Source organism: Lederbergia lenta NBRC 16444, assembly GCF_001591545.1.
Lineage (GTDB): Bacteria > Bacillota > Bacilli > Bacillales > Bacillaceae_C > Lederbergia > Lederbergia lenta.
Map to the genome: position 1 here is coordinate 230,686 of NZ_BCVC01000003.1, position 57,671 is coordinate 288,356.

Genomic DNA, 57,671 nt, shown 5'->3' on the forward strand with positions numbered 1-57,671 from the left:
AGAGGTTAGATACATTACGTCCAAAGATGAGTTAATAACCGCAATATACACCGGATACGGACTATTTCATTTTAAAAATGATCATTCGATCTTAAGTATCAAAATGGAAAATAAACCACAACGTACTCCAGAAGAAACAAGTATGGAAGTCACAATAAAAGGGCCGAGAGATAACTTTATTGAAGATATTACGGTTAATATGGCTCTTATTCGTAAACGACTGCCGACAAATTCTTTACGTTCAGAACAATTCACAGTGGGGGTGCGGTCAAAAACAGCTGTACAAGTTGTTTATATTGATGATGTTGTAGATAAAGAAATCCTTGTTAAAGTAAAAAAACAAATTGAAAAAATAGAAATTGATGCCATATATAGTGGTTTTCAATTTATGCAATTAGTAGAAAATAAATTAACATTGTTTCCATTACATGATTACACTGGTAGGCCAGACTTTGTTGTCAGATCATTAATAACCGGTCGCATTATTATATTAATTGACGGTATACCATACGCTATTATTACACCTGCTAACTTTTTTTTATTGCTTAAGAGCGCAGAGGATTTGGAAAACCCTCCATTGGCAAGTAGTTTCGGACGATTAATTCGGATTCTCGGAATCTTTCTTGCTGCCTTTGCTCCCGGGTTTTGGGTAGCTATAACAGCTTTCCATCCAAATCAATTGCCATTGACTTTGCTCGCTACTGTCATACAATCACGAACAGGCATACCACTTTCAGCAGCTATGGAAGCAATGATCATGTTATTGCTTTTTGACTTATTTAGAGAAGCTGGATTGCGACTTCCCATCTCGATTGGACAAACGCTCAGTGTCGTAGGGGGGCTTATTATAGGAGATGCAGCAATCAGAGCTGGATTAACGAGTCCTTCCATGTTAGTCGTTATTGCCGCTTCAAGTGTAGCTACTTTTACACTCGTTAATCAATCGTTGATAGGTATTGTAAGCCTTATTCGATTTTTCGTATTATTACTGTCTTCCTTCTTTGGATTTTTGGGCTTTTTTGTTTCGGGCTTTGCTATTATTTTATTTTTAGCTAATATTAGGGCTTTCGGTGTTCCCTATTTACAATTAGCAACGAGATTCAATTTTCTAAATGCAATAAAAACAATTCTTCAACTTCCTGCAACAATAAATAAAAAGCGCTCGAATATGTTTGATTCCAAAGATCCTACGAGGAGGAAATAGTAGATGGCAAGTTGTTTAAAGCGATTAATTCTAATTATTTCTTCCTTAGCCTTGTTTGGTTGCTCCGATTCACGAGCACCAGAACATCTTTCGTATACACATGGTCTTGGAATTGATTATAAAGATGGGGAATATATTATATATATCCAGCTTTTAAATTTAGGCACTTTAGCCAAAAGCGAATCTGCAGGTTCAGGTGAAGATGTTGTAATAGAAGTAGGACGAGCACGCGCTAAAAATGTCGATGAAGCCATTTTTCATTTATACCGTTCGGCTGAGCAAGAAATCTACTGGGGGACACTATCATATATTATCTTATCTGAAAATCTGTTAAGGGAAGAAGGATTAAATTCCGTTATTGATATGTGGAGCAGATATCCGGAAACAAGATATCAAATTTCTCTATATATAATTAATAAAGAGATAGAAAAGGCGATGCTAACTAGTCCTGTGACGGATGTTTCAAAGGGGTTAAATAAAATTGCACGTCCAGAAAATAGTCAAAAACAAAATAACTTCGTTCCATTTATTAATTTAAGACAATTACTAATTTTATTAGATGAACCTAATCATCTCGGGGTAATTCCACATATTTCCGTTTCCGAACATAGTTGGAAACAAACAAAGAATACTCCGCGCCCATTAATTGAAATAGATGGCATATCTTTGTATGACCGTGACGAGCAACTTTTAGGTAATTTAATTGGGAAAGAAGCCCAAGGATTTAGATGGGTAACAAAAGAATTTAGTCGTAGTGATCTAATCTTACAAAAGAATAATCAACCACTTGCAGCTCTAATTGTAAATAATATTAAGACAAAAATTATACCAATTGTAAAAGACGGAAAAGTGACTTTCCAATTGAATATTAAAGCTGACACCTCTGTGAGTGAGTTGAATTTGCAATCACCTCTTCAGGAACTCGAGGAGAAAGCAGCCAAAGAAATAAAGGAGCAAGTATTATTCACTTATCTTGAGGCACTTAAATTAGATGCTGATATTTATCGTCTTTCAGAAAAACTTTATAGAAGCGATTTGCCTTCTTGGAAGAAACATAGTGAAAATGGAAAATTAGAATTAAAAGAGGAGTCACTTGAAATCGAAGTCGAAGTACTCATTAAAGATGCCTTGCGGAATCATTTGAAGCGATCTGTGAAATAAGGAACTATTATCAAGATAAAATTAGTATAAAAAAAGGGATATCCTTGATTTTCATCTTAGGATACTCCCCCTTCAATTCATTAAACAACACTTTTGCCTTCATACTCCGAAATCTTATCTTCTAATTGCAATGTCAATGCAATTTCGTCCCATCCATTGAGAAGCATTTGACGACGATATGGATCAACAGTGAACGAATACGTATCTCCGCCTTCCGTGACAACTGTTTCTGATTCTAATGAAACGGTAATCTTAAGTGGCTTTTCTTGAGACTTTTTCAACAAATCCTCCACATCTTCTTCAGCTAATTGAATTGGAAGAATGCCATTTTTAAAACAGTTATTGAAAAAGATATCTGCAAAGCTCATTGCAATGACAACACGGAAACCATAATCACCAAGTGCCCATGGTGCGTGCTCACGGGAAGATCCACAACCAAAGTTGTCTCTAGCAATTAGAATTTCACTATTCGCATATGCAGGTTTGTTTAACTCAAATCCTGCTCTTTCAACACCTTCATCATCATAGCGCCAATGATAAAACAGGAATCTGCCAAAACCAGTTCGTTCAATTCGCTTTAGAAATTGCTTAGGAATAATTTGATCCGTATCGACATTCGAACGGTCTAATGGCGCAAGTACGCTCGTTACTTCTTTAATTGGTCTCATACTAGCGCCTCCTTCTCTTGTTTAAATGTACGAACATCAACAAAATGTCCTGCAATTGCCGCTGCTGCTGCCATAGCTGGGCTGACTAAATGTGTACGTGATCCATTTCCTTGACGACCTTCAAAGTTACGATTTGATGTGGATGCACAACGCATTCCCGGTGGTACTTGGTCTGCATTCATTGCTAGACACATACTGCATCCTGTTTCACGCCATTCAAATCCAGCATCTAGGAAAATTTGATCCAATCCTTCTTGCTCGGCTATTGTTTTCACTGTTCTTGAACCTGGTACAATAATTGCATTAACATTAGGATTTACTTTCTGACCTGCAACAATTTTCGACGCAGCTCGTAAGTCCTCAATTCGGGAATTCGTACAAGAACCAATGAACACATATTGGATATCAATATCTGTCATTTTTGTTCCGCCTTCAAGCCCCATGTACTCAAGCGCTTTTTCAATCTCCACTTTGTCAGCTTCTGTTTGTGCATCCTCTGGACGTGGCACCTGACCGTTTACACCAACACCCATTCCTGGATTCGTTCCCCATGTAACAACAGGTTCAATTTCAGATGCATTGATCTCAATAACAGCATCATATTGAGCATCTGAATCAGTTGCAAGCTTTCTCCATTTTGCTTTTAACTGTTCAAATTCTTCACCTTGAGCTACATGTGGTCGGCCTTCCAAATAAGCAAATGTTGTCTCATCTGGAGCAATTAGACCAGCTTTTGCTCCGGCTTCAATTGACATATTACATACAGTCATACGCTCTTCCATCGTTAGATTTCTAATGGCGCTACCTGTAAATTCAAAAATATGACCAGTACCAATATTAATCCCGTATTTAGCAATAATCGCCAAAATTAAGTCTTTTGATGTTACACCAGCACCCAATTCTCCATTCACTTGCACTTGCATCGTTTTCGGCTTTGCTTGCCACAATGTTTGGGTAGACAATACATGCTCTACCTCACTCGTACCGATTCCAAATGCCAATGCACCCATTGCTCCATGTGTTGATGTATGACTATCACCACAAACAATCGTTTTACCTGGTTGAGTCAAACCAAGTTCTGGTCCAATAACATGCACAATACCTTGATCTGGATGCCCCATCCCAGCTAAAGGTACGTTAAATTCAGCACAGTTTTTTTCAAGTGTCGTCATTTGTTTTTGAGAAATCGGATCCTCTACTGCCTCATTTAAACGTGTCGGCACATTATGATCCATCGTAGCAAATGTTAATTCTGGTCTTCTTACTTTTCTATCATTTATACGTAACCCTTCAAAAGCTTGAGGAGAAGTCACTTCATGTACTAGATGAAGATCGATATACAGCAAATCAGGCTTTCCTTCTTCCCTGTGGACAACGTGACTCTCCCATATTTTCTCAATAATTGTTTTGCCCATCTTTCTTCACCTCACATACTTGCCGATTTATTTTTATCTGTTACTTTTGCTTCGATTTCAGCAACAATTTTTTCTGTCATTTCTGTCGTTGATAGAACGTTTCTTCCAATATTTATGAATTCAGTTGTACAATAGCCGTTCTCAAGTACAGTTTCCACTGCCTCTTCAACAGCTTTCGCTTCCTCAATCATCCCTAATGAGCTCCGGAGCATCATTGCTGCTGATAAAATGGCCCCAAGTGGATTTGCTTTATTTTGCCCAGCTATATCTGGAGCAGAGCCATGTACTGGTTCATACATTCCGAAACCATCCGAGCGAAGGCTAGCAGATGGTAACATACCTAGAGAGCCTGTAATAACTGAAGCTTCGTCACTTAAAATATCACCGAACATATTTTCAGTTACAATTACATCAAATGCTGCTGGATAAGTAATCAATTTCATTGCTGCTGCATCCACAAGCATATGTTCATATTCAACTTCTGGATATTTTAGTGCTACTTCCTCCACTACTTTTCTCCATAGTTTACTAGATTCTAAAACATTAGCCTTATCTACCGATGCTACTTTATTTCTACGCAATTTTGCTAATTCAAAGGCATGAATCACTACACGTTCAATTTCTTCTCTCGTATAAACCAATGAATCTACTGCTTTTTCTTCATCATGAAAGCTTGGTTCTCCAAAATATAAGCCGCCCGTTAATTCTCGGACGATCATCATATCAACACCTTCTGCTACTTCTTCCTTCAGTGGAGATACAGCCAACAAGCTTTTGAATGCTTGCACTGGTCGAAGATTCACACTTAATTCAAAGTGTTTGCGAATTTGAAGAAGCCCTCTTTCTGGTCGCAAATGGGATGGATTATTATCCCATGCTGGTCCCCCGACCGCACCTAGCAAGATTGCATCACTTGCTTCGCAAATCTTAATTGTTTCGTCAGGTAACGGCTGGCCTGCTTGATCGATAGCTTCCCCACCGAGTAAGCCGTATACCCACTCAAACTCGTGATGAAAACGGCGGCCGATTGATTCCAATACAGCCGTTGCCGCGTCTGTTACCTCTTTACCAATTCCGTCTCCGCGTAATACAGCTACTCGTTTCTTCATCTTCATATCCCCTTATATATACAGTCCTTTTGAAATTAAAAAGTAATTAGATGGTGGTTGTTTTAATCATTTTTTTCATATGATCTTGTAATAAGTTACGATTAATTGCATTTAAATATGCTTTCGCTGATGCTTCTAAAACATCTTGTGCAGAGTCTCTTCCAGTCAATTCTTCTCCATTAAAAGTTAAATTAATAACTGCTTCAGCAAGAGCATCGCGTCCCTTTCCTATTGAAGAAACCCGATAATCAAGAACGTGGACTTTACTATCAATAATTGTTTCTAACGTATTGAAAATTGCTTCCACACTTCCCGCGCCATTCATCGTTTCAATAACCTTTGTTCCATCTGGTTTTTTAACGCTGACTGTGGCTGATGGAGTATGTGCTGTCTCATATTGAACTTCTACCTTTTCCAACTCGTAAACAGATGCATCCGCTTCTCTTAATTGTTGGTTTGTTAAAATCGTCCATAGATCTTCTTCCGTCATTTCTTTTTTTCTGTCTGCAAGCTTTTTAAACTCTTTAAAAGCTTGATTCAAAGCCTCTTGATCCAATTCAAATCCCATGGACTTTGCTCGGTCTTGAAACGCATGACGCCCTGAATGTTTCCCCATCACTAAATTATTTGATGCTTCACCAATCAGTTCAGGTGTAATGATTTCATATGTTGTAGGTTCTTTTAATACGCCATCCTGGTGAATGCCTGACTCATGTGCAAATGCGTTTTTTCCAACTACAGCTTTATTTGCTTGGATGGACATGCCTGTCAATTTGCTAACAAGCTGGCTTGTGCGTTTAATCTCACTCAATGTCAAATTTGTTTTGATATTTTCATAAAAGTCTTGCCTCGTATAAAGAGCGACACCGACTTCTTCAAGAGCAGCATTCCCAGCTCTTTCACCAATCCCGTTAATAGTTCCTTCTACTTGATCTGCGCCATTTTCAATTGCAGCTAAAGTATTAGCTACTGCCATGCCAAGATCATTATGACAATGAGCCGAAAGCTTCGCTTGTTCAATATTAGGGACATTTTCTTTTAAATAGCGGAATAGCGCTCCGTATTCCTGAGGTGTTGCGTATCCTACCGTATCAGGAATATTAATCACAGATGCTCCAGCTTTGATCGCTTGTTCCACAATATGTGCTAGAAATGCACGGTCGGAACGAAAAGCATCTTCTGCTGACCACTGTACAAGTGGAAAAAATGTTTTAGCATATTTGATTGTTTCAACAGCTGTTTCCACTACTTGTTCCGGTGTTTGTTTTAATTTATATTTCATATGAATAGGTGAGGTGGCTAGAAATACGTGGAGCCTAGGGCATTCCGCCACTTTCAACGCTTCCCATGCATGGTCAATATCTGACTTGACTGATCGCGCAAGCCCTGTAACGGACGAAGTTTTTATTGTTGAGGCAATTTTTCTAACAGCATCTAGATCACCAGGAGAGGCGGCGGGAAAACCCGCCTCCATTACATCCACTCCAAAGCGTTCTAGCTGTTTAGCAATTTCAAGCTTTTCAGCTGTATTTAAATTAATACCAGCTGATTGCTCCCCATCACGTAAAGTAGTATCAAAGATGTCAATTTTTCGCACTTGCCACCACTTCCTTGTCAGCTTTCTTTTTACCAGCTTTAACAAATGGCATCATATCGCGAAGCTCTTTACCTACTTTCTCAATCAAATGTTCACTTTCACGTTGGTTAATAGCATTAAATTCAGGTCTATTTAATTGGTTCTCAAGCAACCAGCCTTTCGCAAATTTACCTGTTTGGATATCGTCAAGAATATCTTTCATACGGCCTTTCGTATCAGCGTCAACAACGCGTGGTCCTGAAACGAAGTCACCCCATTGTGCTGTATCAGAAATTGAATAGCGCATTCCAGCAAGACCATCTTCATACATTAAATCAACAATCAATTTCAATTCATGCAAGCACTCAAAGTAAGCAACTTCAGGTTGGTAACCTGCTTCAACAAGCGTTTCGAAACCAGCTTTTACAAGTGCAGTTGTTCCACCGCAAAGCACTGCTTGCTCTCCGAATAGATCTGTTTCTGTTTCTTCTTGGAAAGTTGTTTCTAATACTCCTGCACGAGCACTTCCAATACCTTTTGCATAAGCTAATGCAGTTTCTCTTGCTTTACCTGATGCATCTTGATAGATTGCGAAAAGAGCTGGAACGCCTGCACCTTCTTGATAAGTACGTCTTACTAGGTGTCCTGGACCCTTTGGTGCAACTAAGAATACATCAACGTTCGAAGGAGGAACGATTTGGCTGAAATGTACGTTAAAGCCATGTGCAAATACTAAAGATTTTCCTTCTGTTAGCTCAGATTTCACTTCATTTTCATATACTTCTGTTTGTCTTTCATCCGGAAGCAAGATCATGATGATATCAGCTTGTGCACTAGCTTCTTTAACTGAATATACTTCATGTCCGTCTTCAACTGCTTGATCATATGATTTTCCTGGTCTAATACCTACTACTACATCAAAACCACTTTCTTTCAAGTTCGTTGCATGTGCATGCCCTTGTGATCCATAACCTAATACTGCAATTTTCTTTCCCTGTAGGTCCTGCTCATTAATCTCATTGTTATAATATACTTTTGCCATTTTTGTCCATCTCCTCTTTTATAATTGTAATAATAATTGCGGTGTTTCTGATTTCTGTTGCTCCCTTACAAATGCGGTAACACCTGTACGGGCTATATCTTTGATTCCATATGGCTTTAATAGTTCGATAAAGGCATCCACTTTTGTGGGTTCGCCTGTTACTTGAACAGTGACCATACTTTTGCCCATATCAATTACGGTTGCTCGGAAAGGTTCGATAATGCTGTACACTTCACTGCGAACCGACGGTGGGCAAAGCACTTTAATGAGTGCCAATTCACGCGTAACGATTGATTTGTCGGTAATATCCGTCACTTTTAATACATCAATCTGCTTTTGGAGCTGTTTAAGTAACTGCTCCATCTTATTAGGATCTTCCATCGGAACGATAAATGTCATTTTTGAAATTCCCGGCTTTCCGGTCGCCCCGACTGTGATACTTTCGATATTAAACTGTCTTTTGGCGAATAATCCGGTTATGCGGTTCAACACTCCACTATTATTGTTGACTGTTACAGTAACAACCCGTTTCATTCTCCCACCCCTATCATTTCATGCAGGCCTTTCCCCGCTTCAACCATTGGGTTGACAAATTCTTTTTGTTCAACTTGGAAATCTATTAGTACAGGCCCCGGATTATTAAATGCCTTCTCGATTACCGCTTTTGCTTCTTCTTCAGTCTTAGCACGATAACCTCTGATCCCATACGCCTCAGCAAGTTTTACGAAGTCTGGCTGTTCTGAAAATATGGAATGTGAGTAGCGTTCTTCATAAAATAGTTCTTGCCACTGACGAACCATTCCAAGACATTGATTATTGATAATTACAATTTTTACTGGCAAATTGAGTTCCTTTATTACCGAAAGTTCCTGCAACGTCATTTGGAAACCACCGTCTCCAGTAACTGCTACAACTGTTTTATCTGGAGAAGCTAATTGTGCGCCAATCGCAGCCGGGAAGCCAAAGCCCATCGTTCCAAGTCCGCCTGAAGTTACCCAGTTATCAGGACCGTTAAACCCATAATACTGTGCAGCCCACATTTGATGCTGTCCAACATCTGTTGTTACAATCGCATCCCCACCTGTAAATTCATGAACCATTTTAATTACATGTGGTGCGGAAAGTGAATCTTCTTTTGATATAGGAGTTTTGAACGGGAACTTTTCCTTATAATCTTGTAAGTGCTCTGTCCATTCACTAATGTCAGGAAGATTGAATTCCTTTTTCAATAGCTCTTTCAATACTTCTTTTGCATCCCCTACAATCGGAATCTCTGTTTCCACATTCTTGCCGATTTCAGCTGGATCAATATCAATGTGAGCTACTATAGCATTTGGTGCAAAATGCGCTAAGTTTCCAGTCAATCTATCATCAAAGCGTGCGCCAAAATTGATTAGCAAGTCACATTCTGTGATGGCCATATTCGAACCATAGGTTCCATGCATTCCAGCCATTCCCAAAAATTGTGGATGATCACCAGGAATTGTACCTAAGCCCAAGAGAGTATTCGTAATTGGGAAACCAGTTCTATCTACAAATTCTTTCAAATAGTCTGACCCCTTAGCGAATAAGACGCCTGCCCCTGCAAGAATCAAAGGCTTTTTAGCATTGGCCATTGCTCCTGCAAGCTTTTGAATTTGCAAGTAATTTGGTTGAGTTGTCGGTTGATAGCCCGGTAAGTTAATCGGTTCATCTTCATAACTTCCTGCTGGAGCCGTTGCAATATCTTTTGGGATATCGACTAGGACTGGTCCCGGACGTCCTGTCGAAGCAATATAGAAAGCTTCTTTAATAATTCTACCTAAATCTTCAACTTTTTTTACTTGGTAATTATGCTTTGTGATTGGCATTGTAATACCAATTATGTCTGACTCTTGAAATGCATCTGTTCCAAGCAAGGAGCTTGCTACTTGACCAGTAAAGACTACAAGCGGCAATGAATCCATCATCGCATCTGCAATTCCAGTAACTAAATTTGTTGCACCTGGACCAGATGTAGCCATTACGACTCCTGGTTTTCCCGTTACTCTCGCATATCCTTCTGCAGCATGAATGGCTCCCTGTTCATGTCTCGTCAACACATGCCTGATTGGATTTTTATGAAGTGCATCATAAATTGGTAGTGCTGCTCCTCCCGGATAACCGAAAATAATATCTACCTTTTCCTTTTGCAGTGTCTCAATGAAAAGATCTGCTCCAGTTTTCACTTGTTCCTTAACGGCCGTGTCCGATTGCTGATTGGTCGCATTCATCGGGATACCCATACTCACAGCATAGCGCCTTCCTTTCACGTTCTATATTTTTTTATTGCTAGATTAACTAAGGTCCATCTCTTTCGCATGTGGCATTTTTTTACAAACAAAAAAGTTTTTTCAGCCCACACAAAAGGAGAACCTTTCATGCAGGGATGAAAAAACTTTCATGGTACCACCCTACTTCTCAGTGATTTACACTGACTCAGGAGTGACGCAATGTCACTCTTTGATAACGGGGACTTTGTAATCCCCGTGAATCCATAGTCGCTTTCGCTTTCAGGATTCATGCTCTAAGGTGATGTCGCGAATGGCTGTATTGCCGGTTTCCAGCAGTTCCGGCTCTCTGTAAATACAGGATTCCATTCACTTTTTCCTTATCATTGCATTATTAGTAAATATCAAAAAATTCTCTATTTAGGATATCTACTTTTTATTATATTTTCATAACTCCGCCAGTATTAGCAGAAGTAACAAGTTTTGAATATCTGGCTAGATAGCCTTTTTTAATTTTAGGTTCAAATGGTTGGATCTTTGCTTGGCGTTCAGCCAAGACTTCATCTGACACTTGAAGTTCAATTGTTCTGTTAATTAGGTCGATAATGATCCCATCACCATCTTCGACAAGAGCAATCGGTCCGCCTTCTGCCGCTTCTGGTGAAATATGTCCGATTGAAATGCCACGTGATGCTCCTGAGAACCGACCGTCTGTAATAAGAGCAACCTTTGTTCCCAGTCCCCTTCCTGCAATGGCTGCCGTTGGTGCAAGCATTTCTGGCATTCCCGGTCCACCTTTTGGCCCTTCGTAACGAATGACTACTACATGGCCTTCTTTAACCGTACCATCATTAATACCTTGTTGTGCAGCTTCTTGAGACTCAAACACAATTGCTTTTCCGTGGAAAGTCTTAATGGATGGATCCACAGCTCCCACTTTTATTACTCCTCCGTCTGGTGCTAGGTTTCCGTAAAGAACAGATAAACCACCAACCGGACTATATGGATTTTCGCGTGGGCGAATGACTTTTGGATTTGTTATAACATTGTCTTTTACATTCTCGTATACAGTCTTTCCAGTTACCGTCATGCGATCACTTTCAACTGCTCCCATTTCGCATAATTCACGAATAATAGCACTTATTCCCCCTGCATCATGTACATCTTGCATCGTGTAATCTGATGCCGGGGCAATTTTAGCCAAATAAGGAACTCTTTCTGCTACTTTGTTGATACGAGATAAATCATAATCTATTTCTGCTTCATGTGCAATAGCTAATGTATGGAGTACCGTGTTAGTCGAGCCACCCATTGCCATATCAAGCGCAAAAGCATCATCGATTGTTCTTTCACTAATTAAATCACGTGGTTTAATATCTTCTTTCACCATTCTTACTAAATGATGTGCTGCTTCTTTAATTAGTCTGTGGCGTTCATTAGATGTAGCTACAATTGTACCATTACCTGGTAAAGCAAAGCCTAGCATTTCCATCAATGAGTTCATTGAGTTAGCCGTGAACATTCCCGAACACGAACCACAAGTAGGACATGCATTTTGTTCAATATCAAGAAGCTTTTCTGCTGTCATTTTACCAGAATGATAAGCCCCAACTCCTTCAAAAACTGATGTGAGTGTAAGTGGTTCACCTTCAGATGAAACACCGCCTTCCATCGGTCCGCCTGATACAAAAACAGAAGGAACGTTCGTTCTGACTGCTGACATTAACATACCTGGTGTTATTTTATCGCAGTTTGGAATATAAAATACCCCGTCGAACCAGTGCGCATTAATTACTGTTTCCGCTGAGTCTGCAATTAGTTCCCGACTCGGCAGGGAATAACGCATTCCAATGTGGCCCATGGCAATCCCATCATCGACTCCAATTGTATTAAATTCGAAAGGTACTCCGCCTGCTTCCCAGATCGCTTCTTTTACGATATCAGCAAACTCACGCAAATGTTTATGTCCAGGAATAATATCAATATATGAATTACAAACGCCAATAAATGGCTTTTCTAAATCCTTCGTTTTAATACCCGTTGCATATAATAAACTTCGGTGTGGGGCACGATCTATCCCCTTCTTAATCATATCACTTCGCATATTACCTCTCCTGATTCTGTCCTAGCTGACATGTAATGTTTGGTCGTATACTTTTACTCCATCTGTTTGAGTTAGTTCTCTAAAGCCTTCGAGTAATATGCTTGTAATCGGACCCGGTTTTCCATCACCAATAACTCTTCCGTCTACCTTGTTGACAGCGATCACTTCTGCCGCTGTACCAGTGAGAAAAACTTCATCTGCCGTATATACATCATGTCTTGTGAAAACATCCTCGGATACTTCATAGCCTTTTTCTCGCGCGATTTTTATAATTGCATTGCGCGTAACTCCGACTAAAGCTCCTACATAACCTGGTGGAGTTAATAATTTATTATCTTTAACAATAAATATGTTATCTGCTGAACCTTCTGCTACATACCCTTGATCATTCAACATCAAGGCTTCTTGTACTCCCGCAAGGTTAGCTTCAATTTTCACAAGTATATTATTTAAATAATTCAGAGATTTAACCATTGGACTAAGCACATCAGAACGATTACGTCTCGTTGCCACAGTCACTATTTCTAAACCTGTTTCATATAATTCTTTCGGAAAAATACTAAGTGGCTCTGCAATTACAATCACTTGAGCTCTTGCGCAAGTATATGGACTAAGTCCCAAATCTCCCACTCCTCGAGAGACAACGAGACGAATATATCCATCTTTTAACTTATTTTGACGGAGCGTTTCAACAACAATATTGGTCATTTCCTCTTTCGTATATGGGATTGTCAGCATAATGGATTTCGCCGAATCATATAAGCGTGTTAAATGTTCTTCTAAACGAAATACATTCCCGCTATATGATCGTATACCTTCGAATACTCCATCTCCATATAGAAATCCATGATCATATACAGATACAACGGCGTCTTCTTTTTTTACGAATTGGCCATTGAGGAAAATCAATTGCTCACTCACTGCTGTTCGCCCCTCTCACTTGTGCTACTGTTTTAAAGTTTTTGATTTATTAAATTGTTCTCAATGATACCTTGATATTGCTGAAACGTCAATACATTTTCAGAATGTTTTATTAGTTGGAAATAATGTTTTATTTATGTATCCGTTTACAATGTAGTAAAATCAACCTTTGTTAAAAATCATTATTATTCTATTTTTTTCGACATTATTTTTAAACTAAAAAAAGCTCAGAAATCCACTTCCTTATATGGAAGTAATTTCCCGAAGTTAATAGTTTGGTAGGATTATTTTAGAGTAAAGTGATAGAAAGTTGCGAAGATCCTGTAGTAGAAGTTTTGACACATTTAAATCATTCCCATTGTTCTTTGAACCCTGCGGATATCTTTTTTATTTGTCCACGTTTCATCTTTTAAAATTTCAATACTGTCTTCAAGTGTTTTAATCTGTTCTTTCACTACACCAAAATCCTTTGCATTTTGTAAACGCAGTTCACTCATTTCAGCTTTTAAACCTTCTTGCCCTACTTTAAGCGCCCCTAAAATCTGGCCATGTTCCTTAAACTTTTGGCTATGCTCGTTCAAAATTTGGCTGTGCTCATTTAAGATTCGGCTGTGTTCGTTTAGAGTGCTTTTTATTTCTTTCAGCATTCCCAGGATTTCTTTCTCCATATTCATATATTCCCCCTCCTTTCTACATTAATTTTATTATATCATTTCAAGTCAAAAAGTCGACTACTGGAATAGTCAGTAGTCGACTTAAAAGTGCTTTACTTAGGCTCGCACGACGCGAGTCATAACGGCGTTGCCACACGACGTGGCGTTCTTAGCCGTTGTTCCACTATTGTCTAGCTACAGCGCCCAACGACTAGCAAACTTCGTGATTCTTCCTACGATAAGTCAACATCGGTTCGCCTTGCAGGCTTTCCGTGTTTCCTTTATCTCGTATGAAAGGATCCTCGACTAAAATCGCCACGTCCTGTGGCAACATCGAGGGACCCGCATCATGCGGGCCCAGTTTGTACGTCGCTAAACGGGCGCTTTCGCTTTTCTTTATTTCCTATGCATTTTGAATTCTAGGAAGAGTTCGTTGTAGTGTGCGAGCATTTTTTTGCCGAGGTTGTCGTACACTTCTAGCTTTTCTGTTAGTTCTGCGTCTGGATAAAATCTTTTATCTTCTGTGATTTCATCTGGCATGAATTCTAATGCTTTCGCGTTTGGTGTGGAATATCCTACATATTCGGCATTTTGCGCTGCGTTTTGTGGATCAAGCATAAAATTAATAAATTGATGGGCCCCATCTATGTTTTTCGCAGATTTTGGAATGACCATATTATCGAACCAAAGATTTGATCCTTCTTCGGGAATCACATAATCGAGGTCCTCATTCTCCCACATAATATCCGCTGCTTCTCCCGACCACACGACACCAATTGCTGCTTCTTCATTGGCCACAAGCAGTTTGATTTCATCTCCAATAATTGCTTTAATATTTGGCGTAAGTTCATCTAGCTTTTGTTTTGCTTCAAGCAGACGGTCTTTATCCGTTTCATTCAATGAATAATGGAGGCTATTCAAGCCCATTCCAATGGCTTCTCTTGCACCATCCACGAGAAAAATTTGGTTCTTTAACTCTGGATCCCATAAATCGTTCCAACTTGTTAATTCTTTTCCACCAATCATTTTTGGATTATAAACAATTCCGAAGGTTCCCCAAAAATACGGAATCGAATATTCATTATTTTCATCAAAGGACAAATCCAAATAATGCTCATCGATGTATTTTAAGTTTGGCAGCTTTTTATGATCAAGCGGTATGAGTAGATCTTCCTCTTTCATTTTGCTAATCGCATATTCAGAAGGAATGGTAATATCATAGGCCGTTCCCCCTTGAGAGATTTTTGTCATCATCGCTTCATTCGAATCGAACGTTTGATATACAACCTTCATGCCTGTTTCCTTCTCAAACTTATTTATTAAATCCGGATCAATATAATCGCCCCAATTATATACATTCAACGTGTTGCCACTTGTATAGCCTTGTGAGGAATTCAAATGTGATACGAAGTAAAGTAAAGCGAAAGAGACAACAAAAATTAGTACAAACATTCGTAAAAGCTTACTCATGGCTTCCTCACCTCCATGGCCGTGGATCTAGCATTGCGTTGATTAATGAAATAATAACCAATCACAAGCACAATCGTAAGTAGAAATATTAGAGTTGATAAAGCGTTAATTTCAAGGGAAATCCCTTGACGAGCTCTCGAGTAGATTTCTACAGATAATGTTGAAAATCCATTGCCTGTAACGAAAAAGGTAACAGCAAAATCATCAAGTGAATATGTTAAAGCCATAAAAAACCCTGCAAAAATACCTGGTGTAATGTAAGGCAATATCACTTTCGAGAGAATATTCCAGTTGCTGGCCCCCAGGTCTCGTGCCGCATCAATTAGCGATGAGCTCATTTCTTGGAGTTTAGGCAACACCATAATTACGACGATTGGTACACTGAATGCTATATGCGATAACAATACGGATATAAACCCTAACCTAATACCAATCATTGTAAATAATATAAGAAAAGACGCACCAATGATGACATCTGGACTAACAATTAAAACATTATTTAATGTTTGTAACGTATTTTTCGTCCTTCGTTTTTTTACATACGTAATTGCAAGTGCACCTAACACACCAAGAATCGTTGAAATCGCGGCAGATAATAATGCAATAATGAGTGTGTTTAAAGCGATGATCAAAAGCCTTGTGTCTTGAAAAACTTCTTTGTACCAATCAAGTGTAAACCCCTCAAAATTTCGCATCGATCCTCCAGCGTTAAATGAGTAGTACATTAAATATAAAATTGGTGCATAAAGAATGAAAAAAACAAAGATTAAATATATATTAGGTAATTTACTTTTCACATTCACGCCAAATCACCTCGCTTCCGGCGCCCTGTAAGAATCATAATAATTGCCATAGCTATGATTAAAAATACAGCAATCGTTGCACCCATTCCCCAATCTTGCGTAACGAGAAAATGTTGTTCAATCGCTGTTCCTAACGTTATAACGCGATTACCTGAGATCAATCTTGTAATCATAAATAGAGAAAGCGCTGGTATAAATACAGCTTGACAGCCTGATTTTACGCCATCTAATGTTAATGGAAAGATCACACGCCTAAAAATTGTCCATCCCGATGCGCCGAGATCACTCGCAGCATCAGTAAAAGATGGATTTAATTTTTCCAAAGAATTATAAATTGGTAATATCATAAAAGGGATGAATATATATACGGCAACAAATTTAAAACTAAAATCGGTAAACAATATTTGTTTCGACCCTATTCCGATCACTTCCAAGAAGCTGTTTGCTGGGCCATATGTTCCGAACAAACCGAGAAAAGCATAAGCTTTTAAAAGCAGGTTGATCCATGATGGCAAGATAATTAGTAATAACCATAACTGTCTATGCTTCGTTTTCGTTAATAAATATGCCGTTGGATAGGAAATAAGTAGAGTAAAGCTAGTAATGAGAAAGGCATACCAAAAAGAACTGAGCGTCATTTTCAAATAGACAGGTGTAAAGAACCTTTGATAATTATTAATTGTAAAGTTACCTTCAATATCGAAGAAAGAATAATAACCAACAAGCAAGATGGGCGCAACAACGAACAAGGCAATCCATAGTACATAAGGAATGAGGTAAAAATTCCGGGTCCTATTCATGGCTTTCCTCATCATAAGCTTCTAATCGTTTATCAAACTCTTCTTCTGTTTCCCCAAACCTCATAACATGGATTGATTCTGGATCAAAATGAAGACCAATTTCATCCCCAGCATTTGCCTTTTTAGTCGAATGGACTAACCATTCGTTGCCATAATCATCATAGCAACTTATTTCATAATGAACACCGCGAAAAAGTTGTGAGTCCACTTTCACTTTCAACTTCCCCTGATCGTGCGCAGTAATTTCTAAATCTTCAGGTCTAATAACGATTTCCACAGGTTCATTTGCGTTAAGTCCCTGGTCAACACATTCAAACTGTTTACCGCCAAATTCGACTTGATAATCACGGATCATTTTGCCCTTAACAATATTCGACTCACCAATGAAATCTGCGACAAATCGATTAATCGGCTCATCATAAATATCAATTGGTGTCCCGCTTTGCTGAATTTTACCTTGGTTGATAACAAAAATTTCATCTGACATCGCAAGCGCTTCTTCTTGATCATGTGTGACAAATATAAATGTAATGCCTAGGCGCCTTTGAAGTTCACGTAGTTCATATTGCATTTCTGTCCTTAATTTTAAATCAAGCGCAGATAGCGGTTCATCGAGTAATATAACTTCGGGTTCATTTACAATAGCACGTGCAATTGCAACGCGCTGACGTTGACCACCGGACATTTCATTAATTTCTCTATTCTCGTATCCAGCCAGGTTAACAAATTTGAGTGCTTCTTTTACTTTTGCTTCAATGACTGACTTCTTCATTTTCTTTATACGTAAGCCAAATGCCACATTTTCAAACACATTTAAGTGTGGGAATAAAGCATAATCTTGAAATACTGTATTTACTTGACGCTCGTTTGCTGGAATTCTATTTATCTTTTTACCTTGAAAAAATATATTACCTTTCGTGGGTTGATTGAAGCCTGCTATTAAACGAAGAATTGTCGTTTTCCCACATCCAGAAGGGCCAAGCAATGTATAAAACTTACCTTTTTCAATTTCAAAACTGACATCATCTAATATGATTGTTTCATCGTATTGCTTCGAAACATTTTCAAAGCGAATTATTGTCTGATCTAGCATTACATGCCCTCCATTTCTTATAAATAAGATTCTGTTGCTACGAGAATAAGCTCGGATTTACCTTTATTAGCATTTGTAATTTGATGTTCGTTTGAGGCGTGAAAATATACAGATTCTCCTGCTTGAGCATAATATACGCGTTTTCCAAGAGTAATCTTTACCCTGCCAGCTAGAACATAAGCAAAGGTTTCAGATAGCGAAGGCTCAAATTGTTTAAATTCACCATTTTCCAGAAGGGTTAGCCTAATTGGCTCCATATCCTTTTCATTCGATTCGGGAACAAGCCATTTTATATCATACCCTCGTTCTTCATCGATATAATCAGTCTGATCATCTTCTCCATAGACTACCTTTTGTTCGCGTTCCTCTTCATCAAAAAATTGTTTTGGAGTACAACCCAAAACCTCCAATATATTAAAAAAAGTGTCTATAGCAGGAGAGCTTAATTCACGTTCTAATTGAGATATATAACCTTTACTCAGATCAGTACGCTCTCCTAATTCCTCTTGTGTAAGTCCTTTTTTTAGACGCAAATTTTTAATTTTATTCCCAATTCTCATTCATTTATCCCTCATGTCTGTTTATTATAAGTAAACTCGCAGTAAACTGAGTTTACCTATACCAAACTTATTGTTTACTCCTGGACCTAGTATATTATACATAACTGAGAGAATTGCGCAATACATTTTTTCCTTTCAAAAAAAGGATAAAATTAGCTAATCAAATGTTTGATTAGGAGAGTGAATGGTAGATGTACAAGGGATAACTGGATATATAATACGATGAGCGAAACAGTAGGTTATGAGGTATTTTACTGGCGGGCATAACATGCTTACAAGCCGTCATGATTAGATATGGGTGGTCTAAGGTGGACGAATTTAACGGTCATGATTTATGCATGACCGTTAATAAAAGTGGTACGCTTATTTATTCGCACGCACTAAGTCTAGAAATGTATCAAGTGCTTTTGTATTGTATGGCGACAATGTTACGATGGAAAATTTCCTTATGAAAGGAACTTCATCTGCATCTAATGTTTGCAGCGCCCCCATAGATAATTCTTTCCGAATCGCCCACTGTGATAGCAAACTAATCCCGAGTCCCGCTTCCACTGACTCCTTTATCAATTGTGTACTACCGAATTCCATTTTTTTATTTGGTGCAATTCCAAGCCTGCGGAATAATTGCTCGGTCGCTTCACGCGTTCCCGATCCTTTTTCTCGAACGATCCAGCTTGCCTGCTCCAACTCGCTCATCTTTACCTTCTCTGGTAGTTTTGCCAACGGATGTTTTGGAGACATGATGATATACATTCTATCTTCATCGAAAGCTTCGATATTAAGCTTTTTGTTCCTATAATCACCTTCTACAATACCTACATCCATTTGGTGCCCAAGTACAAGCTCTGCAATTTCTCGTGAATTACCAATCGCTACTGATGGGTGGATAAGTGGATATTGATCAAGCATTCTAGCAATAATATGGGGTAACACATATTCACCAAACGTGTAACTAGCGCCTATCGATATTGGACCGCTCGCCTTATTTGTAGCATCATCAACGAATCGCTGCATCTTTGTATACAGCCCTAATATTTCCTTCGCATGATGATAGACAATTTCTCCCGCTTTATTCAACCGTACATACTTATTGCTTCGCTCCAAAAGCCTCGTGCCAACTTCGCGTTCAAACGCTTGAATGTACTGGCTAACTGCAGGCTGAGTCATATGTAATTCTTCCGCCGCACGTGAAAAATTTTGTTTTTCAGCAACTGCGATAAAAACAATTAAATGCTGATCCACCTTTCAACACCTCCATTATAAAGAAAACTTATCATTGCTATTATAATGATTTATTTTCCTTATAACAAAATATAACTTATGCTGTAGAAGGCAATTAAATGTCGGAGGTTATTCTATGGGAAAACAACAAGCTAAACAACAATTTAATCAAGCCTCTTTTGTTCAGTGGGCTAGTGGGATTGCTTTTACTTTTTTGATTGCTTACTTTGGTTTTTTACTTACAAAGCTGCCTGGTTTTAGCATGGTGGGACAATTAGCTTCAGCGATTGTCATTGCTATTATTTACAGGCAAGTTTTCGGCTACCCTGAAGCGCTACGGTCAGGAATCGCCTTTTCTTCAAAAAAGCTCCTTAGATTTGCAATTATTTTATATGGATTAAAGTTGAATATTGGTACCGTTTTAACCGATGGGCTTGGCTTGTTGGTTAGAGATGCAGGTGTCATTATATTCGCGATCTTGGCAACCGTTTGGTTAGCTAGAAAGCTAAAAGCCAATCCGACAATTTCTATGCTACTTGGAGTCGGTACAGGCGTTTGTGGGGCTGCCGCCATTGCAGCTGTTGCGCCAATTATTAAATCGAAAGACGAAGATACAGCTATTAGCGTAGGTATTATTGCACTTGTCGGGACTATCTTTGCCATTACCTACACCTTGTTACGCCCCATTTTACCGTTGACTGATATTGAATATGGTATATGGGCTGGCGTCAGTATCCATGAAGTTGCACAAGTCGTACTAGCTGCGGCGTCTGGGGGGGAAGAAGCACTTGCTTTTGCTCTACTTGCAAAACTTGGGCGTGTATTTTTGCTCATACCACTATGTTTTATTTTTATGTATTGGATGAAGCGTAAGTCAACAGATGACAGTGGATCAGCTAAAATTGAGTTCCCTTGGTTTCTTGTTGGTTTTATATTAATGAGTATTTTCGGTAGCTTCGTGCTTGGTCATTCTATTCCTGTAACGGGTGAAACGCTAAACAGTATCTCCACTGCGACAACTTGGATACTTACCGCAGCCATGGTCGGTCTCGGTTTAAATGTGAGTCTTGGTGATTTACGTAAAAAGGCCTTAAAACCTCTCATCGCGATGGTTACGGTCTCAATCTTTGTTTCTGTTTTAACGTTCTTTATCGTTTAACTTTGCAAATCAACTTTAAAGTGTAATAAAAATCGAAAGCGAATTTTCATCTTCGCTTTCGATTTTGTTTTTATTATTGATTTTTCTTTCGTTTTTTATTGTTTAGTTTTTGAGTTACAGTTAATGGCTCATTTGAGAATTCTTCACTAAATTCTTCTCCCATGCCTTGCCCTTTCGCTGCATTCATACCTTGGAGACTGTGTTTTGCTTTCTTTTTACCCATTCAAATCACCTCCACATATATTTTGTGTTCTACTTTGATTAATTATGTAAAAAAGTGACCTGTCTCCCCAACTCTATAACATGCTGGGGGCCAGACCACTTTTTCAATTCTATTAGAGCAGCTATCCTTTAAGGTTCCTCGACTAAATCCGCCACTTCCTGTGGCAACGTCGACGCACTCACATCCTGCGAGCGCAGTTTGTACGTCGCTAAACGGGCGCTTACGCTTTTCTATTTCACATTGCTTTTTGTCCTATTTGTAGTTGGTACATTTGATAGTATTTTCCTTTTTGTTTCATTAGTTCTTCGTGGTTTCCGCGTTCGGCAATTTCTCCCCGGTCGAGTACGAGTATTTGGTCCGCGTTTTTAATGGTTGAAAGACGATGGGCGATGATAAAAGTGGTTCTGCCTTTTTTAAGGACATCCATCGCTTCTTGAATAATTGTTTCCGTCTCTGTATCAATACTAGATGTCGCTTCATCTAAGATTAAAATAGCTGGATCAAACGCGAGTGCTCGAGCAAAAGAAATGAGTTGTCGTTGTCCAGAAGACAGGGTGCTGCCTTTTTCAACGACACGCTCATCAAATCCATCTTCTAAATTTTTCAATACGTGATCCGCTCCAACAGCTTTTAAAGCAGCATTTACCTTATCTCGTGTAATTCTCGGATCATTCAAACTAACATTCGTCGCAATCGTTCCGGTAAACAAATATGGATCTTGCAAAACGATGCCCATATGGTCACGAAGCGTTTGCTTTGGAATGTCTTGAATATTTTTGCCGTCAATCCGGATCTCTCCCTCATTACAATCATAAAACCTAAACAACACATTCATGATTGAACTTTTTCCAGAGCCAGTATGGCCGACAAGCGCAACTGTATCGCCTTGCTTTGCTTCGAAATGAATATCTTTTAAAACATATTCCCCTTCCTTATAACCAAAATAAACATGGTCAAAAGTGACATTTCCTTTATAACGTCCCATTTTTTCAGTACTTACGTTTTCTCCCTTTTCATCAAGCAAGCGAAAAACGCGCTCACCTGCTACTAGTGCCTGCTCTAAATTAGCAAATTGATTGACAATATTTCCAACTGGATTAAATAAACGGTTAATGTAATCGACATAGGCATATAAGACACCTATCGTTACTACCGACTGTATACCCATTGCCCCACTTCCGAAATACCAAATGAAACCAACAAATACAAGATTTCGTAAAATACCTACAAAGTTATGAGAAGACAAGGAATTCAGTATAAGCAACTTATTTTGATATTGAAAATGAGTTTCATTTAATTCTTCAAATTCTTTGCTCATCTGTTTCTCTCGACGAAATGCTTGAATAATCGGCATCCCTTGAATGGACTCATTTATCATTGCATTCAATTCACTCACTTTAGAGCGAATGACATGATTATATTTTGATGCGTATTTTCGATAAAAGATCATCCATGCATACATAATCGGCATGAGGGCTAAACAAATGAATGCCAATCTTACGTCTAGAAAAAACATGGCAATATATATACCTGTAATATAAATCAAACCGGTGAAAAAGGTAGACAATACAGCCACATATAATTCTCTAATTGCTTCTGTATCGTTTGTTATTCTTGCCACTACTTTTCCAGCGGGTAAATCATCAAAATAGCGAATTGGAAGTCGTTGTACATGCGCAAAGATATCTGTCCGCATCTTTTGAATAATCCGGTTTGCCGCTTTCTGTAAATAAAAATATTGTCCATATTGAAAAATTGCCGAGATAATGAATAAACCCGCATACATGATGAGTAGCTTAATCATTGCTGGAAGCTCTGGTTGATAAAAACTCAACACTTCATTGACCGATAATTTATTGGCTTCAACCATAGTCTGCCTATCAGTCCCCGAGATGACAAGCTTTCCATCCCTCACTTCACGACTGCCTTCAAGAGGTATTTCAGAATGGATAAAATAAAAGCTTCTACCCTCTTGTAAAATCGTTGCTACACTTGCATGCTCATTTACCTTGGCCTTATCTAGATAACGTTCACGCACATAAGAATTCCCTTTATATTTAACAGATGATTCACTTTGATCTGTTTGCAACCAGTGATCCTCTATCCCTAAAATATGTTCATCAATTAGTGTTTTCGCTATAATTGGTTCCAGCACATCTGCACAAACAGAAATCGTCAACATTGCAAGGGCAGCAATAATGAGTCCTTTGAAATATAGGGCATATCGGAATAATCGTTTACCGACCATTATGCTTGCACCTCCCCTTCAAGCAAGCTCTCTACTTGCTGTCTATCATATTGCTCTTTATACCAACCCTTTGATGCTATTAATTGTTCGTGTGTTCCTTCTTCGATCACTTTCCCATCATCAAAAACAATAATCCAATCGGCATGCTCAATGGCCGATAAACGATGTGTGGTAATAATCGTCGTTTTCTCCTGTCTTTCCTTCCGTATATTTCTAATGATCCGCGATTCTGTTTTAGCATCAACAGCAGATAATGAATCGTCTAAAATGAGTAATTCTGGATTCTTTATCAATGCTCGAGCAATGGATATCCGTTGTTTTTGTCCTCCTGAGAGTGCTACTCCTTTTTCACCAACGAGCGTTTCCAAACCTTCTGGTAACATCGCTAAATCCTTTTCAAAATAAGCTAGGTGGATCGCTTTCTTCAAATCTGCCTCTGTCGCTTTTTCATCTCCAAACAATATATTTTCTCGCACACTTCTGGAAAATAGCACATGGTCCTGTGGGACATAACCGACCCAACTCCGCAACTGATCCTTCGACTGATCTGCAATACTAATATCAGAGATCATAATATCGCCTTGACCTAACGGGTATTCTCGTAAAAACTGTTTGATAAAGGTCGTCTTACCACTTCCCGTTTTTCCGACAACACCAATTGTTGCTCCTCGCCCTATCTCCAACGAAACGTCTTTTAAATTATCTGTATGTGAAGATGGATAGCGAAATACAGTTTGTGAGAATGCAATCTTCTCGGGTTGCTCAATCTGTTTGGGAACTTCCGGATCTTTTACATCTTCTTCGTAATTCAATATTGTCTGCACTCGATCCAATGAAGCATTACCTCGTTGCATCACATTGATTAATTCACCGATCGCAAACATCGGCCAAATAAGCATGCCTAGATAAACATTGAAGGAAACAAGATGGCCAAGTGATATTTCTTGATGAAAGACAAGATATGTCCCATATGACAATCCAATTACGTAACTGATACCAGTTATTACTTTGGTTATCGGATTAAAAAAGGCATCAATTTTTGCAACAGCAATATTTTTTTGATACACATCCTCTGTCATTTTTCGAAAATCGGATTCGCTTTCTTTTTCTTGAACATACGCCCTTATTACACGCACACCGGCAACTGCTTCCAGAACACTATCATTCATATCACCAAAAGCATCCTGAGCTGTCATAAAGCGCGTATGAATTTTCGCTCCAAGAATTTTTATAATTAATGCCAAGATCGGTAATGGTAATATAGCTGCAAGTGTTAATTTCCATGACACGAGAAATCCCATTGTCAATAATATCGTCAGCATATACATCGTCGAATCAAATAATGTTAAAATACCAAACCCCGCAGTTGTCGAAATGGCCCTTAAATCATTTGTCCCCCTCGCCATCAAATCCCCTGTACGGTTTTTCTCAAAAAAAGTTGGAGTCATTTTCAACAAATGATTCATTAATCGTGAACGAATTAACTTTTCTACAATAAATGCTCCACCGAAAAGCTGGTACTGCCATACGTAGGTTACCGCATAGTTGAATACAGAAATTCCAACCAATATTCCGATATAGAGAAGTAGTGTACTTTTTGTCATCGTACCAAGATGAATATGATCTATGCCTGCACCAAGTAAAAACGGCGGGATAACTTCAAATATATTTGCAACTCCAAGCAACACCAACGCACTTGCATATCTCTTCCAATGCTTTTTAAAGAACCATCCTAACTTTCCTAAAACACTAAACATCTGTTATCCTCCCCCTTACCATCGCTGTGATGGCAGCTACCCATTTTCTAGCTCCACTGTGATCATTAGTCGTCGAACGCTCTTTCTAGTCATTTCGTCTTCCTCCCTTTTCAAAATTTAAATCTGTCTTTTCCCTCAACCTTTCTATCTATTAAGAAACAGCATATTCACACTGAAATCTTCAAAATAAACATAAAAAAAGCATAGATGCGCCTAAGAAATGTGCGCATCTATGCTTCACATAAAAAAGACATGGAACTGAATCAGCCCGTGTCTTTATCTGTTAAGTAATATAAATTAACTTAAGACAGACAGGCTGATTCCATATTCAATTGATATAGACGAACAATTAATTTTTTCATGTTTTTCAGCCTCCCTTTCTTGAAGTTTTAATTATTTGAATGTTCATATCTTAGCACCGTGATTTTCCAATGTCAACGCTTTTATACATTTTTTATCAGATAGAAAATGTTATAGTAATTTCTTTCTCACTTAATTTTCGGGCTCAATAACGCCCTCGCTTTATTGATCGTTTCCATATATTCTCGTTCTGGCACGGAGTCAACTACAATACCAGCTCCAGCCTGTAAATATGCTTTTTGTTCTTTGATAACGAGTGAACGAATAGCAAGGGCAAAATCAATGTCTCCATTTGCATTAACATATCCGATTGCCCCTGCATAAACACCGCGTTTCGCTTCTTCTAGCTCATTAATGATTTGCATCGCTCGCGTTTTTGGCGCTCCTGAAACTGTTCCTGCCGGAAGACATGCTACAAGTGCATCTATTCCTGTTCTCCCATCAGCAAGCATTCCTTCCACTTCAGAAACGATATGCATGACATGACGATAATATTCTAATTTCATATATTTTTTTACATCAATACTTTCTGGAGAACAAATCTCTGACATATCTTCACGGCTTAAATCGACGAGCATCCTGTGCTCAGATAATTCCTTTTCATCTGCCATAAGTTCAGCAGCTAATCTCTGATCCTCTTCAGATGTTTCTCCACGCCTTCTAGTTCCTGCGATCGGATTTGTAGAGGCTTGACGTCCGTTCGTTTTAATAAAACTTTCCGGTGATGCACCTAAAACAACGTACTCATCAAAATCTAAATAAAACATATACGGTGATGGATTAGAATTTCTTAATACACGGTAAAAGTGGAATGGGTCAGTCTCTACCTTTCCGATCATTCTTTGTGATAATACCACTTGCAGAATCTCTCCATTTTTTACATATTCCTGCGCCATCTCAATTCTGCGGACGAACTCTTCTTTTTGCATTTGCGGTTGAAAGTCAATGGAACAATCAATAAGTGATTCATCTGTTTCTTTACGGGAAATCTGCTTTTGTAATTCCTCCAGTCGCTCATCCAGTTCTTCCTCAGAGCGATTTCCTTCCAAATCAATAGCTAATAAATAAATAGATTGCGCTAAATGATCAAATACAACGACATCTTGATAGATCATAAAATGAACATCTGGCATATCAATTTCATCTTCAAGCTCCACACCAATCTCTTTATATTGCCGGATCGCATCATAACCTACATATCCAACTGCTCCTCCGTAAAATGGAAACGGAAGATCTAAAGTTAATTCAGGCAATGCTGTCCGCAATATATTGAGGGGTAGTCCTGACTCCTCTTTCAACACTAGTCCATCTGAATTAATTACTTTTGTTTGATCACCCACACCGACAATCTCCGTCAATGGATTAACTCCGATAAATGAATAGCGACCTTGTTCGTTATGTTTCATTGAACTCTCCAATAAAAACTTCTTTACCCCTTCCAGTCGTAAAAACAAGGTAATCGGTGTTAACACATCACCATTTAATTTTCTTAGCTTATAATTCACATTTTTAGTTTGCATTTTTCATTCCCCTTTCTTTTTTTAAACAAAAAAGCCCTCAGATAAACACATAATAAACGTGTTTATCTGAGGGCGATCAATAACCGCGGTGCCACCTCATATTGGGCTCCTTCAGGCACGGGAATAAATTCCGATGCCCTATCCATATAACGGCGGAAAACCGTACTTCCCTACTAATATTCAGGAAATCGCTCGCAAGCCCATTCTGTGCAAGTTTTCGTACCGGATTCACACCACCACCGGCTCTCTGTACCGAAACTCTTGCACATACTCTCCTTGCTCTATACTTTAAAATTATTTAAGTTTGCTCACGTAGCGCACTTAAGCATTATACCTTCATTTCACTAAACAGGCGCTTCCGCTTTTCTTGTTGTCTAGCTCCAGCGCCCAGTGACTAGCAAACTTCGGTATTCTTTCTACGATAAGTTAACATCGAATCGCTTTGCTCTTCGTGTTTCCTTTATCTCGGCAGAATCCCTCCAGTTTGTACGTCACTAAACAGGCGCTTCCGCTTTTCTACGCAAAAAGGCCCCTCAATCCAAAGGACGAGGGACCGTGGTGCCACCTTTTTTCAGCTGTAAAACAGCGCTCATTCATTGCATTATGCAATTGCACAATGTATGCTCCCTTGTAACGACGGGATTTTCGCCAAAGCCTACGCCTCTTATAATCAAGGTTCGGTTTGGAAGCTCAGAAGTCCATTCATCTGTATGAATACACCGGTTTGCACCAACCACCGGCTCTCTTCAGTGACATACAGGTTACTACTCTTCATCATTGCGTGAGTTTTAAATTAGTTGTTTATGATAATATTAGAAATGTTCTGTAATGTCAACTATTATTTTCCAAGCATTAATCTGTGATTGCCAAAAAGTTTTGTCGCCACCGGAAATAAAACGACGATTAGCAATGCATAACTACCGGCTGCCACTGCAAATGCTCCTGCTGTTAATTGCCCACCGAAAGCATCACGAACGAATAAAAATAAATTCATAATTGGAATAGCATAGAGTGACACATTTAAGGCTTCACCTGCGAAGAACATGAACATCATTGGAAGGACAATGATACTGATGACTGGTGTAATATAATAACCAGCTTCTTTCACAGAATTCGCTAACATACTGAGGATCATTTCTACTTCTGCGATAAAAATCGCAAACAGCACTATTAACACAATGCTCATCGCTACAAATGTTGTTGGATTCGGTATCACTGCTAATCCTTTCTTCAATTCAGTTGTAAAGTTCATGAGTAGGCTAAGCACTCCGATACATAATATTCCCGTAAACATACCTAACAGAGATATAGTTAGCCATTTCGCTAACAGAATTTTTATTGGTTTCACTGGTGTGATGAGCAAAGCTTCAATTGTTTTCTTTTCCTTTTCCCCCGCAAACAGCTCTGTTGCGGACGGATATGACCCATTGGCAATCGCGATAGGAATCAACATTGGAAGCAATATAGCTAGCATATATGACGCGATCGCATTGTCCTCATCCTTTGTTGTTTTTGTTTTGATTTGAAAAACTTCCAAAATGTCGCTGTCAATATGATGACCAGCCAATCGAGTTTGAACCATTTCCTGTTGCCACTGTGTAAAGGCACCCATCACAACTGTTGAAGCATTAGAAGATTCCTGACTGCCCGGATCAAATAAAATCTCAACAGGGACTGTTTCCTGTGACTCAAACTTATTTTCCCATTCAGAATCGAGGACCAATCCAACTTGGACTTCCTTTTCTTCTACCGCCTTTTGAACATCAGTAAATGTTTCAATACTCATTGTTGGCATATACTTGCCAAGCTCCTCGAACAACTCTGCACCAGTTCCCTCCTCAACAGCGACCTTAAACTCATTCTCATTACTCGTTGTAAGAATTTTATCATAGAATAATGTAAGTCCCGCCATCATTAAGACAGGAAAAAGCACTAGCAAAGTAATACTTCGTTTATCTCTAAGCACATCTTTCATTTCTTTCAGAAAAATTGTTTTAAACATATAAACCTTCCCCCGCAACTTTAGACGTGAATAAATAATTAAGATCGCGACTGTTTTCCTGCTCGTACAGTTCTTCTAAAGCACCTTCGTAAACGATTTCCCCCTTGTGCATCATAATGATATTTTCACAAAGCTGGGCAATTTCCTCCATAATATGCGTGGAAAAGACAATCGTTTTACCTTCATTCTTATATTGATTAATAAATTCTCGAAAAATGTTCGATGAAGTGATATCCAGTCCAGTCGTTGGCTCATCGAATAAAACGATATCTGGATCATGGATGAGTGTGCGAGCAATCGCCACTTTTTGCTTCATTCCTTTAGAAAAACCTTCTACTTTTCTATCAAGATACTTTCCCATCCCAAACCGCTTTGCCAGCATGTCAATCTGATTTTTTATATCAAGTGCTGACATACTGTAAAGACTTCCAAAGTACTCTAGATTCTCCCGTGCGGTCAATCTATTATACAATCCGGTTTCCGATCCAAATAGGACCCCTAACCGAGACCTTACTTGAACTTTATTCTCAAAAATATTACGTCCTTCAAGCTTTATCGTTCCTTCATCCGGCTCTATCAACGTACTAAGCATACGTAGCAATGTCGTTTTACCGGCACCATTTTCTCCAATTAATCCGACAACATGCCCCTTTTGGATATTTAATGATATATGATCAACAGCTTTGACATATTGCTTTTTGTCCTTAAATTGTTTAGAAACTTGATCTACTACAATCATGCCGTTCATCTCCCCTTTGGTATTTTGTCATTCTATTGTACGATCCATTCTCTATCCTGTCTGCATCTTATTATGAGAAAGGACCTTCGTAACTTGTATAGAGGGAAAACTTTGTTTAACATGCAGGTGAAAAATGCTCTATAATAATGTATAGCATTTCTATAGAGGTTTCAGTACGGATGTAGGGATTGTCGATACTAGTATGATAGATCTTGATAAACTATATTTCACCTTATAGGAGAAATGTGGAGATTATTTTTGCAGAACGGCAAAAAGTACTCCAACGCTACAATCCTCTGAATATAAGAAAAAAACGAATGAACACATCTATTTTAGCCCAACATGTAGAAGACAAGTAGGATATAGACGATTAGTTGAAAGATACAGTAACACGAAGTTTTGCAAGGAAAGCGAGCTCAACAAAAACCAAAGGAATTAGTACAAAGTAAATAATGAGATCGCAAAACCATACATATTACTTTTACTTCGAATACCAACATTCTCGTTGTCACTACATGAGGTTCATCATAGTGGAGGCTGATTTATATTGAATGATATTACATATTGTGAACAGACAATTGTTAAAGCTTGTCTACTCGCAGGGCGGATTATGATGCAATGCGGTGCGGAAACGTATCGAGTGGAAGATACGATGAAGAGAATGGCAGATGCTTTTGGTATTCTTGAAAGTCAAAGCTTTGTCACACCGACTGGGATTATTTTTTCCTTGGACGGTTTAAGCCCTACCCATCTTGCACGAATTAATGAACGAGGTACCGATTTAGAGAAAATAGCGGAAGTAAATCGGATTTCACGCATGATATCAAGCAAGCAGCTAAACGCAGAGGAAGCTCTGTTAAAGCTTCAAGAATTAGACAAGGCTCGGCTGGCTTTTCCTATCTGGTTGCAAATCGCTGCAGCGGCGTTCGCAAGCGGAAGTTTTTCTATCATGTTTGATGCTGGCTGGTCGGATTTTCTACCAGCCTTTTTCGCAGGTGGCACTGGCTTATTTATTTTAGTATTGACACATTACTTTACGAAGGTTAAACTATTCGCGGAATTTTCCGCGGCTTTCGTCGTTGGGTTAAGTACACTACTAATCGTCCGAAGCGGCTGGGGTCATGAACTCGATTTAATTATCCTAGCCTCTGTTATGCCGTTAGTCCCCGGATTATTAATTACTAATGCCATTCGCGATCTGATGGCCGGCCATTTTGTTTCAGGTCTCTCTAAAGGCGCTGAGGCATTTTTAACTGCCTTCGCAATTGGTGCAGGAGTGGCGGTTGTATTTTTATTATGGCTTTGATTGAGAGGAGATTAAGATGGATAAAATACTTATTCACGCCTTGCTAAGTTTTATTGCAACTGCAGGATTTGGTATTATTTTCAATGCACCTAAAAAGTCATTAATTCAATGTGGACTTGTTGGTATGATCGGATGGATGGTGTACTGGTCCATGTTAAATGTGAGTTATGACGTTGCTATTGCCGCTTTCTCAGGGGCTTTTGCTGTAGCGCTCATTGGCCACGTAATGGCAAAGCGCTACAAGATGCCGATAATTATTTTTATCGTTGCAGGAATAATCCCCCTCGTTCCCGGTGGATCAGCTTACGACGCCATGCGTCACGTAGTGAGCAATGATTATTCCGGAGCTATTCCGCTTGCTACAAAAGCTTTCATCGTCTCAGGTGCCATTGCAATGGGTCTCGTATTCGCTGAGGTATTAGTACAATCTACGATGAAATTAATCCGGTTACCAAAATAACTCCCTGCCTATTGGACTGGGAGTTTCTTATATGGTTCAATTTTCTTTATTTTTCGGTTGATCAAATTTCCCTTTGAAATTCACACGATAATTTATATAATTAAGAACTAAACCTAAAATTACGCCAACAATTAAAATGATATAACCAACGTTCGTTCTTACCTTCATTCCGTACCATATACACGCTACATAAAATAGCAAAATAAGAATGCGAATAATAAAATATTTTTTCACCCTATATACCTCCTCTCTGGATTCGCCTTACTATCAATAAATGCTCACTGATAATAAGACCGTAAAACATAGCCACGCCTAGTCCATGGCAGTATATAATGCTATCGCCATCGTTTAAATTCGTCTCGGTATATTTAAATGTTGCTCCAAACTTGCCAAGCACTCTTACCAAACCTAAGTATGGCACTATATATAATTACGATCAATCCAAAAGCTAGTGTCACTTCGATTGGTAGTTTATAGGAAAACAAAAGTCGGTCAACATTGTTTACTACATTCTATTAAAACGAAACTGTCCTAACACCGCTACCCCTTTCTATTTTGCATATGTTGATAGGATGTAATAGCCTCTTTTGGATGTTTGCAACCTGAGATGATAGCATTTAGATAAACAATTGATTGGTTAGCATTTTTACCGCGATCTTTACTTTACCAAAAGAAAACACATCTGTCTTATATACAAATCCTGCATCAATATTACCAGTTTTAACATATAACAAAAAGCATATATTATTATCAAAATTGTGTGATAACAACTATGATTATATTTTGTTCACACCCAATAAATGTTATAATGGCTATACAAGGGGAGGTACATAATGAAAAAACACATAACTATTTTATTACTATTCATCGTGGTTTTTACGATAGCCGGATGTAAAAGTAAGGAGCCGCAACCAGAGGATCGATTTGCGGAATATGTAAAGCTTTGGAACGATCATAAGTTTAATAAGATGTATGATTACTTATCCACTGAATCGAAAGAAGAGATTTCGAAAGAGGAATTTACTAATCGTTACAGTAAAATATATGAAGATTTAGAGATTGAAAATTTATCTGTAAAATTCAATAAACCAGAAGAAGCAAGCGATACAAAGGAAGAGCAAATCCCCTTTCCTTTTTCAGTAAAAATGGAAAGCTTAGCTGGAGAAATTGCCTTTGATCACGAAGCAACTTTAGTGAAAGAGGAACATGATGAAACAAACAACTGGTTTGTAAACTGGGATACAACTTTTATTTTCCCCGAACTTGAAAATGGGGATAAAATTTCTCTTCCTACTATTTCTGCTCAACGCGGAGCTATTATCGATAAGAATGGCATCGGACTTGCAGAAACTGGTCAAGCACTCGAGATTGGTATAGTTCCTCAAGATATGGAAGGTCAGGAAGAGGAAATTATAAAGAATGTTTCTAAGACACTTGACGTAAGTATCGAACAAATTAAAAGCGCATTAGGAGCATCTTGGGTGCAACCCGGACATTTCGTACCAATCAAAAAAGTGGCAAGCGATGACACCGAGCTTTTAGACCAGGTGCTAAGCATTCAAGCTGTCCAAGGTATGAAAGTGGAAGCAAGGGTTTATCCGTTAGGTGAAGCCGCAGCACATTTAACTGGTAACATCGGCCCTATTACAGCAGATGAACTGGAAAAAAACAAAGGAAAAGGGTATAGCAGTACAGATATGATTGGCAAAAGAGGTTTAGAGAAAGTACTAGAAGAAAAATTAAAAGGTGAACAAGGCGTTAAAATTGTCATCAACAAAGAAGACGGATCAGAAGTCATCCTTGCTGAAAAGCCAGTTAAGGACGGAGAAAATGTTCAGTTAACGATCGATAGTACATTACAAACAACAATATATGAAGAAATGGCGGGCAAACCAGGCACAGCCACAGCGATTAACCCAATGACTGGAGAAACACTTGCCTTGGTCAGTAGCCCTAGTTTTAATCCAAATGTACTTTCTCTCGGAGCAACAAATGAAGAATGGGCAGCTCTGCAAGATGATCCTAATAAACCTTTAACCATTCGTTTTAATAAAAGCTCTGCTCCTGGTTCTGTTATTAAACCAATAACAGCAGCAATTGAATTAAATGAAGGTGCGATCGATTGGAAGAAGGCATTGGATATTAAGGATTTAACATGGCAGAAAGATGCATCATGGGGTGGATACAAAGTAAAAAGAGTATCTAATCCAGGGGTACCAATCGATTTGGAAAAAGCTTTAATATACTCTGATAATATTTATTTTGCACAGACAGCAATTGAGCTTGGCAAAGATAAGTTCATTTCCGGTTTAAAAAACTTCGGTTTCGATGAAGAACTCGATTTTCTCTATCCAATGGAAGTTTCGCAAATCGGTGATATTGACTCAGACATTGCTTTAGCCGATTCCAGCTATGGACAAGGACAAATAGAAATGAGTCCATTACATTTAGCGAGCGCGTATACTCCATTTATGAACAAAGGAAATATGATTAAACCCATTTTGCAAATAGATGAAGACACTGGACAGGTTTGGAAGAAAAATGTTGTCAGTGAAGAGGAAGCGAACAATATTCACCAAGCACTTATCAAAGTAGTTGAGGATCCAAACGGGACTGCTCGCGGTGCAAGAATACCAGATTACCAGCTTGCCGGGAAAACTGGTACAGCAGAGTTTAAAGAAAAACAAGGTGAAAAAGGAAAAGAAAATGGTTGGTTTGTAGCCTATAAGAAAGATAATCCAGATTTATTAATTGCTTTAATGGTAGAAGGTGTTGAAGAAGGCGGTGGATCAGGGTTGGCTGTGGACAAAGTGAAAAACATCTTTACAAAAGTTAAATAACACCAAGATATCTTGAACTGTCGTGAAAAACACGACAGTTTTTTCTATTTCAAGTAATTATCTAGCATCATAGTTATACTGAAAAAGAGTCCCAAAATAGTGATCGCCTGTATTTAGGTTACAACAGATAGTAAGTTGTTTACGACGGCTTGTAAGTTTGCCGCAATCGCCAGTATCCGACGCATGATAGACAGTAATTGGATACTGACCGCCTGTAAATACAAAAAGGCATCTATTTATTTCAAGCCAAAGTCTCAAGGTGTGACATTTTAGCAGTGTAGGTAATGGTATCCGACCTAAAGGCTACCTTTTCCATGAAAAAAGCAAAAAAAAAAAAAAAACAGACACCCTTGTATCATGAGCATCTGTTTACTTTCACCTTATTTATCGTCAGGAACAGCGCAACCATCATCTGTGCAACTTGTATCTTCCGCATTACTTCCCGATACATCCTCTAGGACTGGAGCAGTATTCGCTTCTGTCCATGCCTTTTGAATGGCCCCAAGAAATGTTTCTGGAGTTTGTGCACCAGAAATAGCATATTTTTGGTTAATAACAAAAAACGGCACACCACGCACACCAATTTGCTGGGCAGTTTTTTGATCAAAGCGAACATCATCCGCATAAGCTTGTTCGTCATTTAAAACAGTTAATGCTTCTTCGCGAGTAACCCCAACTGTTTCAGCAATATCAGCTAATACATCTTTGTCTGCAACGTTTTTTGATTCTGTAAAATACGCATATAGTAGCTTTTCAGTCAATTGTGCATCTTTCCCTAGTTTCTTGGCAAAATGTGCAAGCCGATGTGCATCAAAAGTATTCGTTGGTTTCATATTATCAAAGTTGAACGTCAATCCAACACTCGCTGCCTGTTCACCGATTCCAGCATTCATCTCTTTTGCTTTTTCAATCGACATACCGTACTTAGATGCGAGCACTTCTTGCATGCTTTGCTTGCTATCTTTCGGAGAGTTCGGGTCTAATTCAAAGCTCTTAAACTCAAGTTTCACTTCATCACGATTTTCGAACTGTGTAAGTGCTTCTTCTAAACGGCGTTTACCAATATAGCAAAACGGACAAACAAAATCTGACCAAATTTCAATTTTCATTTTGGCACCTCATCATTATATAATTCCTTATAAATGCTTCGCGTTATAGCTTCCTAAAACGCGAACATCATACCCGTAAGTTTCCAAGATTGTTATTGCTTTCTGCAAATTTTTCTCATGTACTCCTTCTCCCGCTTCCAGAAAGAAACGATATGTTCCCAATTTAACTTTCGTTGGTCTTGATTCAATCCAAGTCAGGTTGACACCTAATGAAGAAAATACGTTTAAGATTACTGCAAGTAGTCCAGGACGATCTTCCGTCGGTGTTACAAGTAGCATCGTTTTCTCTGCTACCCCTTTTGCGGCTTCCTTTTTTGATAAAATAAGAAACCGAGTGGAATTACCTTCAAAGTCTTGTATATTACTCTTAGCTATTTTTAAACCAAATGTTTTTGCTGCCAGCTCCGAAGCGATTGCCCCTGCATCAAGCCTATCTTCATTTTTCAAAGATTCAGCAGCTTGCGCCGTACTACTATAATGTTTCGTCTCAGCTTTTAGCTCTCTCGTATATGTTCGACATTGGGCCAAAGCTGGCGGGATCGACCAAACTTCTTTAATATTTTCCAAATTGGCATCTTCTACCGTTAATAAATGAAGTGTAACAGGCAATATCGCTTCCCCTTCCACCCACACTTCATAGTTTGTTAAACCATCTGTTGTCATTGTAATTGTACCTTCAATCGCATTCTCAATTGGTACGATTCCTTTATCCACTCGTTCTTCAGCAACTGCTTCAAGTACATCGAGGATTGTTCCATGATCTATCGTCGTAATTTCCTCATCTGAAAAGTATTTTAATGCTGCTTCTTCAGAAAATGTTCCTTTTGGTCCTAAATATGCTACTTTCAAAATTAACAAACTCCTTTTCATATCCTCAAATAGCATTGCAGTTTTACGATCAGAAAGAGGACAGCATTATGCTGTCCTTTTCTTTATTTACTTAATGCTTCAGTTAGTGGTGGGACGATTTGTTTCTTCCTTGAAACGATGCCTTTTAATAATGCTTTATTATTATCAAGTGTCACATTGAATGCTTGCTCTACCGTTTCAGCAGCTTGTCCAACAGCTATTGCAGTGGAATCATTCGTTAGAATATCTGTCACGACAAAAAGGAATAAGTCTAGCTCCTTTTCAGCAACTACATTAGCAAGCGCAGCTTCAATCTCTGCCTTCCGTGCTAATACATCATCAACACCAACAGCATTAACTTGTGCAATTTCAACTTTTGCACTACCCATGTTGAACTCTTTTGCATCTAGGGAAAGTAATTGTTCTACTGTTTTCTCACTTATATCTGCTCCAGCTTTTAACATATCAAGACCATAGCTATCAGCGTCCACACCAGCGATTTCCGCTAATTCTTTTGCGGCAGCAATATCTTGTTCTGTACATGTCGGAGACTTAAATAGCAATGAATCTGAAATAATCGCAGATAGCATAAGCCCAGCCATCTTTTTATCTATTTCTAGATTGTTTTCTTTATAAATTTTATTCAAAATTGTAGCAGTACATCCGACTGGCTCTGCACGGAAATAGAGTGGATCACTCGTTTCGAAATTCGCAATGCGATGGTGATCAATTACTTCTATTACTTGCACTTGATCAATATCTGCTACGCTCTGTTGTCTTTCGTTGTGGTCTACTAGAATAACTTGATTCGTTTCATTTGCTACTGTCTCCACTTGTCGAGGAGCATTTACTTGAAAATAATCCAACGCAAATTGTGTCTCACCGTTCACTTCACCTAAGCGAACTGATTCCACATTCAAGCCAAGCCTTGATTTCACATCAGCATATACAAGCGCTGAACAAATGGTATCTGTATCTGGGTTTTTATGTCCGAAAATAAGTATTTTTTCCATGTCATTCTCCTTGATTATATGTAATTTTTGAGGACTACCTCGTTACTATCAAGTTTACCATAAGATTGGGATTTTTCGCTTCCTTAAGGGCTGATTTTAATGAATACTTATCCTTTAGTGATACGTATTTTCCAATCGATCCCAGTAGCTATTTGATACTTCTCAGCAAAAGATGCTTGATTAATTGCAACTGCGACATTATCAAGTGAATTAATATATATAAGCGCTTCTCCAACTTTATTATCAGCAAAGGACTTGCCATAAATCATTTTCTTTTCATATATTCGAGTCGCATCATGGTCAATCGCTACTTTTACATATCCTCCATATTCAACACCAAGTTCAAGCAATAAGGAACGGCTAATATTCGTCCAGAGATTTCCATATCTAACATCAAGAACATCAATCATTCCTGATAGTGTTCCATCTTCAAGACTTGCCGAAAGAAAAGGCAACTGAACGATTGAGCCTAAATCATTCTCAGGTCCTACTGTTTCAAATGTAATCGTGTTTGATGCCAACCTTGCAGCAGTAAACGCATAGATATCCCGTCCATGGAAAGTGTGTGATGCACCTGAATTAGGTAACCGATTAAGTTTTTCATCAATCGTACGGATCTCTGTAATTCCTATTTCCTTATGAATATGTGTCAGCGTGCCGTTATCCGGAGTAACGATATAATGGTTAGAAGCCGTTTTAGCTACAACACTTCTACGTTCTGATCCAACACCAGGGTCAACAACAGAAACAAACACAGATCCTTCGGGCCAATATAAAATTGTCTGCAGTAATCGATAGGATGCTTCCCAAATATTGTATGGCGGAATTTCATGGGTTAAGTCAAAAATTCTGAGCGAAGTATCTACACCATTAGCAACACCATACATTGCACTTACTGCACCATCTCCAAGACCAAAATCTGATTGAAAAATTAAGGGACTGCTCACTATGTTCTTCCTCTCTGACCTGAGCGTAACTAAGCTCCGTTGAATTTTATGAAAATTGCGATTGTAATAATGCTAATATACGACATATTCTTTGTCAACATAACTCCTAAAATGTTAACGCATACATTATTTTATATACACTCACACTTATTAAATAGCAGGTTTTTCAAGTTTTATAATCAAGATGGCAGGGAAAACAAAGGTAACTAAGTAGAAAAGTGACAAGCTTCTATAAAGCCTAGTTGCGTCACAGGCGGATCTCAAGAACCTTGAAGAGATAACGGAAACACGATAAGACAACATCTCATCCAGAGATTTTTACGCCATCATAGACTTGTAGCTACACAAAGAAAGGACTAGAGCCATGAATTTACACAAAATCATCATCCCCTTTACTATGATTACCTTAATAGCCCAGCTTATTTCACCGCTTACTTTTTCTGCTGCATCCAATGATAGCAATACACATATAGTCGTTTCATTTGATGGGATGCGCCATGACTTCACTAAGCAATATATGGACGAAGGAATACTTCCAAATTTTAAAAAAGTAAAAGATAGTGGATTATTTGCTGAAGATATAAAAACAATCTTCCCATCACTAACATCAGCTTCCCATGCTGCTATATCCACAGGTGCAAAACCTGATAAAACAGGCATGATAAGTAATAATCTTCATCAAACTGGAGGTAAACTCACTGATAAACAGAGCGCATTCTTTTCCCCTCTGGATGAAACCCCCATATGGGCGGAAGCACGAAAACAAGGAAAAAAAACTGCGACAATTCTATTTCCTGGTTCTAACCCAAAAGAAGGAAGCAAAGCAGACTATTCCGTTTATTATGATGAAACTTGGGCTGAAAGCTCTCTTGAAACACTTACTTTTAAAGATGCAGCCAATTGGACGAATCTTCCGAATAGCTATAGCCCTATGAAGGAATCAGTTATTCAAATTAAACTAGAAAAAAAGAAAGAACAAAAGGTTTATATATTAGCTACTGATTCTACTAATAACAACAAAGTTGATTATGATACTTTTTATATTTCTACTAATAAGGATAGAAGTCAGGCAAAAGCTGTACATGCAAATGAATGGGGAACCATATCATTAAAAGAAAATCATAGTATGGGATTTTCTTTTAAATTAAAGGACCTAGACCCTTCATTGTCTAAAGCAAAGCTATACAGAACTGCTGTAACGTCAGCCGCTATAGATGGGCCTGCAGGTTTTAAACAGGACATTCTTGATAAATTTGGCTTTCTTCCGATCCAAGATGATGATCATGCGTTAGCAGAAAATTGGATCACACGAACAGAGTATGAAGAAATTAGTGAACGATTTGCTAAATGGACAACAGATGTCTCCCTTTACATAAAAGAAAAGTACAAACCCGATTTATTAATGTTTTATTATCCTCAAATTGATCATGAGGAACATAAATATCTTTTAGTAGATCCTAGACAACCCGGATATTCAAAGGAAAAATCTCATCAATACATGAATTATATTAAATGGGCCTACCGATTGGCTGATCAATCTCTCAGTGAAACATTGCAATCAATGAATAATCAGGATCTAATATTTCTCGTTTCTGATCATGGAATGGAGCCTGTTCATACAACAATCGATCCAAATAAGGAACTGGAAAAGGCTGGACTATTATATAAAGATAAGAATGGTAATATAGATACCAAAAAATCGAAAGCATATACACTAGCAAGCGGTTCAATAGGTCATATTTATATTAACTTGGCAGGCCGTGAAAAAGATGGGATTGTTTCAGAAGGAGAATATGACGATGTTCAAGAGGAAATAGTAAATATTTTTAAAAAGCTAAAAGTCGAAAGAAAAAACACATCTAAAAAGGAAACTATTCATTATTTATATAATAATTGGTCAGATAAAATCCGCAATGATGAAGCAGACTTCTCTCATACCTCTTCTACTTTGCAAGGAATGCTTCGGGTAATATTCGGGGCGAAAGAGAAGCCTTTTGAAGAAGTAATCGCTGCAGGAAGTAAAAATGAAAATATGCTAATGCATAAACGAGCTGGTGATGTATTATTAATTGCCAAGCAAGGTTATTATATCTCTCAAGATGATGATGAAACAGTAAAAGTAGCGGCTGAATTAGGAAACCACGGCGGGAATCCGGATCGTAAAGAATTGCGGCCTGTTTTATTTGTAGCAGGTGACGAGATAACGCATGCAAATATATCACAACCGATAACTACGTTAGATATCGCTCCTACATTATATAAACTAATGGGACTTAAAACACCGGAATTTGTTGATGGAGCAGCAATTGAGGAATTAATAAATACCGATAATAAATAAAAAAAATCCTGCTTCCCAACAAAGGGAGCAGGATTTTAATATTATGAGTTAAAATAAACACAGATCCGACAGTTGCTCAACTGTTTGATCGGAATATCCATGTCATAAATCTCTTTAAGGGAATCGGACTGAATAATTTCCTCCGTAGGACCATCCTTTACAACTTTCCCGTTTTTTAATGCCACAATTCTATCAGAATAAACCGATGCGAAGTTAATGTCATGTAATACAATTACTACTGTTTTTCCTAAGTCATCAACAAGTCTGCGTAAAATTTTCATAATTTGTACTGAATGTTTCATATCCAAATTATTCAAAGGCTCATCAAGTAAAATATAGTCTGTATCTTGGGCAATTACCATCGCAATAAATGCTCGCTGACGCTGACCTCCAGATAGCTCATCAAGATAAGCATCCTCCATGTCATCTAAAGCCATATATTCAATTGCTTGATCAACCATCACTTCGTCTTTCGCCGTTAAGCGACCTTTAGAATATGGAAAACGCCCGAACGCCACTAGCTCACGAATTGTTAAACGCACATTCATATAGTTGGACTGCTTCAAAATCGATACCTTTTTTGAAAACTCATTTGATTTCATGCCTCGTACATCCGTCTGATCAACAAGCACTTCACCAGTATCAGCTGCTAGTAGACGACTTACCATCGAAAGCAATGTAGATTTTCCTGCACCGTTCGGTCCAATAAAAGATGTAATTTGCCCACGCTGAATATCAACCGTTACATCTTCAACAACCCGCTTTTTACCATATAATTTAGTCAAACTGCGTACTTGTATCATGTGGATCGACTCTCCTTCAGCAATAAATAAATGAAATATATTCCGCCAACAAAGTTGATGATAACGCTAAGTGTCGTAGAAAAAGTGAACACACGCTCCACGATCCATTGGCCCCCTACAAGAGCAATAACACTCATTCCAACCGCTCCACTGATTAAAACATTATGTTTGTACGTTCGGAAAAACTGATAAGATAAATTCGCTACAATTAAACCAAAAAATGTAATTGGCCCGACTAAAGCAGTGGAAATAGCAATCAGAATGGACGCAATAACAAGCATTTGCTTGACGATTCTATCATAAGAGACACCTAAGTTGATTGCAGTCTCTCTTCCCAACGACAACACATCTAAATAAGCAATGGTTCGCCAGCCAAAAGCGATGACGATAGATATAAGTATAAGAGACAACCAGACAAGGTCGCCATTTACATTGTTAAAGCTCGCAAACATTCGGTCTTGGACTATTTGAAACTCATTTGGATCTATCAAAACTTGTAAAAATGTCGAGATACTTTGGAAAAAAGTACCCACAATAATACCGACCAAAAGCAAGAAATATATCGGTTGCTGCCCTTTTTTGAATAAAAACTGATAAAGCAACAAAGCGAAAATAATCATCGCCACTACAGACAATACGAAATTCACTTGTTTATTTACAATCGTAATATGATCTGATCCCAAAAAGAAGATCGCCAATGTCTGAATGAGTAAGTACAACGAATCAAGGCCCATAATACTTGGCGTTAGGATTCGATTATGAGTGATCGTTTGAAACACGACAGTAGCATATGATATGGCTAGTCCTGTTAATACCATTGCAAGAACCTTTATCGCTCTTCTTGGCAGTGCATAATCGAAACTTCCGTTTAAACCATGAAATAAATACAAACCGCAACATCCTGCCGCAATAAGTGCCAGAATGCCGATCTTTACCGAGTTACGCATATGCTTTCCTCCGAAACAGTAAATATAAGAAAATACCGCTTCCGATTACTCCAACCATCAGACTGATGGAAATTTCGTATGGATAAATAATCACGCGACCCAATATATCGCATACTAAAAGGAACGTAGCACCAAGCAGTGCTGTATGCGGCAAAGTTTTCTGTAAGTGATCACCTTTAGCTATAGAAATAATGTTTGGAATAATTAGTCCTAGAAACGGAATCATTCCAACCGTTAATACGACGGTTGCTGTGATAAGTGCAACTAGAATGAGACCGAAATTAACGACGCGTTTATATGCAAGCCCAAGATTTTTCGAAAAATCCTCTCCCATTCCCGCCACGGTAAAACGGTTTGCATAGAGATAGGCTACTATTATTACTGGTATACTAATATATAAAAGTTCATAACGACCTTTCATAATCATAGAAAAATCCCCTTGCAGCCAAGCAGACATGTTTTGAATAACATCCGCACGATATGCAAAAAATGTGGTCACGGAAGACAAGATATTCCCGAACATGAGCCCTACAAGTGGAATAAAAATAGCATCCTTAAACTTGATCCGATCTAAAATTTGCATGAATAAGAATGTACCAGCTAACGCAAAGGCAAAAGCAACAGCCATTTTTTCCAGCATCGTTGCATTCGCAAATAATAACATAGAGACGAGTATCCCAAGCCTTGTTGCATCTAATGTACCTGCAGTAGTTGGAGAAACAAATTTATTACGGCTTAGCTGCTGCATAATCAATCCAGCAATACTCATGCCTGCTCCTGCTAGAATAATAGCGATCAAACGAGGCAGACGGCTAATTAGGAAAATCCTCGTTTCTTCTGATTGAAAATCGAGTAAATCGAGAGGCGAAATACTGCTTACCCCAACGAATAAGGAAAGAAAAGATGCCAAAATAAGAAGTATGATCATATATCGAGTTTTCATAGTTACCCTCAACAATTCTATTTACCTATATTTATCTTTTAATTGAAAATGATTATCATTTCTACTATTTTCATTATAACATGGCGACCTAGAGTGTCAATAATGATCGATAATCATTATCAATATTATGAATTAATTGTGATAAATTAAAATCCTTCTAAATAGAAAAGCAGAAGCGCCTGTTTAGTGACGTACAAACTGCACCCACAGGAAGTGAGAACGTCAACGTTGCTACAGGACGTGGCGCTTGTCGAGGAACCTTATCCCCGAGATAAAGGAAACACGCGGAAGTCTGCTAAGGCGCTCGCACGGGAGCCGGAAGCTTGCTCTTTACCTCGATTCCCTAGTTTTTGAGAAAATTGATCTAAATACCACTCTTTTTAAGCCTTGTTAAAAGGCTGCCCCATTGTACAGAGACAGCCCCAACTAATCTATTTAAATACCATCGCTGCTTTTACTGCTTTTTCCCATCCTTGATAAAGTTTTTCCCGTTGTTCATCTTCCATATTAGGGCTGAATGACTGATCTAGATCCCAGCGATTTGCTATTTCAGAACGATCCTGCCAAAATCCTGTCGCAAGACCTGCCAGATAAGCCGCTCCTAGCGCCGTTGTTTCATTAATAACAGGACGTTCTACCGGCACATCTAATATATCGCTCTGAAATTGCATAAGGAAATCATTTTTCACAGCCCCACCATCAACACGGAGCGTTTTCAATGAAATACCAGAGTCTGCTTCCATTGCATCCAATACATCTTTCGCTTGGTAAGCAAGCGATTCTAGAGTGGCTCTGATAAATTGCTCTTTAGATGTCCCTCTTGTGAGACCAAAAACAGCTCCTCTCACATCACTATCCCAATACGGCGCCCCTAGTCCAACAAACGCAGGAACGACATATACACCATCCGTCGATTCGGCACGAGTCGCATAACTTTCACTCTCAGCCGAATCCTTAAACATTCTGAGGCCATCTCGTAACCACTGAATCGCTGAACCTGCCACAAAAATACTTCCTTCTAGTGCATACTCTACTTTTCCATCTAATCCCCAAGCAATTGTCGTTAATAAACCATTTTCAGATTTAACAGCTTTCTCTCCTGTATTCATCAACATAAAACAACCTGTACCATATGTATTCTTTGCCATGCCACTATCAAAACACGCTTGTCCAAATAATGCTGCATGTTGATCTCCCGCTATCCCTGCAATTGGCGCAGAGTGTCCGAAGAAATGATAATCTGCCGTATGTGCGTATACTTCAGAAGAAGGTCTTACTTCAGGTAGCATCGATTCAGGAATTCCTAATATATTAAGTAATTCTTTATCCCATTTTAAATCATAAATATTATACATTAGCGTCCTAGATGCATTTGTATAATCAGTGATATGTGCTTGACCACCTGAAAGCTTCCAAACTAACCATGTATCGATTGTTCCGAATAATAATTCTCCTTTTTCTGCTCTTTCACGAGCTCCCTCTACATTGTCGAGAATCCATTTCACTTTTGTCCCAGAAAAGTATGGATCAATTAACAAACCTGTTTTGTCACGGAATAAATCATTATACCCTTTCGCTTTTAATTCCTCGCAGATGTCGGCAGTTTGCCGTGACTGCCATACGATCGCATTATATATCGGCATCCCTGTTTTTTTATCCCATACAACGGCCGTTTCCCTTTGATTGGTAATCCCAATACCAGCAATTTGCTCGGGGTCTATGTTTTTCTCTGACAAAACACCAGCAATCACTGCCAATATCGAACTCCAAATTTCATTAGCATTATGCTCTACCCATCCAGATTGAGGAAAGTATTGCGTAAATTCCTGTTGCGATGAATGAAAGATATTACCTTCTTGATCGAATAGAATGGCTCGTGAACTTGTTGTGCCTTGATCAAGGGCTAGAATATATTTTTGTGTCATTTTTTCTCCTCCAGATTTTTCGTACTATAGTAATCCCATAACTCGCGGTGAGAAGTTGTAGCCGCACAAGCACCAGCTTCTAACGCAGCCTCTACCTCTTCCACAGTTCGGATTAGTCCGCCGCCAATTACTGGAATATTCGTTTGAGAATGAACCTCTTTAATCAAGTGGGGGACTACTCCAGGTAACACTTCAATAAAATCAGGTTTTGTTCTTTCGATTAATTGATAGCTTTTTTCAAGAGCAATTGTATCTAGTAAAAAGGTTCTTTGAATAGCAATAATCTTTTTCGACTTTGCTTTGGTCATCATATTTGATCTTGTAGAAATAATCCCAGCTGGCCTAATATCATTACAAATAAAGTCAGCAGCATAATCATCATTCTTCAAGCCTTGAATTAAATCAGCATGTACTAAAACCTTTTTTTGATACTTATTTGCCTCTTGCATTATATTTTTTAAATTACCGATATGAGCTTCCAGTAAAATAATATATTCAAAAGGGCTATTCAATAGTTGCTCGAATTGCTTAAAATTCCGTAATGCAGGTAATATTTTTTGATGTCGAAAGGGCATAAAAACATCCTCCTTTCTTTTACCATTGTGACCTTTTCAATTTACAAACAATTCAATAACATAATAAACGACAGATCACTTATTTCCTATTAATTAATAGCACTAAATTTATTTTGTAAGCTGATACCTGTCTATGATGGAACCATCCAATTTTTTCACAAGGATTTGGATCCCTCCGTTAGAGATAGTTACGTTTGTATACACCTGTGTTTTTTCATCAAAGTAAATCTTCATATATGATTGGGGTATAGCAGCATAAAACTTATTACCAGTGGAACCGGCAATCAAATAGGTTGTCCCTTCACTATTTATCTCCCCGTTTTTTAGCTGGCACGTGCGTATATATGAATGATCATGTCCTGAAATGACTAAATCAATCTCCAACTCATCAAATATCGCCGGAAAAACTTCCTGTACATTTTCACTTCCACCATCCGGATTTGAATAATAGGGAGAACGATGTTGTACAATTATTTTCCATTTCCTTTCTGTCTTCTGCATGATTGTCTTAAGCCAATTAGCTTGTTCTTTCAACCCTTCCTTTGTCGTTTCAGTGTTAAGTACTGCAAAACAGGCATTACCATAATCAAAGGAATAAACTGTTCCATGGAAATTATTCGGTCCATTATTTGGTACATTAAAAACAGTTTTAAACGTACTTATACCTGCCCCTATATTTTCATGATTGCCTACTGTTGGAACGATTGGCATGGACAGTGCTAGATCTGAATTGTTTATCGATTGAAAAAAAGCTTCCCAATGACGGAACAAATTCCCATCATCAATCATATCTCCTACATGGACAAAAAATGATGCATTGCTGTATTCACTTTTTGCTCTCATCATAATTTTCTTAAATAATCCATAGCCACTATTTGTTTGATTAGGCGGTGCCTGTGTATCACCTAATAATAGAAAATTAAACGATTCAGATTGATGCTTTGGCGTACAAAGCTTTCCTACTTTACTCCAGCCATCATTTGTTCCATCGCCTACACGATATACATAACAAGTTTCTTTTTCTAAACTTGTTAATGACACTCTATGCACCTGAACTTCGCCATTATCAAAGGCATATTCTTTACTTATTCCGGTTACGCGATTGACAGCTCCACCAGTAAATCCACTTTCTTCATATGCTTCTATTTGGACATATTCGATACATGTGTCCGTAATTAGAGAGGATGTAACCCATGTTATATTCATGCATGTTAAGTCTTCGCCAAAAGTAATATTCAACATTGTTGGCTGGCGCGAACATAACTGGTTTAGCACCTTCACCCTCGTTAAAAAACTATATTTTCTTTCTTTTTGAGCTTGGATCATTACACTGTCTGTTGTCTGGGCAAGTTGATTTGTACTTAATACACCACCTTTATTTGTGATGCCATATTCGTTTGCCCCATTGATAATCCTTGCTCCCTCTACAGGTCTTTCCCATTCATCTATTACTGTAATTTTACTATCGAATCCAATAGTGGCTCTATCAATACACATTTTATAATGAGCTTTCGATGTTACTTCCATGGGGGGAATATGCCATCTGAATTTCTCTGAACTTCCCCCTAATTTCGCCAAGCCTTCTTGAAATAATATTTTTACAGGTCCAGTTACATTACTTCTTAAACGAAAAATTACTTTTCCCAATTGAGCAATTGTCTGCCCTGCTTGAATGCTGTGCAGACCTTTTAATTCAAGATACATATGACCTGTTTCGGTAATCTCATTTACAATGATAGTATGTTCTGCGATCTGCTCGTGAAGCAATAATTGCTTATGAACCACTTCCACTTCATCAGGGTTAAAAACAAAATGAAGTTTTAGTGTATCAAATATATGAAGCTTGTTGATTTCAAGTTTTATTTCGAACAGATTTCCAATGTAAGCAATTGATTGTGAGTGAGCTTTTATTCCCGGCATGTTTCCATTCATTTCAAATTGCCATATCTTTTCACTTTCATTTCCTGCATGATCTTGTACAACAAGCCTTGTTTTGTGAGAACCATTCAATAGCTTTTGATGGGTACTACTAACTTCACCTGACCGCTCATTAAATTCTGTTTTCACTTCTATACCGTCCACATATAGCTTGATCGATGTTGGATTCACACCACTATCTTCATCGACTACTTGCGCCCTGATGCGACATTCACTTACATGCACAATCTCTCCTTCAGCAGGATATATTTTTGTAATTTCAGGATTTGTGACATCCTGATCATTTTCTCCATACATAGCTTGTATGTCATCGATATAAATGAATCCAGCATCTTTATTATCATTACTCGTTTCAATTATTCTTATAGGGATTTCTAATGTAAAAGGTATGGTTCTACCATGTGGGATAGATGCCTCAATGAATTTCCATCCATACCAATTTACCTTTTTTACAAACTCAATTTGAAACGCATGCTGATTTCCGTCTCTCATTTGAGCGCGAATCATATGTCCACTTCCATCTCCAAATACCCACATTCCGATGGAAGAAGGGTAATCCCTTATTATTATTCCTTCTTTTACATACGCATAGGCCCCTGAAGTACCAATCGTATTTGTAAAATCATATGAAAGTTTTAATGCATACAAACCAAAACGAACGGGTTCCGGATACGTTACATGGCTTATAGATACAGACTGACATCGATCCCCTCGTGATGTCCAATCGTTTATTTCTCCTTCAAAACTCTCTAATATGATTGGTTTCTGCCTTTTTCTAGTGTCCATCTTCATGATTCCTCCAAGAATTGTAACCGCTCTAATAAATATATCATTTTGAACCATTTACTTGTCCCTAAAAGAGGAATTTGTGGATAATTTCCCTTAATATAAGAAAACTACTAGAGCGACTGATTATATTTTTAAATCCGCCATAAAGGAGAATCAGCGAGGAAAATTAAAATGAAGCATTTCCATGTAACTAGAAACGCTGTAAATTCAGCCTCAATTGAAGCAATAATTTCGACCATAAAAACAATAAGTATAACAAGCAGTTTAAAACAGCAACTAAACCTTTAGCTGTGGAGTTGGATATGCCATACATATCTTATATTCTTCAGTTGAATTTTGTATTTAATCGCATTTTCCATCGGCAAAGCGTTTCAAGTTGGTGGATTAGAGGAATTAGTAACTATTACTGTTTCTTTACTCTTTTTGATTTTTTTGTCATTGAGATACCTCGTTTGACATATTTGGAAAAAAACTTATTTGGCAACGAATTGCTTTGTCCTTTACCGATAAAAGACCTTTTTCTATAAATACACCTACGATTATAAAACGTTATTACGATTTTTTTAAAGGTTTCTTTAATTGATATATGCTTCAATCATTGTTAAGGTAAAATGCGTGCATAAAACGTCATTTATTATGGGATATTTTACTTAATACAATTTCATATCTCATTAAAATGAAAGGAGAAATAATGAATAAAATTTCAAAGGTTTTTTGGATTTCAGCTGCTATTCTAGTGGTAGCAGTCATATTCGGCGTTGTTGCTCCAGAATATTTTGAGACCATTACATCTAATGTAGAAAGTTTTGTTACCTCAAGCTTCGGTTGGTACTACTTAATTTTAGTAACTATCATTGTTATCTTTTGCCTCTTCCTCATCTTCAGTCCAGTTGGAACGATAAAATTGGGTAAACCGGAGGAAAAACCCGAATATTCTAAAGTATCATGGTTTGCAATGCTATTCAGTGCTGGTATGGGCATTGGTCTCGTTTTCTGGGGAGCTGCGGAGCCGATCTCTCACTTTGCTATTAACCCGCCTACTGCTGATCCAGGCACAGACCAAGCAATAAAGGAATCGTTAAGGTTCACATTTTTCCATTGGGGCATTCATGCTTGGGCAATATATGCACTTGTTGGATTATGCCTTGCTTACTTTAATTTTCGCAAGGACAAGCCTGGCTTGATTAGCGCTACACTTAGCCCTATATTAGGAAAATATGCAAATAGCCGTTTAGCTACAATTATTGATGTGATTGCAGTTACTGCAACAGTTGTAGGAGTGGCAACCACGTTAGGTTTTGGTGCAGCACAAATTAATGGTGGACTTACCTATCTGTTTGGTATTCCTAATAATTTCGTTAGCCAGCTTATCATCATCGTCATCGTAACCATATTATTTGTGACGTCAGCATGGTCTGGACTAAGCAAGGGAATCAAGTATTTAAGTAATACCAATATGATCCTTGCGGCATTGCTTTTATTATTAATTTTCATCGTTGGCCCTAGTTTATTTATCTTAAACATGTTCACCGATACTGTTGGAGCTTATGTACAAAATATTATTGGGATGAGTTTTAGAATTGCACCACTTGATTTGCAACATCGAGAGTGGATTAATGGATGGACCATTTTCTATTGGGCTTGGTGGATTTCATGGTCACCATTCGTAGGAATTTTCATCGCTCGTGTATCCAGAGGCAGAACAATTCGTGAATTCCTAATAGGCGTACTATTACTTCCGGTAGTTGTCAGTTTCATATGGTTTGCGGCATTCGGATCAACAGCCATTGACATTCAACAATCTGGTCTTATTGATCTGACGAAGTTCTCTACTGAAGAAGTTTTGTTTGCCATCTTTAATGAACTGCCGTTTTCAACTTTACTATCTTATATCGCGATTTTCTTAATCGCTATATTTTTCATTACCTCGGCGGATTCAGCTACTTTCGTTTTAGGAATGCAAACAACATATGGATCGTTAGCCCCACCGAATAAAGTAAAACTGACATGGGGGGCGATTCTCGCAGCAATGGCAGCAATTCTTTTATACAGTGGTGGATTACAAGCTTTGCAAAATGCACTTATTATTGCAGCTTTTCCTTTTTCCATCATTATCATTTTAATGATGTTATCCCTTTATAAAGCCTTGATGAAAGAGAAAAAGGAATTAGGTTTATTGATTTTACCAAAAGAACCTAAGAAAAAGAGATAATTAAGATCAGCCCTCGTTGTAAGTCGAGGGCTGTCTTTTTTATTGATCTCATAGTCTCTGGAGCTTGAGATCATACTTCGAAAACACCCTTCATGATCGATCCTCTTTTGCCCGTCTCCCCTAAACAAGTGCTTTCTGCTTTTCTATATTTAAAGGGTATCAATTCTCCTATTTGGCTCATACTGACATTATTAAGCTATATTTGCTCGGAGGTTGGACATCATGGCTTTTTTTAAGAAAACGAAGGAATCTCAAGATGGTTCAACGAATAATAATGAACCCTTGAGCAAGGATTTGCTTTCTAATGTAAATAAATTAAAGGAAGTATTTTCATATCCCAAAAATAATGCATTAAAAATGCGTGATCTTTATCTCCCTTTTCACGAAAAAAACTGTACAATTTTTTTCGTAGAGGGTGCGGTTGATACAAATCTTATCGATACACATATCGTCGAACCTTTGCTAACAAAAACCGAAGCATCTATATTAGATTCAGGATTTATTAATACGTTAATAGAGCGCGTGCTAACAACGGCTAACGCTAAGGAAATAGCATCCCTTCCAGATACGATTAAAGATTTATTGAACGGAAATACAATTATTTTAATCGAGGGTGAGCAGCCGGGAATCTCTATCGAAACAGCTGGATTCGAAAATCGTTCCGTTACCGAACCGACAACTGAAATTGTAATTAAAGGACCTAAATCAGCTTTCATTGAATCTGTTTCTGTAAACCGCTCTCTCATACGGAAACAGATTCGAGATCCCAAATTGATGTGTGAGTTTACTTCAGTAGGCGAAAGGGCGCCACTGCAGATTTCTATTATGTATCTGGAGGATATTGCTGATTCAACCATCGTAGAAAATGTAAAAGATCGATTAGCTAATATCAATAGCGATGCAATACTTACATTGTCTACTTTGGAACAGCATATTGAAGAAAGGTCATATTCTCTCATGCCGTCTACATTAGAGACGGAGCGACCTGACAGAGCCGCTTCTTTTCTCCTAGAAGGACATGTTGTATTGCTAATGGAAAACTCACCTTCGGCTTTAATTGTTCCGATTACTTTTTGGTCTTTATTCCATACAGTTGAAGATCAATATTTACGTATGCTGTACGGAAATTTTATTCGTACTATTAGGCTGGTATCATTGTTGATTGCACTATTCACACCTGCCTTTTATATTGCAGTAACAACTTTTCACGCTGAAATGCTTCCAACTGATTTAATGCTTGCAATCAGCTCAGCAAGAGAAAGAATTCCCTATCCTGTTATTATTGAAATCATTATTATGGAAGTAACATTTGAAATCTTAAGGGAAGCGGGTGTTCGTGTACCAACTACTCTTGGAACAACGATTGGAATCGTAGGAGCCCTCATTCTCGGCCAGGCAGCTGTTCAAGCAAATTTAGTTAGTCCTATTCTTGTCATTATTGTTGCAATAACGGGTCTTGCTTCATTTACGATTCCGGATATTAGCTTAAATATTGCAGTGAGAATGTTACGCTTTCTCTTCCTTTTAACTGCCTTTTTAATGGGCTTCTTCGGGCTGGCAATCTTTACAGCACTTTTAATTGCCTATCTCGTTTCTATTAAATCATTTGGTGTGCCATTCTTCGCACCATTAAGCCCTCACTTTCCATCATCCAAGGATATGATATTAAGGCCACCTGTTTGGAAACAATGGATACGTCCTTTATCAACGTCTCCAAAAGATAAAGCAAGAGAGCCTAAACCAGAAAGGAATACAGGCCCATGATTAAAGTAGCGGATGGCAAAATGGGCACAAGAGAATTCACTTCCATTATCTTGCTATCTATCGGAATGAAGATTACGGATTCAACGCCAAGTCAACTCTATATTGCGGGAGAAAATGCAGCTTGGATGATGCCTTTATTCTTCATAATATTAATAGGAGTACCTTTTTTTATCCTATTATCATTAATGAAAAAACATCAGAAAGGCTTAATTGACCTTATTTTCAGTCTCACAGGAAAATACTTAGGGACCATCATCACTTTCTCCTTGTTTCTTATGCTAAGTATTGGTGTTATATGGAGTGTAAGAAGTTATATTACGATTGTTAACACAGCATATTTTCAACAGGCACCGATTCAGGCCCTTTTATTTCTAATGCTCCTTTTTTGCTTCTTTGTTGCTAAACGCGGATTGGAGACAATTAGCCGATCGGCATGGTTTATTATTCCGACAATTGAAATCTTATTAATCGTTCTTATTGTCTCCGTTTGGAAAGAAGTAGATTGGATGCGGATATTCCCAATTGCCGGTCCTGGTTTTAAACAATTAATCAAAGAAAGCGCCAGTACTAGCGGTTTGTTTAGTGAACTCATCTTGCTCACCGCTTTCTTCTCCTTTACTCGCTCTTATAAAAGTTTTCGTTTAGCCGCTTTTATTGGTTTTACTATTTCTTGTTTCAAAATGGTGCTATTTCTTGCTCTCTATGTAGCAGTCTTTGATTATCCTTCTACTTTAAAAATGTTATATCCACATCAACAATTAACGAGAATCGCTGAATTCGGTGAATCAATGTCACATGTGGAAGGAGTATTTTTTATCTTTTGGATGGTTGGTTCGATTATTCGATTTTCTATTTACCTGTATTTAATCGCCTTTCTATTTGCCGGATCATTACGTTTAGATAAATTTGAACCGCTCGTTTTACCTTTAACTGGGTTAATCTTTTTGGGAGCATTACTGTTCGAAAATGTGTTTATTTTGAATCCTTTTCACAGGCAATTTTTTAGCATCGTCTCTTGGATACTTATGTTACTTCCTTTCATTTTGTGGGTGATTGATTGGTGGAAAGGACGGAGGAAAAATGAAGCTTCTAAAAGTTCTCTTAGTTAGCGCGGTCCCGATCTTTTTACTAACAGGATGTTGGGGTAGTTCTGAACTGGAAGAGAATGCCTACGCTGTAGTGATTGGTCTTGATAAGGCTGAAGATCACATGGTTGAAGTAACTTTTCAAATAGCGAATCCACAGGTAGGATCAACAGAAACAGGAGCAGCTCAAAGTGAACCACCTAGTGATATTGTTACAGTCACAGCACCGGATATACTGTCTGCTAAAGAGTTGGCGAATAGTATCGTTTCTAGAAAACTAAACTTGGATCATTTGCGAACGATTATTATCGCAGAAGACTTCGCTAAAACTAAATTAGCTCATCATACAATTGCCTCTTCTATTATTGATCCTGAAATGCGGCGGGAAAATAATATAATCGTAAGCAAAGAAAAAGCGAGTGAATTTATTAATAAAAATAATCCCAAATTAGAGACACGCCCACATAAATATTATATGTTTATGCAGAAAAGATGGAGAGATACTGGATTTGTGCCTTATTCCACTCTCAATCGCTACTTTCAACGATTGTCAGGTGAACTTTTTTTAGCTATTTACGCAACAACGGAAAAAGATGAAATTGTGAAAAAAAATGAAGATGACTATCTTGCTGGCCAAGTGCCGCAAAAATCTGGTGATCCCGTACAAATGATTGGATCAGCAGTTTTTAAAGACGGTAAAATGATTGGAACATTAACTGGTGCAGAAACGAGAATATCTTTGTTCTTAAGACCAAAAGGACTATCCCATTCTGTCATTCAATCATATCCTGACCCTATCAATGATCAATATCGTATTTCAGTAAGGATGATGAAAAAAGGTAAAACAAAAGTAAAAATTGACACAAAAACAAATCCAACTGAAGTAAAGGTAACAGTTCCAGTAGCATTACAAGTATTTTCTAATCCGAGTTTGAGCAATTATACAACAAATTTAAAAAACCAACAGCGCCTTAAAGAGTCGATAAAAGATACATTAGAAAAGGAAACAATCGATTTCATCAAAAAAACACAAGATGAATTTAAAAGCGAACCATTTTTATGGTATTTAGAAGCACGTCAGACATTTTGGACAATTGATGAATATACTCAATACAATTGGCCAAAAAAATACTCCGAAGCGAAAATCGAAGTAAACTTCAACGTCGAAATCGAAAACCTCGGAGAACAACTAAAACCAGCAGTCATCAAGAAGTAAGGTGCCTGGAGAAGTAAGGTGCCTGGCACCCAAACAATTCAGAATCTTGTCAGTGCCAGGCACTCGTGTAATACACTCACAAAACAAAAAGGATTGGAAATGGTGCATATGGGTTATTTAATTATAGGGCTGTCCTTATATTTAATGTACTATACGTTTAGTCTGGCTCGAACAATTTGGAAAGAAGGAAATAAGTTTGCGGGTTTCATTATTACAATCATGGCAACATGCTTTCCAGTTTTATCGATCATTTTGAAATTGAAGTAAGCAAAAGCTTTGACGAGTACAAATACGAAACAATTCAGAATTATGTCTGTGCCTGGAATTATGTCTGTGCCTGGCACCCAAACAACTCAAACCACTCAAACAATTTAAACAGCACGAGTAACATAAAAAATTCCCGGTGGCTTTTGCTTTGCAGCGCAAGCGACCGGGATTCTTTATCATCATGTAATTTTCTTATATTTGCCTTCGAAGAAAGCTAGTGGTTCTCCATCTTGTACACGTAGGTCAGTAACTTCGCCAATATATAATGTATGGTCGCCAGCAATCACAGAATTTTGCACCGTACATGTTATATTAGCCAACGCGTCTTTAATAACAGGGGCGTCATTAAAAGTATCAAAATCAATTTGTCTTTCTTCTTTAATCTGCCCTGCAAAATAAGCTGACAGATCTTCTTGGTCCTCATTTAAAATGCTGACCGCGAAAGTACCGGCTTCTTTTATAAGTGGATTAATCGACGCATCTTCACCAATAGAAACAAGGATAAGCTTTGGATTTAGTGAAACAGATACAAAGGCATTCGCTGTCATCCCATGCACTTTTCCTCCAATTTTCGTCGTAATGACAGTGACACCAGTTGCAAATTTCCCCATTGCCGTTCTGAATATTCGATCTTCCATTTTCTCTACCATTCCCTTCGTTCAGGGGAGTTTACCCCATTATATAAAATAATCATTGATTACATTTTATCTTTTGTTACAGAAAAAATATGAAATGAAAAATTGCTAGTTTATAAACTTTCCTAATATTTCTTTCGTTTCTTTACATCTCTATCCATTCCATCTTATACTCTTTTTAAATAAATTGCACTGACAATGCTTTTAATATGACTATCCTTAAATTATATGCTTCATACCTTAATGTCCTTCCATTCATAACACATCTTTTTAAACATTCTCCTCACCAATTATTTATTTACTCAATAAAAAATCCTTAATTTTACCGATAGGCAAAATTAAGGATTAAAAATTTAAGACTCTATACAGATTTTAGTTTCATACCTGGAGTCATTTTTATTCACTATTATACGTTTATATTACTCACTTTTCGTTGCTATTATTACCCCGCTGTTTAGCGCGAGCTTCTCCACCTTTTTGGCCAATCTCTTCGTAAAAATCTCTGTCATGATTTTTAGATGTAGCTTCCCCACCCTTTTGGCCGATTTCCTCATAAAATTCTCTGTCGTGATTTTTCGCTGTAGCTTCTCCGCCTTTGCATCCTGCTTCTTCCACCGTCATTTTTTTATTATTGTTTTTGTCTGCCATTGAAAATTCCTCCTCTATCGGTTTTATTATCTTTGGCTTGTACACTCTTACTCTTCCTGTAATTTCTACCTTATAAACCTTATTTACAGAAAAACACCCTTATTTAATGTGACTGTAATTAATATGTAATTATAAAAAAGAAGCTGATTCGCAAGCAGCTATTCGCTGACTTTTGAAACAACCTCTTGATTTGATCCTATTTTAAGCTTCCAATTCAATTGGAGCAGGCTCTTCTTTCCTAGCTTCGATAATTTGGATTTGGTGTCCTTCTACTTCTTTCACAGTAAATATAAAACCATCAGAGTGAATGCTTTCTCCCTCTGCAATATCAAAATTCTGTGATAAAATCCAGCCACCAAGCGTGTCAACTTCTTCATCAGATAATTCAGTGCCAATCAGATCATTTACTTCATGTATAAGCACTTTTCCACTGAAAGAATAATGATCTTCATCCACTTTTGTCACATCAGCAACTTCATCCGTATCAAATTCATCTCGGATCTCTCCGACAATTTCCTCAATGATATCTTCTACAGTAACAAGTCCTGATGTACCACCATACTCATCTAGTAATACTGCCATATGAGTATGCTCTTTTTGCATTTTCAATAATAGATCATGGATTGGAATCGTATCAATGACAAGAATTACCGGTTTTAAAAAGCCAGTGACTTTCATATCGGATTCCGGCTCAGCATCCTTGATTTGTGCCATTAAAATATCTTTGATGTTAATGATTCCAATAATATTGTCTTTGTCACCTTCATAAACAGGATAGCGAGTAAATTTTTCCTTTTTAATTACAAGCATCCAATCTTCAATATCCTCTTCAGTAGAAAGAGAAATCATTTTCGTTCTCGGCACCATGATTTCTTTAGCGATCCGATCATCAAACTTAAAGATGTTATTTACATATGTCAATTCGGCCTGATTGATTTCACCGCTTTTATAGCTATCAGACATGATAATGCGAAGCTCCTCTTCCGAGTGGGATACCTCGTGTTC

Annotated in this window: 46 protein-coding genes, 1 pseudogene and 3 other annotated features (2 of these 50 only partly in view); of the genes and pseudogenes, 11 read left to right on the forward strand and 36 right to left on the reverse strand. The window is 38.0% G+C overall.

Annotated features, from left to right (window positions below; all coding sequences use genetic code 11):
- A protein-coding gene (locus BLE01S_RS13270; protein WP_066142898.1) for a spore germination protein crosses the window boundary here: on the forward strand, positions 1-1,204 show its 3' portion. The gene continues 275 nt to the left of window position 1, outside the view; only the last 1,204 of its 1,479 coding nucleotides appear in the window; its start codon lies beyond the left edge, outside the window; the stop codon is at positions 1,202-1,204.
- Between the two features lie 3 nt (positions 1,205-1,207).
- The gene (locus BLE01S_RS13275) at positions 1,208-2,365 is read left to right on the forward strand and encodes a Ger(x)C family spore germination protein (protein WP_066142902.1); all 1,158 of its coding nucleotides are present in this window, start codon (positions 1,208-1,210) and stop codon (positions 2,363-2,365) included.
- Between the two features lie 80 nt (positions 2,366-2,445).
- On the opposite strand, the gene leuD is transcribed toward BLE01S_RS13275, so the two are convergent.
- The 16 genes from leuD to BLE01S_RS13355 form a co-directional block, all read right to left on the reverse strand.
- Positions 2,446-3,033 (reverse strand): 3-isopropylmalate dehydratase small subunit, encoded by a 588-nt coding sequence (leuD, locus tag BLE01S_RS13280; protein WP_066142905.1) that lies wholly within the window; start codon positions 3,031-3,033, stop codon positions 2,446-2,448.
- Positions 3,030-4,448 (reverse strand): 3-isopropylmalate dehydratase large subunit, encoded by a 1,419-nt coding sequence (gene leuC / locus BLE01S_RS13285; RefSeq protein WP_066142909.1) that lies wholly within the window; start codon positions 4,446-4,448, stop codon positions 3,030-3,032. Before leuC ends, leuD begins: the two co-directional genes overlap by 4 nt.
- Before the next feature lie 11 nt (positions 4,449-4,459).
- The gene (gene leuB, locus BLE01S_RS13290; protein WP_066142913.1) at positions 4,460-5,557 is read right to left on the reverse strand and encodes a 3-isopropylmalate dehydrogenase; all 1,098 of its coding nucleotides are present in this window, start codon (positions 5,555-5,557) and stop codon (positions 4,460-4,462) included.
- Positions 5,558-5,603: 46 nt separating this feature from the next.
- The gene (locus BLE01S_RS13295) at positions 5,604-7,154 is read right to left on the reverse strand and encodes a 2-isopropylmalate synthase (RefSeq protein ID WP_066142916.1); all 1,551 of its coding nucleotides are present in this window, start codon (positions 7,152-7,154) and stop codon (positions 5,604-5,606) included.
- Positions 7,141-8,175: a ketol-acid reductoisomerase gene (gene ilvC / locus BLE01S_RS13300; protein ID WP_066142919.1), complete on the reverse strand. Its 1,035-nt coding sequence runs from the start codon at positions 8,173-8,175 to the stop codon at positions 7,141-7,143. The genes BLE01S_RS13295 and ilvC overlap by 14 nt, the downstream gene beginning before the upstream one ends.
- A gap of 18 nt (positions 8,176-8,193) precedes the next feature.
- A complete protein-coding gene (gene ilvN, locus BLE01S_RS13305) occupies positions 8,194-8,709 on the reverse strand; it encodes an acetolactate synthase small subunit (protein ID WP_066142922.1) in 516 nt (171 codons plus the stop codon).
- Positions 8,706-10,427: a biosynthetic-type acetolactate synthase large subunit gene (gene ilvB / locus BLE01S_RS13310; RefSeq protein WP_066143416.1), complete on the reverse strand. Its 1,722-nt coding sequence runs from the start codon at positions 10,425-10,427 to the stop codon at positions 8,706-8,708. The genes ilvN and ilvB overlap by 4 nt, the downstream gene beginning before the upstream one ends.
- 148 nt (positions 10,428-10,575) lie before the next feature.
- Positions 10,576-10,820 (reverse strand) — a binding site (T-box leader).
- 43 nt (positions 10,821-10,863) lie between these two features.
- A complete protein-coding gene (gene ilvD / locus BLE01S_RS13315) occupies positions 10,864-12,528 on the reverse strand; it encodes a dihydroxy-acid dehydratase (protein WP_066142925.1) in 1,665 nt (554 codons plus the stop codon).
- A gap of 21 nt (positions 12,529-12,549) precedes the next feature.
- On the reverse strand, positions 12,550-13,449 hold the full coding sequence (gene ilvE, locus BLE01S_RS13320; RefSeq protein WP_066142928.1) for a branched-chain-amino-acid transaminase: 900 nt from the start codon (positions 13,447-13,449) through the stop codon (positions 12,550-12,552).
- Positions 13,450-13,793: 344 nt separating this feature from the next.
- Positions 13,794-14,123, reverse strand: coding sequence for a hypothetical protein (locus tag BLE01S_RS13325; protein ID WP_231955879.1), 330 nt, complete (start codon positions 14,121-14,123; stop codon positions 13,794-13,796).
- Between the two features lie 375 nt (positions 14,124-14,498).
- On the reverse strand, positions 14,499-15,572 hold the full coding sequence (locus BLE01S_RS13330; protein WP_066142931.1) for an ABC transporter substrate-binding protein: 1,074 nt from the start codon (positions 15,570-15,572) through the stop codon (positions 14,499-14,501).
- Positions 15,569-16,297, reverse strand: a complete 729-nt coding sequence (locus tag BLE01S_RS13335; protein ID WP_111703593.1) for an ABC transporter permease — start codon at positions 16,295-16,297, stop codon at positions 15,569-15,571. Before BLE01S_RS13335 ends, BLE01S_RS13330 begins: the two co-directional genes overlap by 4 nt.
- A gap of 74 nt (positions 16,298-16,371) precedes the next feature.
- The gene (locus BLE01S_RS13340) at positions 16,372-17,175 is read right to left on the reverse strand and encodes an ABC transporter permease (RefSeq protein WP_066142936.1); all 804 of its coding nucleotides are present in this window, start codon (positions 17,173-17,175) and stop codon (positions 16,372-16,374) included.
- Positions 17,168-18,268 (reverse strand): ABC transporter ATP-binding protein, encoded by a 1,101-nt coding sequence (locus BLE01S_RS13345; protein ID WP_066142941.1) that lies wholly within the window; start codon positions 18,266-18,268, stop codon positions 17,168-17,170. The genes BLE01S_RS13340 and BLE01S_RS13345 overlap by 8 nt, the downstream gene beginning before the upstream one ends.
- Before the next feature lie 17 nt (positions 18,269-18,285).
- Positions 18,286-18,828, reverse strand: coding sequence for a helix-turn-helix domain-containing protein (locus BLE01S_RS13350; protein ID WP_066142946.1), 543 nt, complete (start codon positions 18,826-18,828; stop codon positions 18,286-18,288).
- A 363-nt stretch (positions 18,829-19,191) separates the two neighbouring features.
- Positions 19,192-20,070, reverse strand: coding sequence for a LysR family transcriptional regulator (locus tag BLE01S_RS13355; protein ID WP_066142949.1), 879 nt, complete (start codon positions 20,068-20,070; stop codon positions 19,192-19,194).
- A gap of 115 nt (positions 20,071-20,185) precedes the next feature.
- Here BLE01S_RS13355 and BLE01S_RS13360 point away from each other — a divergent pair, with 115 nt between their 5' ends.
- A complete protein-coding gene (locus BLE01S_RS13360) occupies positions 20,186-21,208 on the forward strand; it encodes a YeiH family protein (RefSeq protein ID WP_066142952.1) in 1,023 nt (340 codons plus the stop codon).
- Positions 21,209-21,281: 73 nt separating this feature from the next.
- Here the strand turns inward: BLE01S_RS13360 and sspO are convergent, their stop codons facing one another.
- The 6 genes from sspO to BLE01S_RS13390 all read right to left on the reverse strand — a co-directional run bounded on the left by sspO (position 21,282) and on the right by BLE01S_RS13390 (position 30,057).
- A complete protein-coding gene (gene sspO, locus BLE01S_RS13365; RefSeq protein ID WP_066142955.1) occupies positions 21,282-21,431 on the reverse strand; it encodes a small acid-soluble spore protein SspO in 150 nt (49 codons plus the stop codon).
- Positions 21,432-21,666: 235 nt separating this feature from the next.
- Positions 21,667-23,679, reverse strand: coding sequence for an ABC transporter ATP-binding protein (locus BLE01S_RS13370; RefSeq protein WP_066142958.1), 2,013 nt, complete (start codon positions 23,677-23,679; stop codon positions 21,667-21,669).
- Complete coding sequence (locus tag BLE01S_RS13375) at positions 23,679-25,436, reverse strand: ABC transporter ATP-binding protein (protein ID WP_066142961.1); 1,758 nt, start codon at positions 25,434-25,436, stop codon at positions 23,679-23,681. The genes BLE01S_RS13370 and BLE01S_RS13375 overlap by 1 nt, the downstream gene beginning before the upstream one ends.
- A 488-nt stretch (positions 25,437-25,924) precedes the next feature.
- A complete protein-coding gene (gene trpE / locus BLE01S_RS13380) occupies positions 25,925-27,316 on the reverse strand; it encodes an anthranilate synthase component I (protein WP_231955878.1) in 1,392 nt (463 codons plus the stop codon).
- 65 nt (positions 27,317-27,381) lie between these two features.
- Positions 27,382-27,609: a binding site (T-box leader), on the reverse strand.
- 245 nt (positions 27,610-27,854) lie between these two features.
- Positions 27,855-28,103: a binding site (T-box leader), on the reverse strand.
- 51 nt (positions 28,104-28,154) lie between these two features.
- A complete protein-coding gene (locus BLE01S_RS13385) occupies positions 28,155-29,318 on the reverse strand; it encodes an ABC transporter permease (RefSeq protein WP_066142964.1) in 1,164 nt (387 codons plus the stop codon).
- Entirely contained in the window at positions 29,311-30,057 is a 747-nt protein-coding gene (locus BLE01S_RS13390; RefSeq protein WP_066142967.1) for an ATP-binding cassette domain-containing protein, read from the reverse strand. Before BLE01S_RS13390 ends, BLE01S_RS13385 begins: the two co-directional genes overlap by 8 nt.
- Positions 30,058-30,601: 544 nt before the next feature.
- Between BLE01S_RS13390 and BLE01S_RS13395 the strand changes: the two genes are divergently transcribed.
- Positions 30,602-31,363, forward strand: a complete 762-nt coding sequence (locus BLE01S_RS13395; protein WP_111703374.1) for a threonine/serine exporter family protein — start codon at positions 30,602-30,604, stop codon at positions 31,361-31,363.
- A gap of 16 nt (positions 31,364-31,379) precedes the next feature.
- Positions 31,380-31,823 (forward strand): threonine/serine exporter family protein, encoded by a 444-nt coding sequence (locus tag BLE01S_RS13400; RefSeq protein ID WP_066142973.1) that lies wholly within the window; start codon positions 31,380-31,382, stop codon positions 31,821-31,823.
- Between the two features lie 36 nt (positions 31,824-31,859).
- Here the strand turns inward: BLE01S_RS13400 and BLE01S_RS13405 are convergent, their stop codons facing one another.
- Entirely contained in the window at positions 31,860-32,057 is a 198-nt protein-coding gene (locus tag BLE01S_RS13405) for a hypothetical protein (protein ID WP_066142976.1), read from the reverse strand.
- Positions 32,058-32,656: 599 nt separating this feature from the next.
- On the opposite strand from BLE01S_RS13405, the gene BLE01S_RS13410 reads away from it, so the two are divergent.
- Positions 32,657-34,663 carry a penicillin-binding transpeptidase domain-containing protein gene (locus tag BLE01S_RS13410; RefSeq protein ID WP_066142979.1) on the forward strand — a complete coding sequence of 669 codons (2,007 nt, stop codon included), beginning with the start codon at positions 32,657-32,659 and terminating at the stop codon, positions 34,661-34,663.
- Positions 34,664-35,043: 380 nt separating this feature from the next.
- Here BLE01S_RS13410 and BLE01S_RS13415 read toward each other — a convergent pair whose 3' ends face one another.
- The 4 genes from BLE01S_RS13415 to BLE01S_RS13430 form a co-directional block, all read right to left on the reverse strand.
- Entirely contained in the window at positions 35,044-35,772 is a 729-nt protein-coding gene (locus BLE01S_RS13415) for a DsbA family oxidoreductase (RefSeq protein ID WP_066142982.1), read from the reverse strand.
- Positions 35,773-35,799: 27 nt separating this feature from the next.
- Positions 35,800-36,621, reverse strand: coding sequence for a prephenate dehydratase (pheA, locus tag BLE01S_RS13420; RefSeq protein WP_066142985.1), 822 nt, complete (start codon positions 36,619-36,621; stop codon positions 35,800-35,802).
- An 83-nt stretch (positions 36,622-36,704) separates the two neighbouring features.
- The gene (locus BLE01S_RS13425) at positions 36,705-37,634 is read right to left on the reverse strand and encodes a manganese-dependent inorganic pyrophosphatase (protein ID WP_066142988.1); all 930 of its coding nucleotides are present in this window, start codon (positions 37,632-37,634) and stop codon (positions 36,705-36,707) included.
- A gap of 107 nt (positions 37,635-37,741) precedes the next feature.
- A complete protein-coding gene (locus BLE01S_RS13430) occupies positions 37,742-38,584 on the reverse strand; it encodes an SAM hydrolase/SAM-dependent halogenase family protein (RefSeq protein ID WP_411825145.1) in 843 nt (280 codons plus the stop codon).
- Positions 38,585-38,945: 361 nt separating this feature from the next.
- Between BLE01S_RS13430 and BLE01S_RS13435 the strand changes: the two genes are divergently transcribed.
- A complete protein-coding gene (locus BLE01S_RS13435) occupies positions 38,946-40,919 on the forward strand; it encodes an alkaline phosphatase family protein (RefSeq protein ID WP_066142995.1) in 1,974 nt (657 codons plus the stop codon).
- A 41-nt stretch (positions 40,920-40,960) separates the two neighbouring features.
- Here BLE01S_RS13435 and BLE01S_RS13440 read toward each other — a convergent pair whose 3' ends face one another.
- The 6 genes from BLE01S_RS13440 to BLE01S_RS13465 form a co-directional block, all read right to left on the reverse strand.
- A complete protein-coding gene (locus BLE01S_RS13440) occupies positions 40,961-41,722 on the reverse strand; it encodes an iron ABC transporter ATP-binding protein (RefSeq protein WP_066142998.1) in 762 nt (253 codons plus the stop codon).
- The gene (locus BLE01S_RS13445; protein ID WP_066143003.1) at positions 41,719-42,669 is read right to left on the reverse strand and encodes an iron chelate uptake ABC transporter family permease subunit; all 951 of its coding nucleotides are present in this window, start codon (positions 42,667-42,669) and stop codon (positions 41,719-41,721) included. Before BLE01S_RS13445 ends, BLE01S_RS13440 begins: the two co-directional genes overlap by 4 nt.
- Positions 42,662-43,612, reverse strand: coding sequence for an ABC transporter permease (locus BLE01S_RS13450; RefSeq protein ID WP_066143006.1), 951 nt, complete (start codon positions 43,610-43,612; stop codon positions 42,662-42,664). Before BLE01S_RS13450 ends, BLE01S_RS13445 begins: the two co-directional genes overlap by 8 nt.
- Before the next feature lie 431 nt (positions 43,613-44,043).
- Positions 44,044-45,537 carry a glycerol kinase GlpK gene (gene glpK, locus BLE01S_RS13455; RefSeq protein ID WP_066143009.1) on the reverse strand — a complete coding sequence of 498 codons (1,494 nt, stop codon included), beginning with the start codon at positions 45,535-45,537 and terminating at the stop codon, positions 44,044-44,046.
- Positions 45,534-46,112 (reverse strand): glycerol-3-phosphate responsive antiterminator, encoded by a 579-nt coding sequence (locus tag BLE01S_RS13460; protein WP_066143012.1) that lies wholly within the window; start codon positions 46,110-46,112, stop codon positions 45,534-45,536. Before BLE01S_RS13460 ends, glpK begins: the two co-directional genes overlap by 4 nt.
- Before the next feature lie 108 nt (positions 46,113-46,220).
- Positions 46,221-48,836 (reverse strand): purple acid phosphatase family protein, encoded by a 2,616-nt coding sequence (locus BLE01S_RS13465; RefSeq protein ID WP_169800031.1) that lies wholly within the window; start codon positions 48,834-48,836, stop codon positions 46,221-46,223.
- Positions 48,837-49,530: 694 nt separating this feature from the next.
- On the opposite strand from BLE01S_RS13465, the gene BLE01S_RS13470 reads away from it, so the two are divergent.
- The 4 genes from BLE01S_RS13470 to BLE01S_RS13485 all read left to right on the forward strand — a co-directional run bounded on the left by BLE01S_RS13470 (position 49,531) and on the right by BLE01S_RS13485 (position 55,116).
- Positions 49,531-51,051 (forward strand): glycine betaine uptake BCCT transporter, encoded by a 1,521-nt coding sequence (locus BLE01S_RS13470; protein ID WP_082788730.1) that lies wholly within the window; start codon positions 49,531-49,533, stop codon positions 51,049-51,051.
- 222 nt (positions 51,052-51,273) lie between these two features.
- Complete coding sequence (locus BLE01S_RS13475; RefSeq protein ID WP_066143018.1) at positions 51,274-52,815, forward strand: spore germination protein; 1,542 nt, start codon at positions 51,274-51,276, stop codon at positions 52,813-52,815.
- The gene (locus tag BLE01S_RS13480; RefSeq protein ID WP_066143021.1) at positions 52,812-53,924 is read left to right on the forward strand and encodes a GerAB/ArcD/ProY family transporter; all 1,113 of its coding nucleotides are present in this window, start codon (positions 52,812-52,814) and stop codon (positions 53,922-53,924) included. The genes BLE01S_RS13475 and BLE01S_RS13480 overlap by 4 nt, the downstream gene beginning before the upstream one ends.
- The gene (locus BLE01S_RS13485) at positions 53,896-55,116 is read left to right on the forward strand and encodes a Ger(x)C family spore germination protein (RefSeq protein WP_066143024.1); all 1,221 of its coding nucleotides are present in this window, start codon (positions 53,896-53,898) and stop codon (positions 55,114-55,116) included. The genes BLE01S_RS13480 and BLE01S_RS13485 overlap by 29 nt, the downstream gene beginning before the upstream one ends.
- A gap of 446 nt (positions 55,117-55,562) precedes the next feature.
- Here the strand turns inward: BLE01S_RS13485 and BLE01S_RS13495 are convergent, their stop codons facing one another.
- From BLE01S_RS13495 to BLE01S_RS13505, 3 genes and pseudogenes are all read right to left on the reverse strand, one after another.
- Positions 55,563-56,021 carry a flavin reductase family protein gene (locus BLE01S_RS13495; protein WP_066143431.1) on the reverse strand — a complete coding sequence of 153 codons (459 nt, stop codon included), beginning with the start codon at positions 56,019-56,021 and terminating at the stop codon, positions 55,563-55,565.
- Between the two features lie 450 nt (positions 56,022-56,471).
- Positions 56,472-56,666, reverse strand: a pseudogene (locus BLE01S_RS13500) (KGG domain-containing protein); the annotation flags it as partial.
- A gap of 201 nt (positions 56,667-56,867) precedes the next feature.
- A protein-coding gene (locus BLE01S_RS13505; protein WP_066143035.1) for a hemolysin family protein crosses the window boundary here: on the reverse strand, positions 56,868-57,671 show its 3' portion. 519 nt of this gene lie beyond the right edge of the window; only the last 804 of its 1,323 coding nucleotides appear in the window; its start codon lies off the right edge, out of view; the stop codon is at positions 56,868-56,870.

Excerpts from the sequence above, each read along its gene's own strand:
- BLE01S_RS13275 (WP_066142902.1), top strand. The coding sequence starts at position 1,208 with ATGGCAAGTTGTTTAAAGCGATTAATTCTAATTATTTCTTCCTTAGCC.
- leuD (WP_066142905.1), bottom strand. The coding sequence starts at position 3,033 with ATGAGACCAATTAAAGAAGTAACGAGCGTACTTGCGCCATTAGACCGT.
- leuC (WP_066142909.1), bottom strand. The coding sequence starts at position 4,448 with ATGGGCAAAACAATTATTGAGAAAATATGGGAGAGTCACGTTGTCCAC.
- leuB (WP_066142913.1), bottom strand. The coding sequence starts at position 5,557 with ATGAAGAAACGAGTAGCTGTATTACGCGGAGACGGAATTGGTAAAGAG.
- ilvC (WP_066142919.1), bottom strand. The coding sequence starts at position 8,175 with ATGGCAAAAGTATATTATAACAATGAGATTAATGAGCAGGACCTACAG.
- ilvN (WP_066142922.1), bottom strand. The coding sequence starts at position 8,709 with ATGAAACGGGTTGTTACTGTAACAGTCAACAATAATAGTGGAGTGTTG.
- ilvB (WP_066143416.1), bottom strand. The coding sequence starts at position 10,427 with ATGAATGCGACCAATCAGCAATCGGACACGGCCGTTAAGGAACAAGTG.
- ilvD (WP_066142925.1), bottom strand. The coding sequence starts at position 12,528 with ATGCGAAGTGATATGATTAAGAAGGGGATAGATCGTGCCCCACACCGA.
- BLE01S_RS13325 (WP_231955879.1), bottom strand. The coding sequence starts at position 14,123 with ATGAATATGGAGAAAGAAATCCTGGGAATGCTGAAAGAAATAAAAAGC.
- BLE01S_RS13330 (WP_066142931.1), bottom strand. The coding sequence starts at position 15,572 with ATGAGTAAGCTTTTACGAATGTTTGTACTAATTTTTGTTGTCTCTTTC.
- BLE01S_RS13335 (WP_111703593.1), bottom strand. The coding sequence starts at position 16,297 with ATGTACTACTCATTTAACGCTGGAGGATCGATGCGAAATTTTGAGGGG.
- BLE01S_RS13340 (WP_066142936.1), bottom strand. The coding sequence starts at position 17,175 with ATGAATAGGACCCGGAATTTTTACCTCATTCCTTATGTACTATGGATT.
- BLE01S_RS13345 (WP_066142941.1), bottom strand. The coding sequence starts at position 18,268 with ATGCTAGATCAGACAATAATTCGCTTTGAAAATGTTTCGAAGCAATAC.
- BLE01S_RS13350 (WP_066142946.1), bottom strand. The coding sequence starts at position 18,828 with ATGAGAATTGGGAATAAAATTAAAAATTTGCGTCTAAAAAAAGGACTT.
- BLE01S_RS13360 (WP_066142952.1), top strand. The coding sequence starts at position 20,186 with ATGGGAAAACAACAAGCTAAACAACAATTTAATCAAGCCTCTTTTGTT.
- sspO (WP_066142955.1), bottom strand. The coding sequence starts at position 21,431 with ATGGGTAAAAAGAAAGCAAAACACAGTCTCCAAGGTATGAATGCAGCG.
- BLE01S_RS13370 (WP_066142958.1), bottom strand. The coding sequence starts at position 23,679 with ATGGTCGGTAAACGATTATTCCGATATGCCCTATATTTCAAAGGACTC.
- BLE01S_RS13375 (WP_066142961.1), bottom strand. The coding sequence starts at position 25,436 with ATGTTTAGTGTTTTAGGAAAGTTAGGATGGTTCTTTAAAAAGCATTGG.
- trpE (WP_231955878.1), bottom strand. The coding sequence starts at position 27,316 with ATGCAAACTAAAAATGTGAATTATAAGCTAAGAAAATTAAATGGTGAT.
- BLE01S_RS13385 (WP_066142964.1), bottom strand. The coding sequence starts at position 29,318 with ATGTTTAAAACAATTTTTCTGAAAGAAATGAAAGATGTGCTTAGAGAT.
- BLE01S_RS13390 (WP_066142967.1), bottom strand. The coding sequence starts at position 30,057 with ATGATTGTAGTAGATCAAGTTTCTAAACAATTTAAGGACAAAAAGCAA.
- BLE01S_RS13400 (WP_066142973.1), top strand. The coding sequence starts at position 31,380 with ATGGATAAAATACTTATTCACGCCTTGCTAAGTTTTATTGCAACTGCA.
- BLE01S_RS13410 (WP_066142979.1), top strand. The coding sequence starts at position 32,657 with ATGAAAAAACACATAACTATTTTATTACTATTCATCGTGGTTTTTACG.
- BLE01S_RS13415 (WP_066142982.1), bottom strand. The coding sequence starts at position 35,772 with ATGAAAATTGAAATTTGGTCAGATTTTGTTTGTCCGTTTTGCTATATT.
- BLE01S_RS13425 (WP_066142988.1), bottom strand. The coding sequence starts at position 37,634 with ATGGAAAAAATACTTATTTTCGGACATAAAAACCCAGATACAGATACC.
- BLE01S_RS13435 (WP_066142995.1), top strand. The coding sequence starts at position 38,946 with ATGAATTTACACAAAATCATCATCCCCTTTACTATGATTACCTTAATA.
- BLE01S_RS13440 (WP_066142998.1), bottom strand. The coding sequence starts at position 41,722 with ATGATACAAGTACGCAGTTTGACTAAATTATATGGTAAAAAGCGGGTT.
- BLE01S_RS13445 (WP_066143003.1), bottom strand. The coding sequence starts at position 42,669 with ATGCGTAACTCGGTAAAGATCGGCATTCTGGCACTTATTGCGGCAGGA.
- BLE01S_RS13450 (WP_066143006.1), bottom strand. The coding sequence starts at position 43,612 with ATGAAAACTCGATATATGATCATACTTCTTATTTTGGCATCTTTTCTT.
- glpK (WP_066143009.1), bottom strand. The coding sequence starts at position 45,537 with ATGACACAAAAATATATTCTAGCCCTTGATCAAGGCACAACAAGTTCA.
- BLE01S_RS13460 (WP_066143012.1), bottom strand. The coding sequence starts at position 46,112 with ATGCCCTTTCGACATCAAAAAATATTACCTGCATTACGGAATTTTAAG.
- BLE01S_RS13465 (WP_169800031.1), bottom strand. The coding sequence starts at position 48,836 with ATGGACACTAGAAAAAGGCAGAAACCAATCATATTAGAGAGTTTTGAA.
- BLE01S_RS13470 (WP_082788730.1), top strand. The coding sequence starts at position 49,531 with ATGAATAAAATTTCAAAGGTTTTTTGGATTTCAGCTGCTATTCTAGTG.
- BLE01S_RS13475 (WP_066143018.1), top strand. The coding sequence starts at position 51,274 with ATGGCTTTTTTTAAGAAAACGAAGGAATCTCAAGATGGTTCAACGAAT.
- BLE01S_RS13480 (WP_066143021.1), top strand. The coding sequence starts at position 52,812 with ATGATTAAAGTAGCGGATGGCAAAATGGGCACAAGAGAATTCACTTCC.
- BLE01S_RS13485 (WP_066143024.1), top strand. The coding sequence starts at position 53,896 with ATGAAGCTTCTAAAAGTTCTCTTAGTTAGCGCGGTCCCGATCTTTTTA.
- BLE01S_RS13495 (WP_066143431.1), bottom strand. The coding sequence starts at position 56,021 with ATGGAAGATCGAATATTCAGAACGGCAATGGGGAAATTTGCAACTGGT.